Consider the following 55,419-nt stretch of genomic DNA (forward strand, 5'->3'; position numbering starts at 1 on the left):
GCGCCAGCACCCTGGTCCGTCCGGGCACCACCCAGGCGATCGCCTTCGGCAACGGCCGCAGCAACGACGGCTTCGTCGGCGGTGGTCAGATCGGCTACAACTACCAGTTCACCCCGGGCTCCGGCGTCGTCGTCGGTGTCGAGGCCGACGCCCAGTACGTCGACTTCGGGCGTGAGCGGAACCGCTTCTCCGCCACCGGCCCCCTCGCCGCCCAGCAGGTCTTCAACCCGGCCGGCGTCTCCAGCCTCGACTACTTCGGCACCGTCCGCGGTCGCCTCGGCTACGCCTTCGACCGCACCCTCGTGTACGGCACCGGCGGCTTCGCCTACGGTTCGGGCGGCGGACGCGAGTTCGGCCTGAACAGCGGCAGCCGCGACAGCTTCCAGACCGGCTGGGCTGCCGGCGGTGGCATCGAGTACGCGCTCCCCACGGACTCGTTCTTCAACTTCTTCAAGTCCTCGGCCGTGACGTTCAAGGTCGAAGGCCTGTACGTCAACCTCGAGCAGAACAACCGCAACGCCGGCGCCTTCGCCGTCAACAACGCCGGCGCGACCATCTTCACCAACAGCCCCGGCGTCGTCCTGGCCAGCGGTGGCCGTCAGGTCCGCGACACCGAGTTCGCCGTCGTCCGCGCCGGCCTGAACTACAAGTTCGGCTCGTACTAGGACCCGACCGGCGCTCCCTCGGAGCGCCACCGGACTCCCGTCATCGTGAGAAGCCCGGCCGNCCGCGCCGGCCTGAACTACAAGTTCGGCTCGTACTAGGACCCGACCGGCGCTCCCTCGGAGCGCCACCGGACTCCCGTCATCGTGAGAAGCCCGGCCGAAAGGCCGGGCTTTTTCGTGTTCCGGCGCACGCCCGTGACGGATCGATGCATCCGAACGGCGGAGTTTGCGTTGAGCCCCTGACAAAAGCCCACGGCGTTCCCCATCTGTGAACCGCTCGCGCGGTGAGAACGCCGCCGGCTTGGCCCCAGGAGGACAACTCCATGAACAGCGAAGAACGCGACGTCATCGGCGGCATTTTCCAGCGCCTGGAGCAGGCGGCGAGCCAGCCCCGCGATCTCGAAGCCGAGCGCTTCATCGCCGACAAGCTGCGCGCCCAGCCCTACGCACCCTACGCGATGGCGCAGCTCATCTACGTGCAGGAGGAGGCGATCAAGAGCCTCAACCAGCAGCTCGAACAGGCCAAGCAGGCAGGCCAGCAGCAGCCCCAGGGCGGCGGCGGGTTCCTGTCGAGCATCTTCGGCGGCGGGTCCTCGCGCCAGGAGCCGCAGCGTCCGGTCGGTCAGGCCTGGGGCAGCCCCGGCCAGCAGCAGCCGGGCTATGGCCAGCCGCAGCCCGGATACGGCCAGCAGCCGGGCTATGGCGGTCCGCAGCAGGGCGGCCCGTGGGGCGGCCAGCAGCAGGCGGCCCCTGCGCGCGGCGGCGGCTTCATGGCGACCGCGCTGCCGATGGCGGCGGGTGCGGCCGGCGGCATGCTCCTCGGAAGCGCCCTGTCGAACGCCTTCGCGGGCGGCCATTCCTCCCTCGGCAGCGCGGCGGCGGCCGGTCTACCGGCGGCCGGTGCCGCGGCGGGCGGTGATTCCGACCTCGGCTCGGCCTTGGGCAGCGGCGGCGACTTCCAGGACGCGTCGTTCGGCGGCGATGCCGGCGATGATTTCGGCGGAGACCTCGGCGGCGGCGGCGACGACGACTGGGTGTGAGATCGGCTCCGGCCGCCCCCTCTCGGGCGGCCGGGCTTCGATTGATGAAAGGAGCGGCTCCGGATACGGGGCCGATCCTTTCCGCGTTCCGAGGGGCTCCATTCCCTCGCTGCGTCTGCCCGCCTTCAGAGGACCTCGACGCGGGTGCCCACGGGGGTGCGCTCGTACAGATCGATGACGTCCTCGTTCATCATCCGGATGCAGCCCGACGAGACCGATTGGCCGATGGTGTGCGGCTCGTTGGTGCCGTGAATGCGATAGAGCGACGAACCGAGGTAGAGCGCCCGCGCGCCGAGCGGGTTGCCGGGCCCTCCGGCCATGTGGCGCGGCAGGTCGGGACGGCGCCGGATCATCTCCGACGGCGGGGTCCAGTCGGGCCATTCCCGCTTCTGGCTGATGGACTTGAGGCCCGACCAGGCGAAGCCCGGGCGGCCGACGCCGATGCCGTAGCGGATCGCCTTCCCGCCGGGCTGGACGAGGTAGAGGAATTTCCCCGGCGTATCGACCACGATGGTGCCGGGACGCTGGCCGCCGTCATACGCAACGACCTGACGGGCGAAGCGCGGGTCCGCTGCCCGGCCGATGGTTTCGGCACCCTGCTGTCCGTAGGCCGGCCCCGGCTCACGCCCATAGGCCTGGGGTGCGCGTCCGTAGGCCTCGGGCGCACGCCCATAGGCTTCGGGAGGACGCCCGTACATCTGCGGTGTGCGTCCGGACTCCTCCGGGCGCGCTTCGACCGGCGGCAGGGCGGCGAGGCGGACCCGCGGCGGCACGGGGACGGCCGGCGGCATGGCTTCGGGCACACGGTCGCCCGACGAGAGACGGCGCATGGGCGCCGCCTCGTAGCGGCCCCCGGCCGGTGCAGGGGGCGGGGCATCGCTCATCAGGAATTCGATGAGGCCGCCGCCGTAGCGGCCCGGCGCCGCCTGCGCCGCCGCCGGGCTGGCCCCCACGGTGATTCCCATGGCCAACGCCACGCCGGCCACGCACCCTTCGATCCGCATGATCTTCCCCCGACACACCCGACCCGATGGGGTCCCGTCTCGGGCCAGGATCGCGTCGGGCGGGTCGGCGTCCGGTGAAGGAACGTGGTGAATCCTTCACGAGACCGGTCCTCGACGGCGCCGGAACCGATTCAGCGTGAACGGGTGGTAAAGGTTGCCCAACCGTTGCGGCATTCAAGAAATGGCAACCAGTTTGGCCGATGGTCCCTTCGCTGAACTCTGGCGGGCTTGATCTCACCGATGACCACGAAACGTTACCGCATCGAAGACAGCCTCGGCCTCGCCGCGAGCGCTCCCACGCCCGCACCGGAGGCGGCCGTCGCGTCCGAGGCGGTGGCCCTCAACAACACCCGCCTCGAAGAGATCTTGTCGGCGATCCAGGACCTGCGCCGCGTCACCCAGACGAGCACCGTGGAGACGGTGGAGGCCTGCCGGCGCGAGCTGAGCGAGGCCTTCGCCATGCGCTCCGAACTCGACATCATGAAGGATGCGATCACCCGCACCAAGCAGGAGATCGCGACCCTCTACCGCTCGGAGAACACCGGCAAGGGCATGCGCCGGGTGGCGGGCGAGCTCGACGCCGTGGTCGATTCCACCGAGCAGGCCACGAGCACGATCCTCGGCGCCATCGAGGAGATCGAAACCAACGCCAGCATGCTGCGCGCCATGACCACCACCATGGCGGGGCGCGAGAACATCGACGCCATCCTAGAGCGCGTGGTCGTCGCCTTCGAGGCGTGCAACTTCCAGGATCTCACCGGCCAGCGCATCAACAAGATCGTCGGCGTGCTGAAATTCATCGAGGAACACCTCGACCGGATGATCGACGCCTGGGGCGGCCTCGACACCTTCAGCGAACTCCTCGGCGTCAACGGCGGCAAGATCGACATCGAGGACGAGAACTCGCTCCTCAACGGGCCGAAGCTCGACGGCGATGCTGGCCACGTCGACCAGGGCGACATCGACGCGCTGTTCGACTGATCGCCCCTTCCCTCGCGAATCCACGCGGCTTAGATCAGGCCCATGAGCCGCGAAAAGAGCCGCGAAACCAAACGCGAGACCCCGAACGGCCAGAGCCTCGGGGACGCTCCGCCGGAGGATCTCGACGCCATGGACGAGGCGGAGGACGCCTCCGAACTCGCTCCGGACGACGACGCGCCCGAAATCGACTTCGATTTCGAAGAGGGCGCGGTCAAGGCCGGCACGGAGATCATCCGCCGGTTCTGGACCACCTTGCCATCGGGCCCGGGGGTCTACCGGATGTTCGATGCCAAGGGCGACGTCCTCTACGTCGGCAAAGCGAAGAACCTGAAGGCCCGGGTCGGCTCCTATGCCCGCGGGCAGGCGCATTCGAACCGCATCGCCCGGATGATCTCGCAGACGGCGGCGATGGAGTTCGTCACCACCGCCACGGAGACCGAGGCGCTGCTGCTCGAGGCCAACCTCATCAAGCAGCTGAAGCCGCGCTTCAACGTGCTGATGCGGGACGACAAGTCGTTCCCCTACATCCTCGTCACGGCCGATTCCGAAGCCCCGCAGATCGTCAAGCATCGCGGTGCGCGCCGGCGCAAGGGCAGCTATTACGGGCCGTTCGCCAACGTCTGGGCGGTCAACCGCACGGTCAACGCGCTCCAGCGCGCCTTCCTGCTGCGCACCTGCACGGACAGCTACTACGAGAACCGCACCCGGCCGTGCCTGCTCTACCAGATCAAGCGCTGCGCCGGTCCGTGCACGGGCGAGATCGCCCTGCCGGAGTACCAGGCGCTCGCCGACAACGCGAAGGCGTTCCTCGCCGGCAAGTCCAACGCCGTGAAGGACCGTATGCGCGAGGAGATGCAGGCGGCCTCGGAGGTGATGGAGTTCGAGCGCGCCGCCCGTTTTCGCGATCGGATCTCGGCTCTTTCGGCGATCCAGGGGACGCAAGGAGTCAACACCCAAGGCGTCGAGGAGGCCGACGTGTTCGCCCTCGACGAGCAGGCGGGGCAGTTCTGCATTGAGGTGTTCTTCTTCCGCAACTTCCAGAACTGGGGCAACCGCGCCTACTTCCCCAAGGCCGACCGCAGCATGACGGCCGACGAGGTGCTGGCCTCGTTCATGGGCCAGTTCTACGACGACAAGCCGGCCCCACGTCTCGTCCTCGTGTCCCACGTCATCGAGGATGCGGAGCTGCTCGCCGCCGCCCTGTCGAGCCGCACGGACTACCGGGTCGACATCCATCTGCCCCAGCGCGGCGAGCGCAAGAACCTCGTCGAGTATGCCCAGCGCAACGCCAAGGAGGCCCTGGGGCGGCGCCTCGCCGACACCGCCTCCCAGGGCAAGCTGCTGGTGGCCCTCGGGCAATCGTTCGGCTTGGCCGCCGCGCCCCGGCGCATCGAGGTCTACGACAACTCGCACATCATGGGCACGAACGCGGTGGGCGGCATGATCGTCGCCGGGCCGACGGGCTTCGCCAAGACCCATTACCGCACCTTCAACATCAAGTCCGAGGAGCTGACCCCGGGCGACGATTACGGGATGATGCGCGAGGTGCTGCAGCGCCGCTTCAAGCGCCTCGTGAAGGAGAACCCGCGGACGCCCGCCCAGGCCGAGGCGGCGGATGGGGAGCCGGCGGCCGTCGCTGCGCCGGAGGCTGACACCGAGACCATGCCGGCCTGGCCCGATCTCGTCCTCATCGACGGCGGCAAGGGCCAGTTGGACGCCGCACGCACGGCGCTGGAGGAGATGGGCGTCACCGACGTGGCGCTGGTCGGCATCGCCAAGGGGCGCGACCGCGACGCCGGCCGCGAGACCTTCTTCGTGCCGGGGCGCCCGCCGTTCAAGCTGCCGCCGCGCGACCCGACCCTGTACTTCGTCCAGCGCCTGCGCGACGAGGCCCACCGCTTCGCCATCGGCACCCACCGGGCCAAGCGCAAGCGCGAGATGATGGTGAACCCGCTCGACGAGATCGCCGGCATCGGTCCGACGCGCAAGCGCGCGCTCCTGCACCATTTCGGAACCGTGAAGGCGATTCAGCGGGCGGCCTTCGAGGATCTGGCGAAGACGCCCGGCGTCAACGCCGCCACGGCCCGCGCCGTCTACGACTTCTTCCACGCCCAGACCTGAGGGCGCCGGACCAGCATGAGCGAGGCACAGCGGTTGACCCCCACTCCGCCCCATGGTTTCACCGCGCCGATGGAGCCGACCCCCACCCGCCGCCGTTCGCCGGCCTGGACGCTCGCGAACTGCCTGACCTACGGGCGGCTCGTGGCCGTGCCCATCGTCGTCGCCCTGCTGTACTGGCCCGTCGAGCACACGGCCCGGTTCGCGGCCCTCGGCGTCTACATCCTCGCCGCCATCACCGACTACCTCGACGGCTACGTGGCGCGGACCTACGACCAATCCTCGGCGCTCGGCCGCATGCTCGACCCCATCGCCGACAAGCTGCTGGTGGCCGCCTGCCTCCTCATGCTCACCGCCGACGGCACCATCCATGGCTGGACCCTGTGGGCCGCCATCGTGATCCTGTGCCGGGAGATCCTGGTCTCGGGCCTGCGCGAATATCTTGCCGAACTGAAGGTCGGCGTGCCGGTGAGCCGGGTCGCCAAGTGGAAGACCACCCTGCAGCTCGTGGCCATCGGTTTCCTCGTGGCGGGCCCGGCCGGCGAAACGATCCTGCCGGGCACGGTGCAGACCGGGACCTACCTGCTGTGGATCGCCGCCGCCCTGACGCTCTATACGGGGTGGGATTACATGCGGGCGGGCATCAAGCACGTCATCGACGACCCGCGCTGAGAGATGGTCTCATGAAGCTCGTCTACTTCGCCTGGGTGCGCGAACGCGTCGGCAAGGCCGAAGAGGTGGTGGACCTGCCGGGCGACCTCGCCACGGTGGCGGATCTCCTGCGCTGGCTGCGTGGCCGGGGCGAGGAATACGCCTACGCCTTCGAGGGGGACGGCGTCGTGCGCGTCGCCATCGATCGTGTTCACGCCAAGCCCGACGCGCCCCTGGCGGGCGCATCCGAGATCGCGTTCTTCCCGCCCATGACCGGCGGCTGAGAACAGGACCGGCGGCTGAGGATCAGCCCGCGACGGCGCGCTCGCGCAGGCGCTGCATCACCGCCTCCGGAGTCGCGTAGGCTTCCTGATGCACGGCGCTCCAGTAGCGCAGGGCGTCGAGTTCGATGGGCGCGCCCGTGACGGCGCAGCGCACGAAGCGGCCGGGCTTCACCACCCGCATGGTGCCGTCGCCGTACTCCACCGTCGCCTCGCCCGACGCACTCCGTTCAAACCGACCCAGCATCGCCGTCCGTCCCTGCCGCCATTCTCGTCCCTCGCGTCTTAAAAGGCCGGTGGCGCCCTGTCGATGATCCCTCGACAGGGCTCCGGCATCGATGCCAAACATCGCGCATGGACCCCGATCTCCAGAGCCTGTTCGACGCCGCCCGCGTCGCCCGCGCGCGGGCCTACGCGCCGTACTCGCGCTTTGCCGTCGGCGCCGCCCTGCGGGACGCGGACGGCCGGGTCCATGCCGGCTGCAACGTCGAGAACGCGGCCTATCCGGTGGGCACCTGCGCCGAAGCCGGGGCCATCGCCGCCATGGTGGCGGAGGGCGGGCGGGCGATCCGCGCCATGCTGGTGATGGGGCCCGGGCCGGGCCTCGTCACCCCCTGCGGCGCCTGCCGCCAGCGCATCCGTGAATTCTCCACCCCCGACACCGTGATCCACGTGGCCGACGACGACGGCATCCGCGCCCGGTTCACCCTCGGGGGCCTGCTGCCGGATTCGTTCGGGCCGGAGAACCTCGCCCATGCCTGACGCGTCCGGGCTCGCTGCGACCGTCGAACGCCTGCGGGCACAAGGGTTCGCGGGCCCGTTCGCCTGCGCCATCGTGACGGGCACCGGCCTCGGCGCCCTGGTGGAGCGCCTCGCCGAGGCCCACGCGCTGCCCTATGGAGAGATCCCGGGTTTTCCCGCGCCGGGTGTCAGCGGCCATGGCGGGCGGCTCCATGCCGGGCGGCTCGGCGGACGCCGCGTACTCGTGTTCGAGGGCCGCGCCCACGCGTACGAAACCGGGAACGCCGCCGCCATGCGGGTGCCCCTCGGTGTCGCGCGGGCCCTGGACGCCCGTGCCCTGCTCCTGACGAACGCCGCCGGGTCGCTCCGGCCGGAGGCGGGTCCGGGGCAGCTCGTGGCGCTCACGGACCACATCAACCTGTCGGGCTTCAATCCCCTCGTCGGGGAAGCGAGCGACGGGCGCTTCGTCCCCATGGTGGGCGCCTACGCCCCCGGCCTGCGGGACACGCTCCACGCCGCGGCCGGCGCCTGTGGCCTGACCCTGCACAAGGGGGTCTACGCGTGGTTCTCGGGGCCGAGCTTCGAGACGCCGGCGGAGGTCCGCATGGCCGGGATCCTCGGCGCCGACCTCGTCGGCATGTCCACGGTGCCCGAGACGATCCTCGCCCGATTCCTCGGCCTGCCCGTGGCGGCGGTCTCGGTGGTGACCAACCTGGCCGCCGGCATCGGCGGCGGCGACCCGCACCACGCCGAGACCAAAGCCGTGGCGGCGCGGGCGGCCGCCGACCTCGCCCGCCTCGCCGAAGCCTTCGTCGCCCGCCTGCCGGAGCCCCACGCATGACTGAAGCCTCGACTGCGCGGCGCGCCCTCCCGCTCCTCGACCTCACCGATCTCGGCGATACCTGCACGGAGGGCGCCATCGAGGCCCTGTGCGGAGCCGCCCGCGCCAGCGGCGTCGCGGCAATCTGCGTCTGGCCCCGGTTCGTCGCGCAGGCCGCCGGGCTCCTCGCCGGGTCGGGCGTGGCGGTGGCGACGGTGATCAACTTTCCGGCCGGCGGGGAAGATGCGGAACGGGCCGTCGCCGACACCCGCGCGGCCCTTGCGGACGGCGCCGACGAGATCGACCTCGTCCTGCCCTACCGCGCCCTCCGCGAAGGCCGCCCCGAACCGGCACGCGCGATGGTGACGGCCGTGCGGGACGCCTGCGGGCCGGCCTGCCTCAAGGTGATCTTGGAAACCGGAGAACTCGCCACGCCGGAGCTGATCGAAGGGGCGAGCCGCCTCGCCCTTGCGGCGGGCGCCGACATGATCAAGACGTCCACGGGCAAATCCGCCGTCTCGGCGACCCCGGAGGCCGCCGAGATCATGCTGCTGGCCATCCGGGCGGCCGGCGGCGAACACGGCCTCAAGGTCTCGGGCGGCATTCGGACCGTGGCCGATGCCGCCCTGTATCTCGCCCTCGCCGACCGCATCATGGGGCCGGATTGGGCGACGCCCGGAACCTTCCGCATCGGGGCGAGCGGTCTTCATGCCGCCCTCGTGGCAGCCGGGGACACGAGCCCATGATGCTGCCGCAGGAGATCATCCGGGCGAAGCGCGACGGGCTCGCCCTCGATCCGGCTCGCATCGCCGAGTTCATCGCCGGCCTGACCGATGGACGCGTCACCGAGGGGCAGGCGGCGGCCTTCGCCATGGCGGTGTTCTTCCGCGGCATGTCCCAGGACGAGCGCATCGCCCTGACCCGGGCGATGACGCAATCGGGCACGGTCCTGAGATGGGACCTTCCCGGTCCCGTTCTCGACAAGCACTCCACCGGGGGCGTCGGAGACGCCGTCAGCCTTGCCCTGGCGCCCCTGGTGGCGGCCTGCGGCGGCTACGTGCCGATGATCTCCGGGCGCGGCCTCGGGCACACGGGCGGCACCCTCGACAAGCTCGGGGCCATTCCGGGCTACGACGCGCGCCCGGACCTCGACCGGTTCCGGCGGGTCACGAAAGAGGTCGGTTGCGCCATCATCGGCCAGACGCCCGACCTCGCGCCGGCCGATGCCCGCCTCTACGCCATCCGCGACGTCACCGGGACGGTGGAATCCCTCGACCTCATCACGGCGTCGATCCTGTCGAAGAAGCTCGCTGCCGGCCTCGACGGTCTGGTGATGGACGTGAAGGTCGGTTCGGGCGCGTTCATGGCGGGGCCGGACCAGGCGCGCGGCCTCGGTGAGGCCATCGTGGGCGTGGCGGGCGGGGCCGGTCTTCCCACCGTGACGCTCGTGACCGACATGGATTCGCCCCTCGCCTCTGCGGCGGGCAACGCCCTGGAGGTAGCCTACACTCTGGATTATCTCGGCGGGCGGGCGCGGGAGCCCGCCTTCCATGCCATCACCGTCGAACTCGCTGCCGAGATGCTGGTGCTGGGCCGCCTTTCGGACGCCCTGCCCGCCGCGCGGGCGCAGCTGGAGGAAGCCCTCGATTCGGGGCGTGCCCTGGAGATCTTTTCCAGCATGGTCGCGGCGCTCGGCGGACCGACCGACCTCGCCGAGCGGCCTGGGCAGTACCTCGCCAGGGCCGCCGTCGTGCGGACCGTGACGGTGCCGGAGGCCGGCGTCATCCGCCGGGCGGCGACCCGCGACATCGGTCTCGCCGTCATCGGCCTCGGCGGTGGCCGGACCCGGCCGCAGGACGCCATCGACCCCGCCGTGGGGTTCACCGGCCTCGCAAGGGCCGGCGACGCGGTCGGTCCCGACCGGCCGCTCGCCACGATCCACGCAAGGGACGCCGCCTCGGCGGACCGGGCCGAGGCGGCCCTGCGAGCGGCCTACCTCATCACGGCCGAGCCTCAGCCGGCCGATGCCCTGCTCCGCGACAGGATCGCCTGACCGATCAGTATCGGTCGTAACCCCGGCCGCGGCCGTCGTGATGATGGTGGTGATGGTGGCCCCAGTGGCGCCGGCCGTAGCCACGGTCGTGATCCCAGCCGCGATGGTGACCACCCCAGCCGCGGTCATGGCCGCGATGATGATGCCCGCGATCGTAGCCCCGGTGACCGTAGCCGTCATGGTCGTAGACGGGCACGAACTCGGCTTGCGGTCCGACATCGGCGAACGGCAGCGCTTGGGCACCGCCGATTCCGAGGCCGATCGCGAGGGCGAGGCCAGCGGCGAGGCGGCGGCTTCGGACGAGCAGCGTGTGGGGGCGAAAAGCCATGACGGTCTCCCGGTCTTAGGGGGTCGACGACATCTCGACCCCGTCAGGAGAACCTAGATCGCGACGGCTGAACGCCGTGGCCGGGAGCCGTTCAGCCCTGCGTCAGGGACGGCGATAGGCCCAGACACGCGCCGGCGGCAGGTTGAGCCAGACGCGGTTGGAACGACTCGCCGTATAGGTCCCGGCATCGCAGCGCTCGGGAATCGGCGGAACCACCGCGTAGGTGAACTGCACGAAGGGCGCGCCCGCATGCATCATGGCGTGGGCGGCGTTGAGGAGCTTGAGACGCTGTTCCAGGGGCTTGGTGAACAGCGGAAGGCTCGACACCGTGGCGGCGGCCTTTTCGTGGACGAGGGCCCCGAGGGTGGCGGTGATGTCGTAGGCATCGCCCTGCACCACGGTGGCCCGGGGAAACCGCGTCCGCAGCAGCCGGCAGAAATCCGGGTTGTACTCGACCAGGATCAGGCGCTCCTGCTCGATGCCCCGTCGCACGAGGGCTTCCGTCACCGGACCCGTACCCGGCCCGAGTTCGATGACCGGCCCGGCCATGCGCGGATCGACGTAGGACGCCATGGTGCGGGCGAGCATCTTGCCCGACGGGGTCACCGACCCCGTGACGAGGGGACGCTCGAACCAGGAGCGCAGGAAGCGGGCCTCGTCCTCCAGCGGATCGCGCCGCACGCGCGGGGCACCGGGCGCACCCTGGAGAGCGCCGAGGGCGGCTTGGAGTTTGGTGCTGGGACGGCGGAGCGGCGGCAAGACCCTAGGCCCTCAGATCACGGTTTGGGAAGGAAAGGCTAGACGCCGAAGGCCGTGTACAGTCAAGCCGCATCGGCGCTTCGCCCCCGGGTCCGGTCGTGCGTTCGGTCGAGCGGTGCGGCCCAGCCACAATCATAACCGGCTTCGCGGCCGTTCGATCCCGCACCGTGTTCACTGTCGGGCGGTACCGCCGAGTCCGTCGAAGAACTCGCGGACCTTGGAGAAGAAGCCCGCGCTCTCGGGGTGGTTCTCGTCGGAAGCCGACTGACCGAATTCCTGCAGCAGCTCGCGCTGGCGCTTGGTCAGATTCTGCGGCGTCTCGACGAACACCTGGATGTAGAGGTCGCCGACCTCGCGGGCGCGCAGCACCGGCATGCCCTTGCCCTTGATGCGGAACTGCTTGGCCGTCTGCGTGCCGGCCGGGATCCGCACCTGGGTCTGCGAGCCGTCGATGACCGGCACGGTGATCTCGCCCGACAGGGCCGCCGTCACCATGTTGATCGGCACCCGGCAGAACAGATCGGCGCCGTCGCGCTGGAAGAATTCGTGCGGCTTGATCGAGAGGAACACGTAGAGGTCGCCCGCCGGGCCGCCGCGCAGGCCGGTCTCGCCCTCGCCGGCGAGACGGATGCGCAGGCCGTCGTCGACGCCCGCCGGCACGTTGATCGACAGGGTGCGCTCGCGCGTGACGCGGCCGGCGCCCGAGCAATTGCCGCACGGATCGTCGATGACCTCGCCGCGTCCGTGGCAGTTCGGGCAGGTCCGCTCGATGGCGAAGAACCCCTGCGCGGCGCGTACGCGGCCGTAGCCGCCGCAGGTCTGGCACGGGCGCGGCTTCGAGCCGGCCTTGGCACCCGACCCCGAGCACACCTCGCAGGTGACGGCGGTCGCCATCTTGATGGTCTCCGCCTTGCCGGCGAAGGCCTCCTCCAGGGAGATCTCGAGGTTGTAGCGCAGATCGGCGCCGCGCTCGCGGGTGGAACCGCCGCGTCCGCCCGCGCCGGCTCGCGCACCGCCGGGGGCCGCGCGTCCGTCGCCGAAGAAATTGTCGAAGATGTCCGACATGAAATCGCCGAACTCGTTGCCGAATCCGGGGCCGCCCCCGCCGCCCTGCTGGAATGCGGCATGGCCGAAGCGGTCGTAGGCTGCGCGCTTCTGGCCGTCGGTCAGGGTCTGGTAGGCCTCGTTGACTTCCTTGAACTTGACCTCGGCCTCCGCATTCCCGGGATTGCGATCGGGATGGTAGGTCATGGCGAGCTTGCGGAAGGCGACTTTCATCTCGCCGTCGGTCGCGGTCTTGGCGACGCCAAGAATCTCGTAATAGTCCCGCTTCGACATACCCGCCCTCAAAAGTCGTTCGGCGCGCCGGCATCCACCGGGGACCGCACCGTCATCTGACCAGACATGGCGAGGGGCCGGATTACTCCGACCCCCCGTTTCTCAAGGGGCGTTATGCCCGCTTCTTCTGGTCCTTGTCATCGACTTCCTGGAAGTCGGCGTCGATGACGTCGTCCTTCTTGGCTTCGCCGGCCGGCGCCTCGGCCCCGGCCTCACCGCCCTGGTTGGCCGCGTACATGGCCTCGCCGAGCTTCATCGACGCCTGCATCACGTCGGTTGTGCGAGCCTTGATGGTCTCGACGTCGTCGCCTTCGAGGGCCGTGCGCAGCGCCGTAATGGCGGTCTCGATGGCACCCTTGTCGTCGGCCGAGACCTTGTCGCCGTACTCCTTGACCGACTTCTCGGTGGCGTGGACGAGGCTCTCGCCCTGGTTCTTCACCTCGACGAGCTCGCGACGCTTCTTGTCCGCTTCGGCATTGGCCTCGGCATCCTTGACCATCTTCTCGATATCCGCATCCGAGAGGCCGCCCGAGGCCTGGATGCGGATCTGGTGCTCCTTGTTCGTCGCCTTGTCCTTGGCCGTCACGTTGACGATGCCGTTGGCGTCGATGTCGAAGGTCACCTCGATCTGCGGCATGCCGCGCGGGGCCGGCGGGATGCCCATGAGGTCGAACTGACCGAGCATCTTGTTGTCGGCCGCCATCTCGCGCTCACCCTGGAAGACCCGGATGGTGACGGCGTTCTGGTTGTCCTCGGCCGTCGAGAAGGTCTGGGACTTCTTCGTCGGGATGGTGGTGTTGCGGTCGATGAGGCGGGTGAACACGCCGCCCAGGGTCTCGATGCCGAGCGACAGCGGGGTGACGTCGAGGAGCAGAACGTCCTTCACGTCGCCCTGGAGCACGCCGGCCTGGACCGCCGCGCCGATGGCCACGACCTCGTCGGGGTTGACGCCCTTGTGGGGCTCCTTGCCGAAGAACGACTTCACCACTTCCTGGATCTTCGGCATGCGGATCATGCCGCCGACGAGCACGACTTCGTCGATCTCGGAGGCCGAGACGCCCGCATCCTTGAGGGCCTTGCGGCAGGGCTCGATGGTGCGCTGGACGAGGTCGTCCACGAGGGACTCGAACTTGGCGCGGCTGAGCTTGAGCGCGAGGTGCTTCGGCCCGGAGGCGTCGGCCGTGATGTAGGGCAGGTTGATCTCGGTCTGGGTCGCGGAGGACAGCTCGATCTTGGCCTTCTCGGCGGCTTCCTTGAGGCGCTGGAGCGCGAGCTTGTCCTTCGTCAGGTCGATGCCCTGCTCCCGCTTGAACTCCGCCGCGAGGTACTCGACCACGCGGTTGTCGAAGTCCTCGCCGCCGAGGAAGGTGTCGCCGTTGGTGGACTTCACCTCGAACACGCCGTCGCCGATCTCCAGGATCGACACGTCGAAGGTGCCACCGCCGAGATCGTACACCGCGATGGTGCCGGCCTTCTTCTTGTCGAGGCCGTAGGCCAGCGCCGCGGCGGTGGGCTCGTTGATGATGCGCAGCACTTCGAGGCCGGCGATCTTGCCCGCGTCCTTGGTGGCCTGGCGCTGGGCGTCGTTGAAGTAGGCGGGCACGGTGATGACGGCCTGCGTCACCGGCTGGCCGAGATGGGCTTCCGCCGTCTCCTTCATCTTCTGCAGGGTGAAGGCGGAGATCTGCGAGGGCGAATACTTCTTGCCGTCGGCCTCGACCCAGGCGTCGCCGTTGTCACCGCGGACGATGTTGTAGGGCACGAGGCCCTTGTCCTTCTGCGTCATCGGATCGTCGTAGGTGCGGCCGACGAGGCGCTTGATGGCGAAGAAGGTGTGTTCCGGGTTGGTGACCGCCTGGCGCTTGGCCGGCTGGCCGACGAGGCGCTCGCCGTCGTCGAGGAAGGCGACGATGGACGGCGTGGTGCGCGCACCTTCCGCGTTCTCGATGACCTTGGGCTGCGAGCCCTCCATCACGGCAACACAGGAATTGGTGGTGCCGAGGTCGATACCGATAACTTTACCCATGGTGGGATCCCTCTGTTGTGCTTGGTCAAGCAGACCGCCGAGCCCCGAAGCAGCTCGGCCCATGGCGGTGAAAAACTGAGATTGGCGAGCCGGATCGCGCCCGGGCCGAACGTCGCGAAACGCTCAGGCTCGGGTCTTAATCCCGCGTCCCGCCGGATATAAGAAGGGGGATGCGGAGCCGCAAGGCGAACCGGAAACGACCCGGGGGAACCGGGCGCGCCCTCGGAGCGGATCGCGCCCGAGGGCGTTATCCCGTTCTCGCAGCGGCTCGATCCCGGCCGAGGACGCGAATTCCCACGGCCCGCCGCCGCGATTCTGTTGTAACGGCGCCACGTTCAAGCCATGGCCCCCATGGTAGGCTGACGGGTGGCCGTGTTCATCCGCGAGTTGATCTCGCAGTTCCTGCGGCCGGCGAGCTCCCGCGGCCGGCGAGTTCCCACAGCCGGAAAGTCCCGATGCCCCCGTTGACCCGCGCCCTCCTCCTCGCACCCCTGCTGCTCGCGCCACCCAGCCCGGCCGCCGCGCAGAACTTCTTCGAGGAGCTGTTCGGAATCGGGCGCGCCGCCAAGCCGCCGGTTCCGCCCCGCGGCGTCCCGGGTGGCGTCCAGCCGGGCTCGCCCATCGCGCCGCCTCCGGGCGCCCCGGGGGATGCGCCGACTGCGGAGGTGCCGCGCGCGCCTGCGGTTCCGAAGCAGCCCGTGGTTCTCAAGGCGCCGCCGGAGGACAACGTCGTCGGCCAGGAGCTGATGCACAACGGCCTCAACGGCAGCCTGAAGCTGGAAAAGACCGGGGGCGGCACGACCGCCCGCATGATCCTGCCGGGCACCAAGGTGTCCCAGCCGAGCGAGAGCTGCACCGTGCCGTGGAACGGCGGCACGCCCGCGACCCTCACGGCCGAAGGGCGACCCGACGGACTCGCCCGCTTCGAAGCCGCCGGGGCCACCTGCCCCCTGCGCTTCGAGGTGGTGGACGGCGGTGTGCTGGTGACATCCCTCGGGGCCACGCCGATCTGCACCGTGGCGGCCGCCGATTGCGCCACCACGCCGGCGGGCCTGTGGGGGCCAGCCGCCGCGACCCTGATCCCGCGGGCGGCCGAATTCGACGGCGCGCGCGGCACGGCCGACCGCGCGGTCCGTGAGAACTACAAGCTCATGACCCAGCGGGCGCGCGGACAGGACGTCCGCCCCATCGTCACCGAGCAGGCGGCGTTCTCGTCCGACCGCGAGCAGCTGTGCCGGACTTATGCCCGGGAAGGCGCGCACGGCTTCTGCAATCTGCGCTTCACCGAAGGCCGAGCCCTCGCGCTCGCCACCCGCCTCGGCGTCAACACCGCCAGCGCCGCCCCTACGGCGGCCGCCGCCCCACGGCCGCGCCGCAAGCCGCAACCGTCCGTCGAGGGAATGAACCCGGATGCCGGCGGCGCGCCGGCTTTTCCGGAGTAGGGGTTTCGAGAGGGATCATCCCTTTGGCGGGTGCCGGGCAGAGACCGACGAAGAATCAGGGCCGGTTTCTCAAAACTCTTGCCCTGACCCGCGAGGGGCTCGCCCTTCGGACCCTGATTCAGGCGTGGCCGGCATCCATCGACAGCATGGCCGGGTCGATGCCGATGCCGCGCAGGGTGCGTTCGTACTTCGCATCGAGGGCGGTGTTGAAGATCAGCTCCGGGTCGGCCGGGCAGGTGAGCCAGCCGTTGGCCAGGATCTCGTTCTCGAGCTGGCCGGCCTGCCATCCGGCATAGCCGAGCGCCAGGACGGCGCTGGCGGGACCGGCGCCGTTGGCGATGGCCCGCAGGATATCGACGGTGGCGGTGAGGCAGATGCCGTCGTCGATGATCAGGGTCGACTGGTCGATGTGGAAATCGTCCGTGTGCAGCACGAAGCCGCGCTTGGCATCCACCGGGCCGCCCATGAGCACGGGCATGTGGCCGACCCGCTCGCGCAGGCGGATGGCGTCGAGTTCGGTGGCGATCTCGAGTTGGATCAGCAGGTCGGGCATGTTGAGGTTCTGAACCGGCTTGTTCAGGATGATGCCCATGGCTCCATCCGCCGAGTGGGCACAGAGATAGATCACCGAGCGCGAGAAGCGCGCATCCGTGAGCCCCGGCATGGCGACCAGGAACTGGCCTTCGAGGGAGGCGGGATCACCCGACTGGGACCGTGATGACTGCATACCCCATGCTACGCCCGTCGGTGCCCTTGTCCAAGGCGCAAATCCGAGAGGCGCAGCAAGGCGTTCGGCCGCGTGTGCACGGCCGTCGCGGTTGCCTCGACACGCGGGAGCCCGCGCGATAGACGGCAGGGACGTACGGGCGCGACGCCCGCAGGAGATCACCCATGACGATCCAGGTTGGCGACCACCTGCCCCAGGTCACGTTCCGCGTCAGCGGCAAGGACGGCCCCGAGGCCCGGACCACGGACGACGTGTTCAAGGGGCGTCGGGTCGTCCTCGTGGGCGTTCCGGGGGCGTTCACCCCGAGCTGCCACCGCAACCACCTGCCGGGCTTCGTCGAGAAGCAGGCCGAGATCAAGGCGCGCGGCATTGATGCCGTGGCGATCACCTCCGTCAACGATGTGTTCGTCCTCGACGCCTGGCAGAAGGCCAGCGGTGCCGAGGCCCTCGAATTCCTCGCCGACGGCAACGCCGAATTCGCCAAGGCGCTGGGCCTCGACATGGACGGCACGGGCTTCGGCCTCGGGCCGCGCTCGAAGCGCTACGCCATGCTGGTGGAGGACGGCGTCGTGCGGGTGCTCAACGTCGAGGATTCGCCGGCCAAGACCGAGATCTCCGGCGTCGACGCGCTGCTCAAGGTGATCTGACGCTTCGGTCACCCACCGAGACCATGCGGGCCCGGGGTGATCCCCCGGGCTTTTTCATGCCTCCCTGCATTCGAGGTCTGTGCCGTCGCCTGGATATGGTTTTCGCCGACGAGGCGGCCGGACCGGCCAAAAGTTCGGCAGCTCTTATCAAGCTTTCAAGATACGAATTTTAGGCGGACACTGTCGTTTCGGGAATCAACCGAGCTTTCGATAGGGAGAACGCCATGCCCTTCCGTTCCGAAACCTGTGCCATTGTCCTCATGGCTGGCCTCGCGATGTCGGCGCCGGCCTTCGCGGATGATCCGAAGGCCACGGCCCAGGCGGCGGCCGACCGCTGGGACCAGAGCTTCAACACCGGGGATATGGACGCACTGACGACGCTCTACGGCACCGACGCCGAAGTCGTCACGAAGGGGGCGCCGCTCTCGGGCGGCCCGAGCATCCAGGCCTACTTCACCAATCTGAAGTCGAAGGGGTTCGCGGATCACAAGCTGACGGTCCAGTCGGCGAAAGCGAAGGGCGACCTCCTCCTCGCCAGTGGACGCTGGGAGGCGAGCGGCCCCGGGGACGGCGGCGCCCGCAAGGTGTTCAGCGGAAACTGGGTCAACGTCCTGGAGCGCCAGGGTGACGGGTGGCGGACGGTGCTGCACACTTGGAACTGAAGCACGGCCCCGATCAGGCGCCGCGCCCGTAATCCTCGGCCCGTGTCGCCGTGCGGTGGAACGTCAAGCGGCGGTCGTATTCCAGGGGGTCCTTCGGCTGGACCAGGGCGCCCGGCGGCACGTTCAGCCAATCGACCAGGCGGGTCAGCAGGAAGCGCAGGGCCGCGCCCCGGCACAGGATCGGCAGGGCGGCGACCTCTGGCGGGGTCAGGGGCCGGACGGTCTCGTACCCGGCGATGAGGGCCGCGCCCCGGTCGCGGTCAAAAGTGCCGTCGGCCTCGAAGCACCACGCGTTGAGGCAGATGGCGAGGTCGTACGCGAAGGCGTCGGTGCAGGCGAAGTAGAAGTCGATGAGGCCCGACAGGTCGTCGCCGATGAAGAACACGTTGTCGGTGAAGAGGTCGGCGTGGATCACGCCCGAGGGCAGACCGCGCGGCCAGCCGGCTTCGAGAACCGCGAGGTCGCCGCGCACTCGCTCGGCGAGGCCCGGCGCCACGCCGTCGGCCTGGGGTTCGGCGCCCCGGAACAGCGGACCCCAGGCTTCGACCGAGAGGCTGTTGTCGCGCCGCATGGGAAAATCGCTGCCGGCGGCGTGCAGGCCCGCCAGCGCCCCGCCCAGCGCGCGGCAATGGTCGGGATTCGGCCGTTTGACCGAAACGCCTTCGAGGAAGCTGACGATCACCGCCGGACGGCCGCAGAGTTCGCCGAGCGCCACGCCGGCGCGGTTGCGGATCGGCTGCGGGCAGGCGAGGCCGCGCGCGGCGAGATGCTCCATGAGGTTGAGGAAGAACGGCAGGTCGTCCAGGCGCACCCGCTTCTCGTACAGGGTGAGGATGTAGGCGCCGGCCGTGGTGTGTACGAAGAAGTTGGTGTTCTCGACGCCCTCGGCGATGCCCTTGTACGAGAGCAGGGTGCCGATGTCGTAGGCGCTGAGGAAGCGGGTCAGCGCCTCGTCGGAGACCTCGGTGTAGACGGCCACGGGCGGTTCGCTCGAAGGTTGGGGGTTCAAAAAGAACAAGGGCGCCGATGGGCGCCCCTGCAGGTCGAATCAATGGAAAGGCCGCGTCTACTCGGCGGCTTCGCTGCGCAGTTCGCGCGGCAGCGGAAAGGACATGTCCTCCACCACCGTCGAGACCGTGTCCACCGTGACGGTGTAGCGGGCGGCGAAGGCGTCGATGATCTCTTCCACTAGCACTTCCGGGGCCGAGGCGCCGGCGGTGAGGCCGAGGCGGCGCACGTCCTTGAACGCCTCCCAGTCGATCTCCTCGGCGCGCAGCACGAGGCGGGTGATCGGGCAGCCGACGCGCTCGGCGACCTCGCGCAGGCGCTGCGAGTTCGAGGAGTTGGACGAGCCCACGACGATCACGGCATCGACGAGGGGGGCCACCTGCTTCACCGCCTCCTGGCGGTTGGTGGTGGCGTAGCAGATGTCGTCCTTGTGCGGCCCGGTGATGGTCGGGAACTTCTTCTTCAGGGCCTCGACGATGTGGTGGGTGTCGTCCACCGACAGGGTCGTCTGCGTCACCCAGGCGAGGTTGTCGCGGCTCTCAGGCTCAAGGGCGGCGATCTGCTCGAGGTCTTCCACCAGGGTGATGGAGCCGGCGGGCAACTGGCCCATGGTGCCGACCACCTCAGGATGGCCCGAATGGCCCACGAGGAGAACGTGGCGGCCGCGCTTGTGGTGGATCTCGGCCTCGCGGTGAACCTTGGTCACCAGGGGGCAGGTGGCGTCGATGGTGGTGAGCCCGCGCGAATCGGCGTTGTTCGGGACGGTCTTGGCGACGCCGTGGGCGGAGAAGATCACCGGGGCGGAGCCGTCCGGCACCTCGTCGAGCTCACGCACGAACACGGCGCCTTTGCGCTTCAGGCTCTCGACCACGTATTTGTTGTGGACGATCTCGTGCCGGACGTAGACCGGCGGTCCGTAAATGGCGAGCGCGCGCTCGACCACGTCGATGGCCCGCACCACGCCGGCGCAGAACCCGCGCGGGGCGCAGAGCAGAATCTCCAGGGGGGGCTTCTCCGCGCTGGCGGAGGCGATCTGGGTGGTCGGGATTGCTTCGCTCATGATAGCCGGGATGTGGCGAGGCTGGGCCGCCCCTGTCAACCGCTCATAGCCGAAAACCGTCCCTGTGGCACGGGCGGGCGTATCAAACCTGTCGAGCGTGTCATGCAGGCCCACCCTGCATCGCCGCGTCCAGCACCGAGAAGATACGCGGTTCGGCGCAATGGGCGACGTTGAAGCGCAGGAAGCGCGTACCCGCCCCGGAGGTGCTGAACGCCGCCCCCGGCGCCAGCACGACGCCCTGGCCGAGCGCGCGGCGGGCGACGTCGCCCGAATCGAGGCCCTCCGGCAGGGCGGCCCACAGGAACAGGCCGCCGCGCGGCTCGGTCCAGAGCGTCAAGCCTGCCGCTTCCAGGCGTCGCGCCGCGAGGCCACGATCGCGGGCGAGCTTTTCGCGAATCTCCGAAAGGTGGCGGCGGTAGGTGCCGTCGGTGATCAGGCGATGCATGAGCAGGGCGGCGAGGTGGCCGTTGCCGAGACTCATGGCGAGCTTGAGATCGACGAGGGGCTCGATCCAGTCCGGCCGCACGGCGAGAAAGCCGCAGCGCACGGAGGCCGACAGGGTCTTCGAGAAGCTGCCTACCTGGATCACCCGCTGGAGCCCGTCGAAACCGGCGAGCCGGGGCGCCGGTTCGGGCTCGAGATCGCCGAAGATGTCGTCCTCAATGATCAGGGTGTCGTGCGCCTCCGCCAGGCGCAGCACCCGGTGGACGATGGCCGGGGCGAGGGTCGCGCCCGTGGGGTTATGGAGGGCCGAGTTCGTCAGGTAGAATCGGGGACGGTGCTCCGACAGGAGCGTCTCCAGGGCCGTGAGATCCGGCCCCGTGGGCGTGAACGGCACCCCGACCACCGTGACCCGGTGGGCGCGCAGGAGCGCGTGGTAGTTGAAGTAGCAGGGGTCATCCACCACCACCGTGTCGCCCGGCGCCAGGAGGAAGCGGCACAGGAGGTCGACGGCCTGCGTCGCCGAATCGAGCAAGAGGATCTGGTCGGCATCGGCGACGATGCCCTTCTCCTCCATCCGGCGCGCGATCTGGGCGCGAAGCGGGGCGAGGCCCAGGGGCTGGTCGTAGCAGACGAGGCTGCGCGTGCCCTCTCGGGCGAGGTGGCGCAGGCTGCGGCGGATCGCGTCGCCCGGCATCCACGCCGTCGGCAGCCATCCCGAGCCGGGCTTCAGCAGGTCCGGGCCGGATTGCATCGACTGACGGGTGATCCAGAGGGGATCGACGGCCCGGTCGAGTTCCGGCCCCACGGTCTTGAGGCAGAGCGGGCGGGTCTTGCCGGCGACGTAGAAGCCCGAGCCCCGCCGCGCCACGATGGCGCCCTCGGCACCGAGCCGGTCGTAGGCCTCCACCACGGTCGATTTCGACACGCCCATGGATTCGGCGAAGCTCCGCACGGAGGGCAGGCGGGCTCCGGGTGCGAGCTGGCGGCTCGCGATGCGCTCGGCGATGGCCTGGGTCACCGTCTCGACCAGGGTCGGCGGGCTCGGCGCGCGGGATTTCATCGGCACTGTCTTTCGATCTGTACGGCACTTCCTGCCGGACAATTCTGGCGAAGCGTACGGCACTGTCCCTGTCCCGAACAGCCCCCGGGCGCCAGGGTCGCGCCAGACGACGGGAGCGCGGTCATGACCGGTACGATGATACAGAATTCTGGAGGGGCGACGGTCGCGGCCCGGCAGTCCGCCGGGGACCGGGACCCTGTCCTGCACCGGGCATGGGCCGCCGCTGCCGCCGGCGTCGCAAAGCTGTCCGCCGGGGTCTCGCGCGCCGCCATCAACGCCCGGATCCTGCGTCAGCTCGGGGCCATGTCGGAGCGCGAGCTGAAGGATATCGGGCTGGTGCGCCAGGACCTGCACGATGCCGCAGCCCTGCGCCAAGACGGCGATTCCACCACCCTGCTTCTCGCCCGCCGCGAGGAACGCAAGGCCGCGCGGCGGGCCTGAGCGAGGCTGCCGATGTGGGTGCCGATTCGCACGGGGACGGCTCCGGGCCCGCATTCGGTGTCGGGGGCCGAATGGCGATCCCGGCGGAGGTGGTCTAAGACGGCGCTGCCTCAGCGTCCGTGATCGCCACGATCGGTTCGATCGGGACCGGCCATCTCCAGCCAGGACCCCCATGGCGAGCGCCGCGACCCACGTCAGCTTCCTGCCGCCCGTGCTGACGTTCCTGTCGGCGGCGGTGATCGGCGTGCCGATATTCCGGCTCATCGGCCAGAGCGCCGTGCTCGGCTACCTCGTGGCCGGCGTGATCATCGGCCCGTTCGGCTTCTCCCTCATCGCCGAGCCCGAGACGGCGGCGAGCGTCGCCGAACTCGGCGTGGTGCTGTTGCTGTTCATCGTCGGCCTCGAACTCCAGATCTCCCGCCTCGTCTCCATGCGGCGCGACATCTTCGGCCTCGGGGCGGCGCAGCTCTTCGTCTGCACCCTTGTGCTCGCCGGCATCGGCTTCCTGTTCGGCCTGACGCCATCGGCCGCCTTCGTCATCGGCATCGCGCTCGCCCTGTCGGCGACCGCCGTCGCCCTGCAGCTCCTGGAGGAGCGCGGCGACCTCGGCACGCCCTATGGCGGCCGCGCCTTCGCGGTGCTGCTGTTCCAGGACATTTCCGTGGTGGCGATCCTCGCCCTGATGCCGCTGCTCGCCTCCACCGGGAGCGGCGGGGGCGACGGCTGGCTCCTCACCGCCCTGCAATCGACCGGCACCGTGGGCGCGGCCATCCTCGCCGTGGTCCTGGTGGGCCGTTACGGCCTCAACCCGTTCTTCGGCCTCCTCGCCGCCAGCGGCGCCCGCGAGGTGATGACTGCCGCCGCCCTCCTGGTGGTGCTCGGCACCGCCATGCTGATGGAGCATGTCGGCCTGTCCATGGCCATGGGGGCGTTCCTGGCCGGCGTGCTCCTCGCCGAATCGAACTTCCGCCATCAGCTCGAAGCCGACATCGAGCCGTTCCGCGGCATGCTGCTCGGCCTGTTCTTCATGAGCGTGGGCATGTCCATCGACGGCGGCCTGCTGAAAGCCGAGTGGCCGTGGCTGCTCGGTGCCACCGCAGGCGCCATCCTGATCAAGGTCGGCCTCGTCGCCGGCCTGTTCCGGCTGTTCGGCTCGAACTGGCTCGACGCCGTGCGCGGGGGTGCGATCCTGGCGCCGGCCGGTGAATTCGCCTTCGTGCTCCTGCCGGTGGGCGGCGAGCTCGGCCTCATCGACGGACCGAGCGGACGATTCGCCATCGCGCTCGCGGCGCTGACCATGCTGGTCGGCCCGGTGGCGGCCAAGGCCCTGGACAGCGCCCTCGCGCGCCGCCGCCGCGAACCCGACCTGACGCCCGATACCATCGAGAACACGGAAGCCCGCGTCCTCGTGGTCGGCTTCGGCCGCTTCGGCCAGATCCTGACCCAGGTGCTCCTCGCCGAAGGCATCAGCGTCACGGTCATCGACAAGGACGTGGAGCAGATCCGCTCCGCCTCGCGCTTCGGCTTCCGCATCTTCTACGGCGACGGCACCCGCCTCGATGTGCTGCGCGCTGCCGGCATCGGCCGGGTCGAACTCCTGTGCGTCTGCGTCGACGAGCCGGAGGCCGCCCTGAAGATCGTCGACATCGTCCACGAGGAATTCTCCAGCGTGCGGACCTATGTGCGGGCCTACGACCGCATGCACGCCGTGGAGCTCATGAACCGGGACGTCGATTTCCAGCTGCGGGAGACCGTGGATTCCGCCCTCGGCTTCGGCCGCGCCACCCTGGAGGGCCTCGGCGTCGCGCCCGATGCGGCCGCCGCCATCGCGGAGGACGTGCGCAAGCGCGACGTCGCCCGCCTCGTCCTGCAGCAGGCGGGCGCCCTGCCGGATGCCGCGAGCTGGATGCGCGGTGCGGCGCAGATCAAGCCCGAACCGCTCACCGAACCGCAGCGCCCGTCGCGGGCCCTCAACGCCGAGACCCGCGACATCATCGGCACAAAGGCCCGCGAGGCCGCAGCCCATACCCTCGAAGTCCGGGACGTTCCCTCCGATGCTTGAAACGAACCCGGCGGCGGCCCGCTTCGTCAGCGGCTCGATCCTGCGCCACGTGGTGGTGATGAGCGCCACCGGGTCCGTCGGCCTGATGGCCCTGTTCGTCGTCGACCTCCTGTCGCTGCTCTACGTGTCGAAGCTCGGCGATCCGACCCTGACGGCGGCGGTGGGCTTCGCCACCATCGTCCAGTTCTTTGCCATCGCCATCAACATCGGCCTGATGATCGCCGCCGGGGCCCTGGTCTCGCGGGCCATCGGGGCCGGTGACGAAGCGGGTGCCCGGCGCCTGGCCACCTCCGGCACCATCCACGGCATCCTCGTCTCGGGCGTCCTCGTCGTGGCGATGCTGCCGTTCCTGCCCGTCTTCCTCACGACCATCGGCGCCGATGCCGAAACCCTGCCGGTGGCGACCCGCTTCCTCTGGATCACCCTGCCGTCGAACCTCCTCATGGGGCCCGGGATGATGTTCTCCGGGCTCCTGCGCGCCGTCGGGGCCGCGCGTCAGGCCATGCTGGTGACCCTGGCCGGCGCCCTCGTCACCGCCGGACTCGATCCGCTCCTCATCTTCGGTGCCGGCCTCGGGGTGGACGGCGCCGCCATCACCACCTGCGTGGCGCGCGCCACCTTCGCCCTCGTCGGCCTGTGGGGCGTGCGCCGGTTCCGCATGCTCGCCCGACCGCGGGTCGCCGACATCGTCGCCGACGCGCCCATCGTGTTCCGCATCGCCCTGCCGGCGGTGCTGACCAACCTCGCCCCGTCCGTCGCCAGCGCCTTCATCGCCCATGCGCTGGCGAAGTTCGGGGCCGTCGCCATCGCGGGCAACGTGGTCATCGACCGCCTCACCCCCGTGGCCTTCGGCGGCCTGTTCGCCCTCTCCGGCTCCATCGGGCCGATCCTCGGACAGAACTGGGGGGCGGGCCGGTTCGACCGGATGCGCGGCGTCCTGCGCGACGGCGCCCTCGTGACGGGAGCCTACGTCCTGGTGGTCTGGGCGGCGCTGTTCCTCGCACGGGAACCCTTGACGCGACTGTTCGAACTGCAGGGGGTGGCCGCCGACCTGTTCGGGTTCTTCTGCCTCGTCAGCGGCGGGGTCTGGTTCTTCACCGGGCTGCTGTTCCTGGCCAACGCCTCGTTCAACAACCTCGGCTTCCCGTTCTACTCGACGGTGCTGAACTGGGGCCGGGCCACCCTCGGCACCGTTCCGCCCGCCCTGCTCGGCGCACATCTCTACGGTCCCCGGGGCGTCATCGCGGGGGTCGGCCTCGGCTCGGTGTTCTTCGGCCTCGCCGGCATCGCCCTCGCCTTCCGCACGGTCGCCACCCTGGAGGCCCGGGCGGCCGCCCTTCCGGCCCCGGAACCGGAGGAGTCCCTGGCGAGCACGGACGCCTCCCTCGCCGCCGGACCGGCCCAGTCGGGGGTCCTCGTCTGAGGGCCGGGCGGCCCTGTGGAGGGCCGGGCGGGCCCTGTTGAAAAACCGCTGCATCCCGTCACGCGCCGGAAACAAAACCCTTCGGGCCACGTTCAGACTTCGATCTCCGACGAGACACGGAGCCAGTTCTTCCATCCTCAGGGTTTGACCATGATCGCCGATCGGATCTCCGCCCAGCCAGCCCAGAAGACCCACCTCGACATCTACGACACCCAGGCCCGCTCGAGCATGGCCACCCGCCTCGGCGTGTCCGAGGATCGCCTGCGCAAGGCCGTCCACATCGTCGGTTCGCGCATCTCCACGCTGACGAGCTACTTCCACAAGTAGGTCGATCCGGCCGACGAAGGAGACGCCGGAGCGGGCGTCCCTTACTCGCGAGTGGCGGTCCGCCCGCCCCTGCCCTACGTCGATCCGGCACCGCTCCCTCAGCGCCTCCGGACCGCCATGACCGTATCCACCCCCATCACCGCCGCCATCCTCGTGATCGGCGACGAAATCCTGTCCGGCCGGACGAAGGACAGGAACATCGGCACCATCGCCGATTATTGCGCGGCCGTCGGGATCGATCTGCGCGAGGTCCGCATCGTCCCGGACGAGCAGGACCGCATCGTCGAGGCCGTGAACGCCCTGCGGGCGGGCCACACCTACCTCTTCACCACCGGCGGCATCGGCCCGACCCACGACGACATCACCGCCGATAGCGTCGCCGCCGCCTTCGGGGTCTCCATTGACGTCGACCAGCGCGCCGTCGCGATGCTGCTGGAGCGGCACAAGCCGGAAGACCTCAACGAGGCCCGCCTGCGCATGGCCCGGATCCCGGCCGGCGCCGACCTCATCGCCAATCCGGTCTCGAAGGCACCGGGCTTCCGCCTCGGCAACGTCTTCGTCATGGCGGGCGTGCCGGCGATCATGCAGGCGATGCTGGATTCCATCGGACCGACCCTGGAGACGGGCGCCCGCGTCCTGTCGCACACCATCGAGGCGGGACTGCCCGAAGGCACCTATGCGGGCGCCCTCGGAGAGTTGGCCAAGGCCCATGCGGGCGTGTCCATCGGATCCTATCCGTCGATGACCTCGACCGGCTTCACCAACCGGATCGTAGTCCGGGGCAGGGACCCGCAAGCCCTCGACGCGGCCAGGGCGGATGTCGAGGCCCTGGTCGCCCGTCTGCGGGCGGACGCGGGCGCCTAACGGCGCCTGTCAGGCTCGCAACGCCGGCTTCGCCTTCACCGCTGCGGCCAGGGCCTTGAGGTGACGGTTGAGGTCGGCGATCTCGTTCAGCGCGATGGTCTTGTGGCCGTCCTTGACCGCGCGCTCGATGTCGCTGACCTGCTCGGTCGCGATACGCTTCAGTTCGGCGGCGAGTTTGTCCCGTGTCATCGTCGCTCCTGTCACGGCTCGGGGTTCTCCCGGGTGATAGCGACATGGGCTTAACCGGGCGTTGTCGTGGCGTGAAACGGCGTTCGGCCGATGCCGATTTCGTGATCGGTGCGGGGAGCTTACGGAAGGCCCGGTCGCATTCCAGCGCTTGGTGTTGCGCCGCGGTCATAGGTGGGTGGCGCAGCCCAGGGTTAAGCTCCGCGCAGCCTTCAGCCCATCGCCGAGAACCCATTCCCATGTTCGCCAAGCTCCTCCTGGCCGGCACCGCAGCGATCCTCGCCGTGTCGAGCGCGTCCGCCGCCGATCTGCCGCGTCGTGCGGCGCCGCCGCCGGTGTTCACCGCCGTGCCGGTCTTCACCTGGACCGGCTTCTACCTCGGCACCCACAGCTCCTACGCCTTCAGCGACCGCCAGACGATCCGCACCACCGGCAACAACAACGGCACCGGCGGCATCACCAACACGCAGCTGAACGTCGCCCAGGGTCGTCGTGCAGGCACCTTCCGCTCCGAGCAGGACGGCATCGGCAACGTCGGTGGCGGCATCGGTTACAACTATCAGTTCACCCCGGGCTCGGGCTTCGTCGTCGGCGCCGCCACCGAGGTGACCTGGACCGACATCAGCAAGAGCTACAGCTACTTCGGTCCGGTCATCCCCGGCGTGAACACCGCCGCCGATCCGAGCAACCTGCGCCAGCGCCTCGACTACCTCGGCACGGTCACGGGCCGCCTCGGCTACGCGTTCGACCGGTTCCTCGTCTACGGAACCGGCGGCTTCGCCTACGGCAACGTCAACTACAGCGCCGGCTTCTTCAATCCGGCCGGCGCACTGGCCTATGCCGGCAAGTTCAACGGCATGGAGACCGGCTACGTCTACGGCGGTGGCATCGAGTACGCGATCCCCACGGACAGCTTCCTCAACCGCTTCAACTTCCTCGGCGGTCTCCTCGGCGCCAGCGCCGTGACCCTGAAGGCCGAGTACCTGCGCTACGACCTCGGCAGCCGCAACATCACCGTGAACACTACCGGCCTCACCGCCGCCACCGGCTCCTACACCTCGCGCTTCAACACCGAGGGCAGCATCGTCAAGGCCGGCTTCAACTATAAGTTCGGCGGCCTCTGAGCCTGACTGTCCGGCGGTCCATCCGGATCGCCGATGCGGCAAACAACGAGGCCCCGCTCTCGCGAGCGGGGCCTTGTCCGTTGGGTCGGTGTCGGAGGAGCGCCCGCTCAGGTGCGCCAGGGATGCGCCGGCAGCTCCGTCGCACCGATGGCGCTGGCACCCGCGAGGGCCACGGCGTGGTCGTTCTCCACCGTCGAGCCGCTGACGCCGATGGCGCCGGACATCTCGCCGTCCTTGTCCACGATCGGGATGCCGCCCGGGAAGGTGATCAGCCCGTCGTTGGAATGCTCGATGCCGTAGAGCGGGCCGCCGGGCTGCGACAGCGCCCCGATCTGGCCGGTCATCATGCCGAAGAACACCGAGGTCTTGGCCTTCTTGTGCGCGATGTCGATGGAGCCGACCCAGGCGCCGTCCATCCGGTAGAACGCCTTGAGATTACCGCCGGAATCCACGACGGCGATACACATCTGGGTGCCGAGCTCGACGGCCTTGGCGCGGGCGGCCTCGATGGCCTTGTGGGCGTCTTCGATGGTCACGTGCATGGGGTTATCTCCTGTTGTTTGGAATCTCGACCGCGATGCGGGCGATCTCGTCGAAGGACATCTTTCGGATGTTGGCCGCGGGCTCCCTCTTCTGAACGGAGAGGGAGCCCGTTGCGTTCGATAGTCCTCATGAGCTTTTCGCCGACACGGCTGAAGAGCTTGGAGCCTGACGTTTCCTGCCCGACATGAGAATGGCCGCTCCTTTCGGGAGCGGCCATTCTGCATGTCGGTCGTATCGCGAGGAAACCTTACTTCGCACTCATCGCGTTGGCCTTCTCGATCAGCGCTTCGGCCATGCGGATCGAGGCGATGTCGATGAGGCGGCCGTCGAGGGAGACAGCGCCGCGGCCGGCCTTGGCGGCCTCTTCCATGGCGACCAGGATGCGGCGCGCCTTGGTGACCTCGGCCTCGGACGGGGTGAACACGTCGTTGGCGAGATCGATCTGCGACGGGTGGATCGCCCACTTGCCCTCGAAGCCGAGGGCCGCGCAGCGCTTGGCCGCCGAGACGTAGCCGTCGGGATCGGAGAAGTCGCCGAACGGACCGTCGATGGGGCGCAGGCCGTAGGCGCGGCAGGCGACCAGCATGCGGTTCTGGGCGAACAGCCACGGGTCCTGCCAATGGGTCTGGCGGTTACCGGCCTCGTCCTTGTCGGTGAGCACCGAGAAATCGGGGTTCACACCGCCGATGACCTGGGCGCGGGCGCGGGTCGAAGCGGCGTAATCGGCCACACCGAACGACATGGCTTCGAGGCGCGGCGAGGACTGGGCGATGGCCTCGACGTTGGCCATGCCCAACGCCGTCTCGATGAGAACCTCGAAGCCGATCTTCTTCTCGCGCTTCTTGGCCTGCTCGATCTGGGTGGTGAGCACGTCGATGGCGTAGACGTCGGCGGCGACGCCGACCTTGGGGATCAGGATCATGTCGAGGCGCGGACAGGCTTCGACGATGTCGACCACGTCGCGGTACATGTAGTGGGTGTCGAGACCATTGATGCGGATCATCATGGTCTTGGTGCCCCAGTCGATCTCATTGAGCGCCTGGATGATGTTCTTGCGGGCCTGCTCCTTGTCGTCGGGGGCGACGGCGTCCTCGAGGTCGAGGAAGATTACATCGGCCTTCGAGCTGGCGGACTTCTCCATGAAGGTCGGGTTGGAGCCCGGAACGGCGAGCTCCGAGCGGTGAAGGCGGGGTGTCGCCTGCTGGATCAGGGTAAAGCTCATGGGTGTTTCCTTCCTCTGGGGGTGGTGTTCTGGCCGATGATGCAACGCGGCGACGCGTGGCACCAGACGGAGGGGTGTGCGCTCGCGCGCGGTCCGAAGGCCAAGAACGGCCCCCGGTATCCTGGTGAAACCTCTCAGCCCGTCGCCCCGAAGCCGACGGCGATGCAGTTGATGGACAGCAGCAGGGCGGATTTCACCGCCTCGCGCTTGTCCTCGTCCTCCTCCGCGCGGAAGCGGCGCAGGAGCTCCACCTGCTCGCGGCTGACCTGATTGATGGTCGGCAGGCGCCCGTTGAGGCGGTCGCGGAACAGGGGGAAGCGCGCGGCGAGTTCGGTATCGCCGCTGACGCGCAGGCACATCTCACGGGTCAGCGCGTACTCGGCCTCGATGAGCGGGAAGATGCTCGCGCGGGCGTTCGCGTCGGGCACGAGGCTCGCGTAATCCCGGGCGATCTCGAGATCGACCATCAGCAGGGTCTTCTCGACCTCGTCGAGGATGAGACGGAAGGGCTTCGATTCGGCGAACAGGCGCTTGAGCTGCGCCTCGCCCTGCGCCCCACGCACGTCGAGGAAACTCTTCAACCCCGAACCGACCCCGTACCATCCGGTGATGACGTGACGGTTCTGGGACCAGGCGAACACCCACGGGATCGCCCGCAGATCCGACAGGGACCGCGCACCGAAGCGCCGGGCCGGGCGCGAGCCGATGTTGAGGAGCGCGATCTCATCCAGCGGGCTCGCGGCACCGAAATAGGTGACGAGATCGGGGTGCTGGATCAGGTTGACGTAGGCCGCGCGCGAGGCGCCGGACAACGCCTCCAGGCAATCGTCGAACTCATTGCGGGGGATCTTCGCGGCTTCCCGCTCGGATTTCAGGGCATGCTCGAACACCGAGGAGGCGAGAAGCTCCATCTGGTAGGCGGCGGTGCCCCGGTTGGCGTACTTGAACGAGACGACCTCGCCCTGCTCCGTGGTGCGAAACCGCCCGTTGATGGAGCCCGGCGGCTGGGCCGCGATGGCCCGCGCGGTGGGCGCCCCGCCGCGGCTCACGGAGCCGCCGCGGCCATGGAAGAATGCGATGGGGACGCCCGAGGCCTTGCCGAGGTCGGTGAGCTTGCCCTGTGCCTTGTACAGCTCCCAGTTCGAGGCGACGAAGCCGCCGTCCTTGTTCGAATCCGAGTAGCCGATCATCACCTCCTGCACCCCGCCCTGCCAGCGGGTCGAGCGGCGCACGACGGGGATCCCGAAGAGCTCCTTCATGATGGCCGGGGCGGCGCGCAGGTCGTCGATGGTCTCGAACAGGGGCACGATGGGCAGGCAGCAGATCTCGGTGCCGGCGGCGTCGAGGAAGTTGCCGGCCTCCTTGGCGAGGAGATAAGCGCCGAGGATGTCGGGCACAGAGCGCGTCATCGACAGGACAAAGGAGCCGAAGGCCTCACGGTCGAGCTGCTCGCGCATCTCGCCCACCAGCGCGAAGGTCTCCAGGGTCTCGCGGGCGTCGTCGGGCAGCCCCTCGAACGAGCGCTCACCCTTGCGAGGCTTCGCGAGTTCGTCGAGGAGCCACTTCTTCCACTCGGGCGAGTCGAGGTCCGGCGGCGTCTTGTTCTGGCCGTTGGACTCGGCCCACAGGGCATGAAGCGTCTTCGTCGTGCGCGTGGTGTTTTCGCGAAGGTCGAGTCGGACCGTCGAGAATCGGAAGATCTCGACCATTCGGCGCACGGGGCGGACGAGGTCGGTGGCCAGCGACGGGCATTTCGCGTCGGCCAGCCCCTGCTCCAGGGTGCGCAGGTCGTTGATGAGGGTGTCGGCGCTCGGATAATCCGGGCCGGTGGAACGATGGCCCTCGTTGCGCCGGATGGTGGCCTCCAACTTGCGCAGGATGCAGGTGAGGAACTGGCGATAGGCCTCGCCCGGGTTGCGGCTGGCGATGGCGCGGCCGTCGCCACTCTCGGCCAGAAGCTGCGCGAGTTCGGCCTTGAACGTCGCCGGCACCGGGAGCGAGCGCTCGGTGAGCGACAGGGTGCGGCCCAGCGCCGTGACGCCGTCGCGGTAGCGCCGGAGCGACGCCAGGGCGTTGCGCTGCAGGGTGGCGCGGGTGACCGACGCGGTGACGTAGGGGTTTCCATCGCGGTCGCCGCCGATCCACGAGCCGAACTGGAAGAACGGCGGCACCTCGAACTTCTCGTCCGGATAGTACTGCGCCAGGCTCTCCTCCAGGGAGTAGAGCACCTCGGGCAGCATCTCGAACAGGGTCTCGTCGAAGAAGTGCAGGCCCCAGGCGACCTCCCGCTCGACGGTGGCCTTCTCGAGATGCAGTTCGCCCGTCATCCAGACGAGCTCGATCTGGTCGCGCAGCTCGTTCATCAGGCCGTTGCGCTCGCGCTCGGTCCAGCGCGGCAATTCGAGCTCGCGCAGCACGAGATAGATGCGGCGGAACTTCTCCAGCACGGTGACGCGCTTGCCCTCGGTGGGGTGGGCCGTGATGGTCGGGCGAATGCGCAGGTCCTTCAGGAGACCGTGGATCTCCGGCGCCTTGATGCCGTTCTGGGCGGCCTCGGCCAAGACGGCATGAAAGCTGCCGCTCAACGCCTCGCGGCCCTTGGTGCGCTCGACCTGCCGGCGCCGGCGCATGGCGGCGTTCTGCTCGGCGATGGACAGCAGCTGGAACCAGATGCCCTGCACTTGAAGCGCGCGGGCGAGGAGCTCGGGCGAGAAATCGGAGATGTTGGCGCGGCCGTGCAGCACGTCCTCGAGCTCGGGCTCGTGCCGGCGCGCCACTTCCACGAGGGCCCGGAACAGGATGTCGAGGGCCTCCTTCGACGAGGTGCCGGTGATGACCGGCGGCGCGAAGGTGTGGTCGATGGGGCCGACCGGGGCGTGAAGGGTATCCGTCATGGACAAGGCCACCTCGAAAGGAGTTTGTGCCGATCGACCGCGACGGAGGCGCTCGATGGGGGTGCGGCCGACCCGGTAGCATGGGACCGGCCGCCGGAACGATCAAGGGTCGGTTTTTTTGGGCATGACCGCCGACGCGGGTTCCTTCTCCCCCCTGCGGGAGAAGGTGGCCCGCGAAGGGGGTTGGGCCGGGACGAAGTTCTGCAAGAGACGAAGTTCTGCAAGAGGGGTGTACCCCGCTCGAAGAGGTCGCTCCCCTATCCCGGCCACTCCGCGCCCACCCTCCCCCGCAGCTGGGGAGGGTTCATGCGCTCACGCCGCCAGCTTGCGCATCACCTGCGCCACCGTGGAGCCGAACTCGCCGGGGCTCGGGGCCACGGTGAGGCCGTAGGATCGCATGATCTCGGCCTTCTCGGCGGCCGAATCGCCGGTGGCCGAGATGATGGCGCCGGCGTGGCCCATGCGGCGCCCCTTCGGCGCCGTGAGGCCGGCGACGAAGCCGATGACGGGCTTCGACATGTTCTCCTTGATCCAGGCGGAGGCTTCGGCCTCCTGCGGGCCGCCGATCTCGCCGATCATCAGGACGGCCTTGGTCTCCGGGTCCTGCTCGAACAGGGCGAGGTGATCGAGGAAGGACGAGCCGTTGATGGGGTCGCCACCGATGCCCACCGAGGTGGTGATGCCGATACCCTCTTCCTTCATCTGCGCGGCGGCCTCGTACCCGAGGGTGCCCGAGCGCGAGATCACGCCGACATTGCCTTTCAGGTAGATGTGGCCGGGCATGATACCGAGCATCGACTTGCCGGGCGAGATGATGCCGGCGCAGTTCGGGCCCACCACCATGGTGCGCTTGTCCTTGGGGTAACGTCGGAGATACCGCTTCACCCGCATCATGTCCTGGGCCGGAATGCCGTCGGTGATGGAGCAGATGAGGGCGAGGCCCGCATCCGCACCTTCCATGATGGCGTCGGCCGCGAAGGGCGGGGCCACGAAGGTGATGGAGGTGGTGGCGCCGGTGGCCTCGACGGCCTCCTTGACGGTGTTGAACACCGGCACGCCGAGATGGGTCTTGCCGCCCTTCCCCGGAGTGACGCCGGCCACGACCTTGGAGCCGTACTCCATCATTTCCTTGGCGTGGAAGGTGCCCTTGTCGCCCGTGATGCCCTGAATGATGATCGGGGTCTTCTCGTCGATCAGAATGCTCATGACGTATCCTCCCCGTTCTCAGTTGGCGCGCGCGGCCGAGCCGGCCTTGGCGGCAGCGCAGGCCTCGACGGCCTTGGCGGCGGCGTCGGACAGGCTGTTGGCGGTTATGAGGTCGAGGCCGCTCTCGGCCAGGATCTTCTGACCAGCCTCGACGTTCGTTCCGGCGAGGCGAACGATGAGCGGTACGTCGATCTTCACCTCCCGCGCCGCCTGGATGACGCCCTGGGCGACCCAATCGCAGCGGTTGATGCCCGCGAAGATGTTGACGAGGATCGCCTTCACGTTGCGGTCCGAGAGGACGAGGCGGAAGGCCGTCGCCACGCGATCCGGGGAGGCGCCGCCGCCGACATCGAGGAAGTTCGCGGGCTCGCCGCCCGCGTGCTTGATCATGTCCATGGTGGCCATGGCCAGACCGGCGCCGTTGACGATGCAGCCGATCTCGCCCTCGAGGCCGATATAGGAGAGGTTGTGCTCGGCGGCCTGGGCCTCGCGCGGGTCGCCCTGCGAGGGATCGTGCATGTCGGCGATGTTGCGCCGGCGGAACATGGCGTTGTCGTCGAAGGACATCTTGGCGTCGAGGGCCAGGACCCGGTCGTCCTTGGTGACAACGAGGGGGTTGATCTCCAGCATGGTGCCGTCGCAATCGCGGAACGCCCGGTAGGCGTTCATGATCGTCTTCACGGCGGCCGAGACCTGGCGGATGTTGAGGCCGAGCTGGAACGCGATCTCGCGGGCTTGGAATTGCTGCAGGCCCACCGCCGGCTCGACGACCACCTGGATCAGGGCCTCGGGCTCGTTGGCGGCGATCTCCTCGATGTCCATGCCGCCGCGCTGGGAGGCGATGACGCGGACCCGCTCGGCCTTCCGGTCGAGGACGTAGCCGAGGTAGAGTTCACGCTCGAACGGGTCGGCGGTCTCGATGTACACGCGCTGCACCGGCTTGCCCTCGGGACCGGTCTGCAGGGTGACGAGGCGCTTGCCGAGGAGGTCCTTGGCGGCGTCGCGGACCTCGTTGTAGGTCCGGCACAGCTTGATGCCACCGGCCTTCCCGCGGGCACCGGCGTGGATCTGCGCCTTCACGGCCCAGAACGAACCGCCGAGCTCGGTGGCGGCGTAGACCGCCTGATCAGGGCTGAAGGCCACCGCGCCCTTGGGAACCGCCACGCCGAAGCCAGCGAGCAACTCCTTGGCTTGGTACTCGTGAACGTCCATGTGCGATCTCCTCGACGTTTCCTCGGGGCGGACCTTCTCGTAAATTTCACTTCGCGAAAAGGGTCTTGCCGTTTATATTTTTTTACATTCTCGTTGAGTCTGCCTTGAAGGCAGTTGGAATGCTTCTGGATTTCAACAAACGCGACGACTCACCTTGGCGTTAGGGTCGCGGCGTCAAGCTTTGCGTGAAGTAATCTCCCGCGTTCTTTTGTGCGATGCGGAACGATCGGCGTCCCGCATCGCGAAAGATCAGTTCACCTTGGCCTTCACGATCTCGTAGATCGACTCGTTGAGCGGACCGGCCGAGCCCAGCAGGGTCTCGAGTTCCTGGAGACGCGCGTCGGCGAAGGCACGGTCGTCCAGGCCCTTGGCGTTGACGTAGACGTTGAGCGCCGCGCTGCGCAGGCCCGCATGGGCGGACAGCACCGCGACACCGGCGTCGGAGATGACGTTGAGGTTGCCCTTGTCGGCGACGGGCTGGGCGAGGTCGATGACCTTGCGGCAGGCCCGGCAACACTCGAGAGGCACGTCCGTGGCCACCTTGAGGGCCGCCTGGATCTTCTCCGCCCGCGCAGCCTTCTCCTCGTCCGTCGCCTTTGGCAGCGCGTAGGCGCCCATCACCGCGTCGAAGGCCGCCACATCGTCGGCAATCATGCGGGTGAGCTCGGCCCGGAGCGCCTCGGATTGTCCGAGGATCTCCTTCAGCTCGCCCTCCACCTCGACGTACTTCTTCTTCCCGATGGTGAGGTTGCACACCATGCTGAGAAGTGCGGCCCCCATGGCGCCGTGGATGGCGGCGGCACCGCCGCCGCCCGGGGTCGGGGCCGAGCTCGCGAGCCCGTCGAGGAAGGTCTGGATGGTTGCGTCGGCAGCCATGGCTCAGGCCATCTTCTTGGCGAGGGCGTAGATCTCCTCGGCGTCGAGGACCTGCTCGGTGCTGTCGAAGAGCTGGCCGACGCAGGCGCGGTGGAGCTTGAGCTTCAGGCCGCCGATACCGAGGGCCCCGAACACCTTCTTGCCGTGGCGTTCCTTGCCCTTGTCCATGGCGTCGATGCCACCGAAGCCGAGGGGCGGCTGGGCGTTGTAATCGGCCACGAACTCGATGCTGGCCTCGTCCTTCCAGTCGGCTTCCGACAGGAGCTCGATGCCGATGGCGCCGGCGGAGAACACGAGGTTCTGGCCCTTGACGATGGCGGCGCGAGACGCGGCGTCCGGCGTCGCGGCGGCCGAGATCTCGACCTTGAAGCGCTTGTTGATCTGGTCCGCGGCGGCTTGGGCCTTGTCGAGGGAGCGACCGCACAGGATTACGGTGGCGCCTTCCTGGGCCAGGAGCGCGGCCGAGCGCATGCCGACGGGGCCGGTACCGGCGAGCACGACCGCCTTCTTGCCCTGGAGCGAACCGGCGGCCTTCTGCACCAGTGCGACACCGGCGGCGGCGGTGGTGTTGGAGCCGTTGGAATCGAGCATCACCGAGACGCGGAACGGGCCGAAGAAGCGCTTCTTGACCGCGTTCAGCACCGCCTCGCCGGCCGCCATGCTGCCGCCGCCGACGAAGATCGCCGTGGACTTCTTCTCGGAGCCGCCGCGGGTATAGATCGTGCCGTCGACCAGGGCGCCGACGTTCTCGGGCGTCACGTTGCCGTAGCCGGTGATGTGATCGGCGCCGCCATCGTAGCCGACGACCACGTCGAACACGCTCGGCACGGCATCGGTGTCGAATTGGAACAGCAGTTTTTTCATTTTTGTCGATCCCTATGCTTGTCCGCGCTCGGGCGCGGTTGGCGTTTGGTCCTGAATTCTCGTCTCGTCACCGGAGGGCACGCCGGGCTCCCTCTCCAGGAAGGAGAGGGAGCCCGCGCCCATCCGTCGGCAAGGCCGGCGACCTAGACCACGTTCTGCGGCTTGCCGGCGACGAAGGCCTCGACGTTGTCGACGAGCTGGTCGGCCAGGATCTGCATGGCCTCCTTGCTCGCCCACGCCACGTGCGGGGTCACGATGAGGTTCGGAAGGTCGAGCTCGCACAGGATGTTGCCGTTCTTGGGCGGCTCGGTCATCACCACGTCGAAGCCCGCGCCTCCGATGGTGCCGTTCTGAAGGGCCTCGGCCAGGGCCTCCTCGTCGACGAGGCCGCCGCGCGCGGTGTTGATGAGGAGCGCGTGCTTCTTCATCTTTGCGAGCTGTTCGCGGCCGATCATGTTGCGGGTCTCGGGCGTCAGCGGCGCGTGCAGCGTGATGACGTCGGACTGGGTGAGGATGGTCTCGAAATCGACCAGCCCCTCCTGGGGGAACACGTCGTAGGCGATGACCTTCATCCCGAGCGCTTCCGCCCGCTTGGCGATGGACTTGCCCAGCGCCCCGTAGCCGACGATGCCGAGCGTCGACCCGGCGATGTCGTGGATCGGATAGTCGAAGTAGCAGAACTGGGTGGATTTGGCCCAGTCGCCCCGGCGAACGGAATTGGCGTAGGGCACGATGGCCCGGCGCAGGGCGAAGATCAGGCCGATCACGTGCTCGGGCACGGTGTTGAAGGCGTAGTTGCGGATGTTGACGACGGTGATGCCGCGTTCCTTGGCGACCGCCTTGTCGACCACGTCGGTGCCGGTGGCGGCGACGGCGATGAGCTTCAGGTCGGGCAGCTGCTTCAGCACGTCGGCGCGCATCGGCACCTTGTTGATGAGGGCGATCTCGGCCCCCTTCAGGCGCTCGACGATCTCCTCGGGCGTCCAGGTCGACTCGTACTCGACGTAATCGTGCGGAAAATTGAATTCCCGAACCTTGGCGTCGAGGGACTCGCGGTCGAGGAACACGATCTTCTTCGTCATGGAAGCCCTCAGGTCGCTCCGGCCGAACCGCCGGCGGCAGCGTGGTCGATGGGGTCGCCGGGGCGAAGGATCGCCCCGGCGATTGTCGGATCAGGCCTTGGCCAGGGGGTTCTCGCGCAGGTAGCTCGACGCGGCGGCGACACCGGAACCGGGCGTGACCTTCACGCCGTGGTCGAGCATGGCCATCTCGGCACCCGCGATGGCGCCGAGCAGCGACAGCTCGTTGAGGTCGCCGACGTGACCGATGCGGAACACCTTGCCGGCGAGCTTGTTCAGGCCGGCGCCGAGCGCGAGGTTGTAGCGGACATAGGCGTGCTTGATGATCGCCGCGCCGTCGATCCCCTCGGGCACCACGATGGTGGTGACCGTGTCGGAGTTCCACTTGGGCTCCTTGGCGCAGGTCTTCAGGCCCCAGGCCGCGACGGCCTGGCGGGTCGCCTCGCCGAGCACGTGATGACGGTGGTAGACGTTCTCGAGGCCTTCCTCGTTGAGGCAGGCCAGGGCCTCGCGCAGGCCGTAGAGCAGCGGCAGCGACGGGGTGTAGGGGAAGTAGCCGGCCGGGTTCTGCTTCTGGTGGTCGGCCCAGTCGAAGTAGACGTGGGCGAGGCGGTCGTTCTTGCCGGCCGAGGCTTCGGCCGCCTTGAGGGCCTTCTCGCTGACGCAGATCACGCCGAGGCCGGCGGGCAGCATCAGGCCCTTCTGGGAGCCGGCGATGGCGCAGTCGACGCCCCACTCGTCCATCTTGTAGGGGAGCGAGCCGACCGACGACACGCCGTCGACGAACAGCAGGGCCGGGTGGCCGGCCGCGTCGATGGCCTTGCGCACGGCGCCGATATCCGAGGTCACGCCCGTGGCGGTCTCGTTATGGACGACCATGACGGCCTTGATCTCGTGGTTCTTGTCGGCGCGCAGGGCCTCGCCGATCTTCTCCGGGTCCGCACCCGTGCCCCACTCCTCGTCCTGCACGATGACGTCGAGGCCGAGGCGCTCGGCCATGTCGACCCAGAGCAGGCTGAACTGGCCGAAGCGCGCGGTCAGCACCTTGTCGCCGCGCGACAGGGTGTTGGTGAGCGCCGATTCCCAGATGCCGGTGCCGGAGGCCGGGAACAGGAAGATGGTGCCCTTGGTCGAGCCGAACACCGCCTTGGTGTCCTCGAACAGGGGCTTGGTCAGGGCGGGGAAGTCCACCGAGCGATGGTCCTCGGACTGCACCACCATCGACCGCAGGACGCGATCGGGGATGTTCGTCGGGCCAGGAACGAAGAGGTGGTTGCGACCCGGCCGTTTCGTTGCCGCCATGATGATGTCTCCGGTTCTCAAAGAAGTGCGCGCGATCCGTGCGACACACTTGGTTCAGTGACGGAAGATCTGCCCGTTTGGGCCGCCCTTCCGGGTGGATCGATGACGAGAGGCCGGCCCGGTTCAGGCAGCCGTCTCGGGTGGGCAGGCTCCTACGCGCTCGCGGACCCGCCGGAAACCCGGTCGGGTCCACTTACCCTCAGGCGATACTTGCCCTCAGGTAATGCTTACCCTCAGGCAGCCGACCCCGGAGGAGCCGGCCTCATGACGGAGACCCCGATCCCGTCGGGAGCGAGGCACCGTGCTGTCGATGGGCTGCGGGCGTTCGAGACCAGCGCCGCGATGCGCGGACGCATCGAAACGCGCGGACAGCCGTGAAACGGGTCCGACGATCTCAAGCCGTTCTCCAGGCCGGGGCGCGCTCGCGAAACCGCGCTTTCCCAGGCCGTGCAGGCGCCATCCTGCCCCGTATGTCGCTGCCCTTCTTCACCTCTCGGGGCTCCGGACACACGATGTCTCGCGCGGTCCGGTGGGGCATCTTACGGGGACTATGCCTGCCTTCACGCAGGAAGGAAAACCCGAAAAACTTCGCGAAACGTCAAATAATTTTATAGTCCAGAAAGGCTTGCGATGCGGTGCCGCACGGCAGGGCGCCCCTCCCCCGGGGCCGGCTGGCGTCATCAAAGTGATACGGGAATCCGGTTTGGCTCGGTCCGATGCAGAGCTGCTCGGAGACCACCATGGGCGAAGATCCGGAGACGACCATCCGCGTCCGAACCCTGTTCCTGTCGGACATGCACCTCGGCACCAAGGGTTGCCAGGCGGCCCTGCTGCTCGAGTTCCTGCGCGACTACGATGCCGACGAGATCTACCTCGTCGGCGATATCGTCGACGGCTGGCAGCTCAAGTCCGGCTGGTACTGGCCCCAGAGCCACAACGACGTGGTTCAGAAGCTCCTGCGCAAGGTCCGCAAGGGCTCGAACCTCATCTACGTTCCGGGCAACCACGATGAATTCCTGCGCGACTACATCGGCATGACCTTCGGGGGCATCGAGGTCGCCGACCAGCGCCTCCACGTGGCGGCGGACGGCAAGCGCTACCTCGTGATCCACGGCGACCAGTTCGACATGGTGGTGCGCCACGCCCGGTGGCTGGCGTATCTCGGCGATGGTGCATACACGGCGGCGCTGTTCGTCAACACCCACCTCAACACCCTGCGCCGCCGCCTCGGGCTGGCCTACTGGTCGCTCTCGGCCTGGGCCAAGCTGCGGGTGAAGAATGCCGTCAACTTCATCGGCAAGTTCGAGGAGTTGCTCAGCGCCGAGGCCCGGCGCATCGGCGCCGACGGGGTGATCTGCGGTCACATCCACCACGCCGCCAACCGCACCATCGGCGGGCTCACCTACCTCAACACCGGGGATTGGGTGGAATCCTGCACCGCCATCGTCGAGCATTACGACGGCACCATGGAGGTGCTGCACTATCCGAGCCTGGTGCGGGCCCGGGAGGCCCGTGACGCCGAGCTCGCCGGGCCGCGGCCCGACGGCGCCCGGGCCGTCGCATGAGGCTCCTCATCGCAACGGATGCCTGGCATCCGCAGGTCAACGGCGTCGTGCGCTCCCTCGAGCACATGGCGGCGGCGGGCGCGAGCCTCGGCATCGACACGGTGTTTCTCACCCACGCTGACTTCGTCTCCGTACCCCTCCCGGGCTACCCGGAGATCCGCCTGTCCTGCGCCACCCGCGCGGCGGTGGCGCGCCGCTGGGACGGTCTGCGGCCGACCCATGTCCATATCGCCACGGAGGGCACCGTCGGCTACGCCACCCGGCGCTACTGCCTCGGCCATCGCCGTCCGTTCACCACGAGCTACCACACCCGGTTTCCCGAATACCTCGCGGCCCGCGCCCCCGTGCCGGAATCGTGGAGCTACGCTTGGCTGCGCCGGTTCCACGGCGCCGCCAGCGGCACCATGGTGAGCACACCCTCCCTCGAACGCGATCTCGCCGCCCGCGGCTTCACCAACCTCATGCGCTGGACCCGGGGCGTCGACACCGACCTGTTCCGGCCCGACGCAGGGGCGCCCGATCCCTTCGCGGGCCTGCCCCGGCCGATCTTCCTGTTCGTCGGGCGCCTCGCGGTGGAGAAGAACATCGCCGCCTTCCTGTCCCTCGACCTGCCCGGCTCGAAGGTGGTGGTGGGCGACGGACCGGACCGGGCGCGCCTCGCCGCGCTCGCCCCCGACGCGCACTTCCTCGGCACCCGCACGGGCGCGGCCCTGGCGGCGGTCTACGCCGCCGCTGACGTGTTCGTGTTCCCGAGTCTCACCGACACCTTCGGCATCGTGCTCCTGGAAGCCCTGGCCTGCGGCGTGCCCGTCGCGGCCTACCCGGTCACCGGCCCCCTCGACGTCATTGGGGGTACGGATGCGGGCGTCCTCGACCCCGACCTGCGCAAGGCGGCGCTTGCCGCCCTGACCATCCCGCGCGACCGATGCCGGGCGCAGGCCCTGCGCTACACCTGGGCCGAGAGCGCACGGCAATTCTACGCCAACATCGCCGCCGCCCACGGCACGGCAGGCCCGCAGGCGCGCCACGGCACACCGAGCAGGACCATCGGTTTGGGCACAGGAACCGACGCACCGGCGTGGTGACTCGGGCGGGCCGGACTGGCAGGGTCCCGCCCCATTCCCGACACCGTGTTCACCCCGATGCTCCCCTTCGACGCTGCCCTCGCGAAAGACTATCCGGCGGTGATCGGCTGCGACGAGGTCGGACGCGGCGCCCTGTGCGGACCCGTGGTCGTGGCGGCGGTGTGGTTCGACCCGCACGCGTTCCCGGGCGAGATCCTGGCGGCGCTGGACGATTCGAAGCACCTGAAGCGGGCCGAGCGCGAGCGCCTCACCCCCCTGATCCGTGCCCATGCGCGCGTGGCCCTGGCCGCCGGGTCGCGGGCGCTCGTCGACCGCATCAACGTGCGGGGCGCCACCCTCGACGCCATGGCGCGGGCGGTCCATCGCCTCGGACTCGACGCCCCGGTGCTGGTCGACGGCCGCGACGCGATTCCCGGTCTCGCGCGGTGCCGCCCCGTTGTGGGCGGGGACCGCATCGTGCCGCAGATCGCCGCCGCCTCCATCGTGGCGAAGACCGTTCGGGATGCGGCCATGCGCGCCCTCGCCCGGCGCCACCCCGCCTATGGCTGGGACAGCAATGTCGGCTACGGCACCAAGTTGCACCTCGCCGGCCTCGCGACACTGGGCCGCTCGGCCCATCACCGCTGCAGCTTCACCAGAGCCTACGGACCCGAGACCGATTTCAGAACAGCGACAGCTGCGCCGTCGGCCGGACAAACAGATCGGTCCTGAGCTTCAGACGTTCTTCCGGGTAGCCGAGGCGGCGGCGGGCGAGGCGCATGCGGCGCACGATGAGGTCAGCATAGGCACCGGCTCCGACCATGCGCCGGCCATACGTGGCGTCGTAGGCGCGCCCGCCCCGCGCCTGGCGCACCAGGGACATCACGTGGGCGCGCCGCCCCGGATAATGCTCGGCGAACCAGTCGTCCACGAGGGCGTCGAGTTCCAGCGGCAGGCGCAGCAGCACGTGGTTCGCCTCCCGCGCGCCGCGTTCGCGGGCCGCCGTCAGGATCGCCTCGATCTCGTGGTCGTTGAGCGAGGGAATCACCGGGGCGGCAATGACCATGACGGGAATTCCCGCGGCACTCAGGCGCTCGATGGCCTCCAGGCGCTTCTTCGGGTGCGGCGCGCGCGGCTCCAGCCGGCGAGCGAGATCGGGATCGAGGGTGGTGACCGAGACGGCGACCTTCACGAGATCGTCGCGGGCGAGATCTGTGAGCAGGTCGAGGTCGCGCACCACGAGGTTCGACTTGGTGACGATCCCGACGGGATGCCGGAATCGGCCCAGCACCTCGAGGATGCCCCGGGTGAGGCGGTGCTCGCGCTCGATCGGCTGGTACGGGTCCGTCGCCGTCCCGAGGGCGATGGTGGCGGGCCGGTAGGCCGGCGCCGACAATTCGGAGGTCAGGAGCTTCACCGCATCCGGTTTGTGGAACAGCCGCGTTTCGAAATCGAGGCCGGGCGAGAGACCGACATAGGCGTGGTTGGGCCGGGCGAAGCAGTAGACGCAGCCGTGCTCGCAGCCGCGATAGGGGTTGATCGAGCGATCGAACGAGATGTCCGGCGAGGTGTTGCGGGTGATGAGGCTGCGGGCGCGCTCAGCCGTCACCATCGTGCGCAAGGGCGCCGGGGCGACGGCCTCCCACCCGTCGTCGAAGATCTCGCGGCTGATAGTCTCGAATCGTCCGGTGGGATTGGCCGTCGCGCCGCGTCCACGCCGGGCGTCGCTCGGCCGCGTCGTCGTGGCGAGGCGCCGCGCGCCCTCCCCTGTGTCCGCGTCCGGCGACTCCGTCTCCATGCCGATCCTTCATCACCCGCCGCCGAATCGAACATATCATGAACATGATCGCGAGATGTTGCACATATTGCGGGCAAAGCGGCTTCTGGGTCGGGCCCTGCGCAGTCCGGGCAGGAAACCGGGCCGGTGACCGGCTTCAGTCCGGGGAAAAATGCGGTATGCGCGGGCATGATCTCCGCTCTGATCCATGTGGCGCGGCCGACCGATCCCGATGCGGTCGATCGGCTCGCCGACACCCTCGGCGCCCTCGTGGCCGGCGTCGCCGCCGGGCTCGTCGGCGATGCGGTCATCGTCGCGCCCAGCCACAGCACGGCCATCGACACCGTGGCGGAGGCCACCGGCGCCAAGCTCGTCCTGCGCCCGCGCGGCGGCTCGGCGTGGTCGGCCGGGGCCAAGGCGGCCCGGCGCGAATGGGTGCTCTGTTTGGAGGCCGGGGACGTGCCCGCCGAGGGCTGGATCCGCATCCTGGACCGCTTCATCGGCACCGCCCGACCGGACGTCACCCTGGGCCGCCTGCGCCGCCCGCATGCGGGTCTGCCGGCCCGCCTCGCCGCCCGGGGCGAGGGCGTCATCGGCGTCGGCGCGCCGCGCCCCGGCGATCTCGTGCGGCGCGAACGCCTTCTCGCCGGTCCGCGCTTCGTGCGGCGGGTGAAGGTCCGCAAGCTGCCGGCCCGCCTCGAACGCTCCTGAGGATCAGGATTCGGCGGCTGCCTCCATGCGCAAACGCAGGCGCTCGACGTCGTCGTAGTTGCCGGACAAGAGGTCTGTGATGTCGCCGACGAGGAGCGCCGCGACGTGGCGGCACTTCGTGCCGTAGCGCCCCGCCATACAGGTGCAGCGCAGGCGCAGGCCCGTGGCTCGGTCCTCCAGGGTGACGGCGTAGCGGTCGCCGCGCGAGCCCTTCACGGCAAAACTCAGGGGCGGCGGGAGGCGCGGGCCCGACCGGACGCGCTCGGACGACGATCCCGGGCCGGCGCGCGGCGGCGGGACGCGGTCCGGCCCCTCCGGCACCGTGGTGATGGGCAGCCGGATGGCGCGGGACAAGCCGAAGATGTCGAGCGCGCCGGTCCGGCGCATGGCCGCCAGGGCGATCTCGGCGCACGCATAGGCGTCCTCGCCGGCATCGTGGTGCTCGAACCGGATGCCGAGGCGCGCCGCGACCTTGCCGAGGCCGCAGCCCTCCTCCGCGGGAAACACCCGGCGGGCGATCTGGACGGTGCAGAGATACGAGAAGGCCGGCGGCCGCAGGCCGTAGGCGACGAGCGAGGCGCGCAGGACGCCCATGTCGAAGCCGGCGTTGTGGGCGAGCACGAGGCCGCTCGCCAGGTCGGGCAGGAACTCGGCCATCACCTCGGGAAACGTCGGCTGCGTCCGCACATCCGCCGGTACGATGCCGTGGACCCGGATGTTGCCGGGGGAGAACCGCAAGTCGGGCGGCCGGATCAGCCGCGATTCCCGGCGCACCACCGCCCCATCCGCGATCCACGCGAGACCGACCGCGCAGGCACTGTCGCGCCGCTCGTTCGCGGTCTCGAAGTCGAGGGCAAGAATCGGTGTCAAAGGATTGGTGTCAAATAGCGGGTGCCCTGCGCGCCAGAGGCGATGCGCGTCATGTAAGCCGCGCTGGAAGCCACCTCAAGCGCTCGCCACGAGGGCGAGCCAGGCCTCCTCGCTCACCACCTCCACGCCGTGCCTCTCGGCGTCCTTGAGCTTGGAGCCGGCGCCGGGCCCGGCCACCACGAGGTCGGTCTTGGTCGAGACCGAACCCGAGACCTTGGCGCCCAGGCGCTCGGCCGTGGCCTTGGCCTCGCTGCGGGTCATGCGTTCGAGGGAGCCGGTGAACACCACGGTCTTGCCGGCGAAGGCCGTCGCCGTCACGGGTGCCGCCATGGGTTCCGTGGTGACGGCCTCGAGGAGGGCCCGCACGGCGGCGTCGTTGTGCGGCTCGCCGAAGAACGCGATGAGGGAATCCGTCGCCACCGGACCGATCTCGGCGTCGTCGGCGAAGTGCCGGTAGGCGTCGCCCGGGCGCTGGGACGCGGCCCGGGCGATCCCGGCGGCCGCCGCATCGGCGTCGCCGTAATGGGCGAGCAGGCTCGCGCGCTGGGGCGCCGACAGCCGGATGCGGCCGGGCGCCTCGCCGGCTTCCACCCCAGCCTCGCCCTCCTCCGCATCGGAGGTCTCGCGGGGGTAGCCGACCTCAAGCAGGCGGTCGCGCGTCGTCGGGCCGATGCGCGGGAGCGACGAGAGTTCGATCCAGTCCGGCCCCGCCTGGGCGGCGGCCGCCGCCGCGACCCCACCCATCAGGGCGGCCATGTCGGGAAAGCGTTTCGCCAGGGCCTTGGCCGTGGACTCGCCGATGTCGGGGATCCCGAGGGCGAACAGGAAGCGGTTGAGGGGCAGGCGGCGGCGGTCCTCGACGGCGGCGAGCAGGTTGTGGATCGCCTTGTCCTCCTCCTCGCCCTTCTTCTTCGTCGGCTTCTTCGGGGCCGGTGCGCCCTCGGCCCGGCGCTCGGCGGACAGGGCTTCGCGGCGGGCCACGATGGCGGCCTTCAACTCCGCGAAATCGAGGCGGAACAGGTCGGCCGGCTGCTTGATGACGTGCGCTTCGAACAGCACCTCGATGTAGGTCTGGCCGAAGCCTTCGAGGTCGAAGCCGTTGCGCGAGACGAAGTGCTTCAGGCGCTCCACCCCTTGCGCGGGGCAGATCAGGCCGCCGGTGCAGCGCCGGACGGCGTCGGGCTTGCCCGTACGCGGGTTGATCTCCCGGATCGCCCGACTGCCGCAGGCGGGGCAATGGTCGGGGAAGACGAAGGGCGTCGCGTCCGCAGGGCGCTTGTCGAGCACCACGTCCATGACCTTCGGGATCACGTCGCCGGCCCGCTGCACCACCACCGTGTCGCCGACGCGGATGTCGCGGCCGTCGCGGATTTTTTCCCCGTCGCCGCCGACCCCCTGGACGTAGCCCTCGTTGTGGAGCGTGGCGTTCGACACCACGACGCCCCCCACCGTCACCGGCCGCAGCTTGGCCAGGGGATTGAGGGAGCCGGTGCGGCCGACATTGATCTCGATCCCCTCGACCACCGTGAGCGCCTTCTGGGCGGCGAACTTGTGGGCCAAGGCCCAGCGCGGCGAGCGCGAGACGAAGCCGAGGCGTCGCTGCAGGGCGAGGCTGTCGACCTTGTAGACGACGCCGTCGATGTCGTAGCCGAGATCCGCCCGCGCGGCCTCGATGCCGCGGTAATGGGCGATCATCGCTTGCGCGTCGGTGAAGCGTTTCGTGCGGTCGTTGACCGGCAGTCCCCAGCGCCCGAACGCTCCGATCATCCCGGACTGGGTCTCCTCAGGCAGGGCCGACATCTCGCCCCAGGCGTAGGCAAAGAACTTGAGCGGCCGCGAGCGGGTGATCTCAGGATCGAGCTGGCGCAGGGACCCGGCGGCGGCGTTGCGCGGGTTGGCGAACAGGGCCTTGCCGGCGGCCTCCTGGCGCGCGTTGATGGACGCGAAATCCGCGTGCGAGAGGTAGACCTCGCCCCGAACCTCGCAGATCTCCGGCACGTCGTCGCCCGAGAGGGTCTCGGGGATGCTGTCCACCACGCGGGCGTTGCGGGTGACGTCCTCGCCGGTCTCGCCGTCGCCCCGCGTCGCGGCGGTGACGAGGCGGCCGCCCTCGTAGCGGAGCGACAGGGACAATCCGTCGATCTTCGGCTCGGCGGTGAAGGCCAGCGTCTCGCCCTCGGGCCAATTCAGGAACCGGCGCACCCGGGCGACGAACTCCTCGACCTCCGCGTCCGCGAAGGCGTTGCCGAGGGACAGCATCGGCACGGCATGCCGGACCTTGGCGAATTTCTCCGACGGCTTGGCGCCGACGGAGGTACTCGCCGCCCCCGTGCCGGCGAGGTCCGGGAACCGCGCCTCGATGTCCTCCAGGCGGCGGCGCAGGGCGTCGTACTCGGCGTCCGAGATCTCCGGCGCGTCCTCCTGGTGATACAGGCGGTCGGCCTCGGCGATGCGCTCGGAAAGGGAGGCGTGCTCACCGCGCGCCGTCTCCTGCGTCAGGTTGTCGAGGCTGTCGGCGGCGGGCTTCGATGCGGGCATGCTGGGCTTCTGCGATGGGGACCGGTTCGGCCCGGCATACAACACGTCGTTCGATGCCGCATCGTCCCCCGGCACGGCGCGGGCGGGGTGTGCGACCGCACGTCGCCGGCCGTAACTTCGGCCCGCTTCGCCACGTAGATAAGACCGTCGGCGGCACCGGTCGCCCCGACAGCCGCGCATTCGGAACATGCCATGCCCGCCCTGCCCGCCATCTCCGCACCCTGGCGCGACCGCGCCGGACGTCTCTCGGGCCTCAAGCTCGGCGTCTTCCTATTCGCCCTGGCGCCCGGCCTCTGGCTCGCCGGCGCCTATGCGGCGGACGCGCTCGGTGCCAAGCCCATCACCGCGCTCCTGCACGGCACCGGCGAATGGGCCGTGCGTTTCCTGCTGCTGTCCCTGGCCATCACGCCCCTGCGGCGCCTGGCGAACTGGCCGAAGCTGATCCTCGTTCGGCGGATGCTCGGGCTGACGGTGCTGGCCTACGCGCTCATCCACCTCGCGCTCTACGTGGTCGATCAGAACTTCGTGCTGACGAAGGTGATCTCGGAGATCGTCAGCCGGATCTACCTCACCATCGGGTTCGTCGCCCTCGTGGGGTTCGTGGTCCTCGGCGTGACCTCCACGGACGGCATGATCAGGCGACTCGGCAAGGCGTGGCCGCGCCTGCATAAGACGGTCTACACCCTCGCGGTGCTCGGCCTCGTCCACTACTTCCTGCAGGCCAAGATCGACGTCTCCGACCCGGTGTTCTGGACCGGCGCCTTCCTGCTCCTCATGGGCTGGCGCGCCCTGCAGCGCCTGCGCTGGCCTATCAACCCGCTGACCCTGCTGGGGCTCGCCGTCGCGGTGGCGCTCACCACCGCCGGACTGGAGGCGGCGTGGTACGGCCTCGCCAGCGGCATCCCGGCCGGGCGCGTGCTCCAGGCCAACCTCGCCTTTCCCGACATGATCCGCCCGGCCTGGTGGGTGCTCGGCCTCGGTTTGGTTCTGCCCGTCATCGATGCCGCGCGCCGCATCTGGGACCGGTTCGGCAAAGGCGCGGGCAAGGGCGCGGGCAGGGGCACAGGACCAGAGGCCCGACCGGTGCGGAGCCGGCCCGCCGAAGCGGTGGCCGCGCGCTGAAGCCGGCTTGCGGCCGCGCCCGGCCTCCCGCATGAGTCCGTGCCGATGGTTCGGGGGACGCGATGACGAAAACAATCTGGGCGGCCGGCATGGCCTGCCTCCTCGCCGTCGGTGCGGCCCGCGCCGAGTGCCCCCGCGCCGAACCGCCGCCCGTGAGCGCCCGGCCGACCAAACCCGCCTTCCCGGAGAAGCCGGCCTGCGTCGACGCCAAGGGCGGCTGCCCCGGCTGGGAAGCCTACAGCTACAACGACGCCATCAAGGCCTACAACGCCCAGATCGCCGTCTACCGTCCCCTGGCGGAGGCCTACGTGAAGGGCCTGAACGCCTACGTGAAGGCGGCCTCGGACTACGCGCAGTGCGAGGTGAAGGCGCTTCAGTAAGACCGGCGCCTTCGCAGTCTTCGGGGCGCATGAGAGGCTGTCGCCCATGAGCGCGCAGCCCAAAGCCGGCATGGATGTCGACGCCTTCCTGGCCTGGGCCGAGCACCAGCCCGGCCGCTACGAGCTCGTCGACGGAGAGGTCTTCGCCATGGCCCCGCAGCGCGTGCGGTATGCGGAGACCAAGTTCTCCGTCCAGCTTGCGCTCCGCGCAGGCATTCGCGAGGCCGGGCTTGCCTGTCGTATGCTGCCCGACGGGATCACGGTGCGGGTGGATGCGGCAACCTGCTTCGAGCCGGACGCCCTGGTGCATTGCGACGAACGCCTCGGGCCCGATGCCACGCAGGCCCCGGCCCCCATCGTGGTCGTCGAGGTCCTGTCCCCGAGTACCGGACAGATCGACACCACGCCGAAGCTTGTCGAGTATTTCTGGGTGCCGAGCGTGATGCACTCTCTCATCGTCGATCCGGTGCGGCGCATGGTCATTCACCATCGGCGCGGAACCGAAGACCTGATCGAGACGCGGCTCGCCTCCACGGGGCGGCTCGAACTCGAGCCACCGGGCCTGACCCTCACGGGAGCCGCTCTCTTCACCGAGTCTCCCTTAGCCGAGTCGTGAGGGATGGACGGAGCGTTGGAACGGCCGCCCTCGCTTGACCCCCGGCGGGGCTGGTGCCACAGCCCGGCGCATCCTTTTCCCCCGGCCAGACTGGACGGATAGATGCCCGAATCCCTCGACCTCCTCGTCCTCGGCAACGCCATCGTCGACCTCATCGCCCGCGCGGACGAATCGTTCCTCGCCGAGCAGGGCGTGCCGAAGGGCGCGATGCAGCTCATCGACGAGGAGCGGGCCGAGGCCCTGTTCGACGCCATGGGGCCGGCCACCATCGTATCGGGCGGCTCCGGCGCCAACACCGCAGTCGGCGCGGCGCTGCTCGGCGCGAAGACCGGCTTCATCGGCAAGGTCCGCGACGACGAACTCGGGGGCCTCTACGCCCACGACCTCAAGGCCACGGGCGTGCGCTACACCGTGCCGGCCGCTACCAACGGTCCTGCCACGGCGCGCTGCTTCATCCTGGTGACGCCCGACGGCGAGCGCACCATGAACACGTATCTCGGCGCCTGCCAGAGCCTGTCCCCGGCCGACGTGGACGAGGCCACCGTGCGCAACGCGCGCGTGACCTACCTCGAGGGCTACCTCTGGGATCCGCCGGCCGCCAAGGACGCGTTCCGCAAGGCCGTTCAGATCGCCCACGCCGCCGGCAACGCCGTCGCGCTGACCCTGTCGGACGCCTTCTGCGTTGGCCGGTATCGCGAAGAATTCCTCGGGCTCATCCGCGACGGCAGCGTCGATATCCTGTTCGCAAACATCGGTGAGTTGCAGAGCCTGTACGAGACCGACGACGCGGAGGTCGCCCTCAAGGCCCTGCGCGACGAACGCGACACCCGCGGCAAGCATCTCCTCGGCCTCGTCACCCGCTCGGCGGACGGCGCCATGGTGGTCAAGGGTGGCGAGATCCGCAGCGTCGAGGCCTCCCCGGTCCACGAACTGGTGGACACCACGGGTGCGGGCGACCTGTTCGCCGCCGGCTTCCTCGCGGGCCATGTGCGGGGCCTCGACAACGCCGCGAGCGCCCGTCTCGGCGCCCTGGCCGCGGCGGAGGTAATCCAGCACATCGGCGCCCGCCCCCAGCACGACCTCGTGGCGCTGGCCAAGGCGCAGGGCCTGCTCTGAGGCGATCCCACGGGAAGGCGCTCACATTCGCAAGAGCACCTTCCCCACGGCCTCGCGGCGCTTAAGGATCCCGAGCGCCTCGGCGTAATCCGCCAGGGGATAGACCCCATGGACCTTGGCGGTTAGACGGCCCTCCGCGACCCAGGCGAGGAGCTGGCGCCGGTTCTGCGCATGCGCCTCGGGTTCGCGATCGACGAACACGCCCCAGTGCACGCCCTGGATGTCGATGCCCTTGAGGAGGGCGAGGTTCAGCGGGATACGGGGGATGTCGCCGGCGGCGAACCCGACGACGAGGTAGCGCCCCTTCCAGCCCAGCGAGCGCAGGGCCGGCTCGGCGTAGTCGCCCCCGATGGGATCGTAGATCACGTCGACGCCCTTGTCCTCCGTGAGGGTCCGCAGGGCCTCGCGCAGGTTGTCGGCGGCGTAGTCGACGCTCATCGTGGCTCCGTGCGCCTCGGCGACCCTCAACTTCTCCGGCGACGAGGCGCAGGCGATGACACGTGCGCCCATGATGGCGCCGAGTTCCACCGCCGCGAGGCCGACGCCGCCCGAGGCGCCAAGCACCGCCAGGGTCTCGCCCGGCTGGAGCTTCGCCCGGTCCCGCAGGGCGTGGAGCGACGTGCCATAGGTAATGGTCAGGCCGGCGGCCTGCTCATCGGAGACGGCATCGGGAATCGGCGTGAGATGACGGGTCGAGACCGCGATGCGCTCGCGGCAGGTCCCGAACTTCTGGTGGACGATGACGCGGTCGCCGACCGAAACCCCCTTCGTATCCGGCCCGAGGGCCTCGACCACGCAGGCGGCCTCGCCGCCGGGCGAGAACGGCAGCTCCGGCTTCACCTGGTAGCGCCCGGCGATGATGAGGGTATCGAAGAAGTTGAGCGCCGCCAGGGTGATGCGCACCACGGCCTCGCCGGGCCCCGGCACCGGTTCGGCGATGTCCTCCAGGGAGAGATCGTCGGGGCCGCCGAGGCGGGTGCACAGCAAGGCCTTCATGGAAACGCTCCGTCCCTGTCCCGGTGCGCCCATGCACCGGGCGGACCGAGCGGTGCAAGATCCAAATGCGATTCAGGTCCGGGCGTAGGTCGCCGTCAGGCAGCCCTTGGCGAGCACATGGCCCCGCATGGCGTCGATCACGGCGCCCCGGCCCGGTGAGGCGTCGAGGGCGAGAGCCACGTCGAGGGCATAGATCTGGAACAGGTACTCGTGCGGCCCGTGGCCGGTGGGCGGATCGGGCGGCAGCCACTGGTCCTGAAGGAAGCTGTTCTTGCCGAGATCCTGGGACTGGTGCGCCCCGCCGGGGCTCGGCAGCGCGCCCTCGGTCAGGGGGCCGGCCTCCGGCATCAGGTTCCAGGCGATGAGGTGGACGAGGGGGCGCGGGGTCGGGCTGCCCGCGTCCTCGACGATGAGGGCGACCCGGACGGTCCCCGGCGGGAGGTTGTCCCAGGCCAGGGGCGGAGACGTCTTCTCGCCGTCCTCGGTGAAACGGGCTGGGATCGACCCGCCCTCGGCGAAGGCCGGGCTCGTCAGCCGCACCGTCGCGGGCGTGTCGGGAAAGTCGGCGTGGTAGGTGGTCGCCGCGATGCCCGCCTTGAGGCCGGACAGGGCCTCGCCGACGGCGTGGGGGATCTTCTCGAGCATGACGGCCTCCGGTTGCGCGCGGTCAACGACGCGAGGCCGCCGGGAGTTCAGGCGCGGCGCGCGGCGATCATGTAGTTCACCGCCGTGTCGCGGCTCGCCCGCCACGAGCCGTCCAGCGGATTGAACACCACCCCGGTGGTGTCCGTCACCGCGAGGCCGCCGTCCTCGACGGCGCGGATGAGTTCGTGGGGTTTCACGAACTTGTCCCAGTCGTGGGTGCCCTTCGGCAGCCAGCCGAGGACGTATTCGGCCCCCACGATGGCGAGGGCGTACGAGCGTAGGGTGCGGTTGAGGGTGGCGGAGAAAAGCAGCCCGCCGGGCTTCACCGCCGCGCAGGCGGTGGCGACGAAGGCCGGCACATCGACCACGTGCTCCACCACCTCCATGGCCAGCACGATGTCGAAGCGCTCGCTCTGCGCCACCACGCTCTCGATGGTGCGGGCCCGGTAATCGACGCTCACGCCGGCCGCATCCGCGTGCGCCTGGGCGACCTTCACGTTGGTCGGCGCCGGATCGAGCCCCGTCACCCGGGCGCCGAGGCGCGCGAGGGGTTCGGACAGCACGCCGCCGCCGCACCCGACATCGACGATGGCGAGGCCGTCGAGGGGGAACGGCGCCTTCGGATCCCGGTCGAAATGCCGGCAGGCGGCGTCACGGATATAGGCCAGCCGTACGGGATTGAAGCGGTGCAGCACCCGCATGGGCCCGCTCGGGTCCCACCACGTCGCCGCGATGGCCTCGAAGCGGGCGACCTCGTCGCGGTCGATGGAGGATGAGGTGGGTCCGGTCATCGGGTCCGTCTGATTGGGCGGAAAAAAGCTTGGGGGAACAACAGTCCCGGGGATGGGTCACGGCCCACCGGCCCCGATTGTTGACACGCTCGGGTAGCCCTTGTACCCGCCGAAGCCCTGTCCGGTACAGCCGCAGAGCGACGCGGGCGTTTGTCCGGCCCGCCGCACCACGGCTCCCTTTCCACGAGAATCGACGCGGACGCTGCATGGCCCGTTTGGTGATGAAGTTCGGCGGCACGTCCGTCGCCAATGTCGAGCGCATCCGCAACGTGGCGGCCCACGTCGCCCGCGAGGTCGCGGCCGGCTACGAGGTCGCTGTTGTGGTCTCGGCCATGTCGGGCAAGACCAACGAGCTCGTCGCCTGGGTCAAGGACGCGAACCCGATCTACGACGAGGCCGAGTACGACGCCGTGGTGGCCTCGGGCGAACTCGTCACCGCCGGCCTGCTGGCCATCGCCCTGCGCAAGGCCGGTCTCAAAGCCCGCTCGTGGCAGGGCTGGCAGATCCCGATCCTCACCTCCGACGCCCACGGCTCGGCCCGCATCGAGGGCATCGACGGCGCCCGCCTCGATGCTGGCTTCAAGCGCGGCGAGGTCGCGGTCATCGCCGGCTTCCAGGGCATGCACGAGGCGACGGGCCGGGTCACCACCCTCGGCCGGGGCGGCTCGGACACCAGCGCGGTGGCCATCGCGGCCGCCATCGGTGCCGAGCGCTGCGACATCTACACGGACGTCGACGGCGTCTACACCACCGATCCGCGCGTCGTTCAGAAGGCCCGGCGCATGGAGCGCGTGACCTTCGAGGAGATGCTGGAGATGGCTTCCCTAGGCGCCAAGGTCCTGCAGGTCCGCTCCGTCGAGCTCGCCATGGTCCACCGGGTGCCGACCACGGTGCGATCGAGCTTCGACCCGCCCGACAACGCACGCCCCGGAACCCTCATCTGCGACGAGGACGAGACCATGGAACAGCAGATCATCACCGGGATCGCCTTCTCGAAGGACGAGGCGCAGATCACGCTGCGCCAGGTCAAGGACAGCCCCGGAATCGCCGCCGCCATCTTCGGGCCCCTGGCGGACGCCAACATCAACGTCGACATGATCATCCAGACCGTGTCGGGCGATCAGTCCACCACGGACATGACCTTCACGGTCCCGTCCGCCGATTACGATCGCGCCCGACAGATCCTCGATGCCCAGAGCGGCGTCATCGAGTTCGCCCAGATCGAAGGCGCCACCGACGTGGTGAAGGTTTCGGCCATCGGGGTCGGCATGCGCAGCCACGCGGGCGTCGCCGCCAAGGCGTTCCGGGCGCTCGCCGAGAAGGGCATCAACATTCGGGCGATCACGACATCCGAGATCAAGTTCTCCGTGTTGATCGACTCCGCCTATACGGAGCTTGCCGTGCGTACGCTCCACTCGCTATACGGCCTCGACCAGGCCTGAACACATTGGCCCATCGCGCGCACGATTCTTGCGCGTGATGCCGCGTGAGCGCGCTGTCCGACGAAGTGGATACCGGTTCGTCTGAGGGCACGACACACAAGGAATGAGAGGCGCGATCCGGCCGGATCGGATCACGCCTCGAACCGAAGCCGGATCGAGGGACCATGCCCGCTGCGCCTGGAGGACCGCGCCTGCTGCTGCGCCGCCTCCGCGAAGCGATGGCGGAGCCGGTCAGTCCACAGGCACGTCTCGACCGGATCGTCACCCTGATCGCCGCCAACGTGGTGGCGGAGGTGTGCTCGGTCT

General features: G+C 69.3%; 55 protein-coding genes (1 of these 55 only partly in view). 29 read left to right on the forward strand and 26 right to left on the reverse strand.

What is annotated here, in order from left to right:
- Together ASF52_RS06765 and ASF52_RS06770 are read left to right on the forward strand one after the other, a co-directional pair.
- A partial coding sequence (locus ASF52_RS06765) for an outer membrane protein (protein ID WP_056169659.1) occupies positions 1–665 on the forward strand: 665 nt, incomplete at its 5' end.
- Positions 666–988: 323 nt separating this feature from the next.
- The gene (locus tag ASF52_RS06770; protein ID WP_056169663.1) at positions 989–1,705 is read left to right on the forward strand and encodes a DUF2076 domain-containing protein; all 717 of its coding nucleotides are present in this window, start codon (positions 989–991) and stop codon (positions 1,703–1,705) included.
- Between the two features lie 125 nt (positions 1,706–1,830).
- Here ASF52_RS06770 and ASF52_RS06775 read toward each other — a convergent pair whose 3' ends face one another.
- Complete coding sequence (locus tag ASF52_RS06775) at positions 1,831–2,709, reverse strand: L,D-transpeptidase (RefSeq protein ID WP_056169665.1); 879 nt, start codon at positions 2,707–2,709, stop codon at positions 1,831–1,833.
- Between the two features lie 240 nt (positions 2,710–2,949).
- On the opposite strand from ASF52_RS06775, the gene ASF52_RS06780 reads away from it, so the two are divergent.
- From ASF52_RS06780 to moaD, 4 genes are all read left to right on the forward strand, one after another.
- The gene (locus tag ASF52_RS06780) at positions 2,950–3,690 is read left to right on the forward strand and encodes a protein phosphatase CheZ (protein WP_056169668.1); all 741 of its coding nucleotides are present in this window, start codon (positions 2,950–2,952) and stop codon (positions 3,688–3,690) included.
- Positions 3,691–3,819: 129 nt separating this feature from the next.
- A complete protein-coding gene (gene uvrC / locus ASF52_RS06785) occupies positions 3,820–5,811 on the forward strand; it encodes an excinuclease ABC subunit UvrC (RefSeq protein ID WP_056170636.1) in 1,992 nt (663 codons plus the stop codon).
- 69 nt (positions 5,812–5,880) lie between these two features.
- A complete protein-coding gene (gene pgsA / locus ASF52_RS06790) occupies positions 5,881–6,480 on the forward strand; it encodes a CDP-diacylglycerol--glycerol-3-phosphate 3-phosphatidyltransferase (protein WP_056169670.1) in 600 nt (199 codons plus the stop codon).
- A gap of 11 nt (positions 6,481–6,491) precedes the next feature.
- Positions 6,492–6,743, forward strand: a complete 252-nt coding sequence (gene moaD, locus ASF52_RS06795) for a molybdopterin converting factor subunit 1 (protein WP_056169674.1) — start codon at positions 6,492–6,494, stop codon at positions 6,741–6,743.
- Between the two features lie 22 nt (positions 6,744–6,765).
- Here the strand turns inward: moaD and ASF52_RS06800 are convergent, their stop codons facing one another.
- Positions 6,766–6,987 (reverse strand): DUF2093 domain-containing protein, encoded by a 222-nt coding sequence (locus ASF52_RS06800; protein ID WP_056169677.1) that lies wholly within the window; start codon positions 6,985–6,987, stop codon positions 6,766–6,768.
- A gap of 107 nt (positions 6,988–7,094) precedes the next feature.
- On the opposite strand from ASF52_RS06800, the gene ASF52_RS06805 reads away from it, so the two are divergent.
- From ASF52_RS06805 to deoA, 4 genes are read left to right on the forward strand one after another with little or no spacing between them, the layout of a single operon-like run.
- Positions 7,095–7,502, forward strand: a complete 408-nt coding sequence (locus ASF52_RS06805; protein WP_056169680.1) for a cytidine deaminase — start codon at positions 7,095–7,097, stop codon at positions 7,500–7,502.
- Positions 7,495–8,322 carry a purine-nucleoside phosphorylase gene (locus ASF52_RS06810; RefSeq protein WP_056169682.1) on the forward strand — a complete coding sequence of 276 codons (828 nt, stop codon included), beginning with the start codon at positions 7,495–7,497 and terminating at the stop codon, positions 8,320–8,322. The genes ASF52_RS06805 and ASF52_RS06810 overlap by 8 nt, the downstream gene beginning before the upstream one ends.
- Entirely contained in the window at positions 8,319–9,047 is a 729-nt protein-coding gene (deoC, locus tag ASF52_RS06815; protein ID WP_056169685.1) for a deoxyribose-phosphate aldolase, read from the forward strand. The genes ASF52_RS06810 and deoC overlap by 4 nt, the downstream gene beginning before the upstream one ends.
- Positions 9,044–10,354, forward strand: coding sequence for a thymidine phosphorylase (gene deoA, locus ASF52_RS06820; protein ID WP_056169688.1), 1,311 nt, complete (start codon positions 9,044–9,046; stop codon positions 10,352–10,354). The genes deoC and deoA overlap by 4 nt, the downstream gene beginning before the upstream one ends.
- A 4-nt stretch (positions 10,355–10,358) precedes the next feature.
- On the opposite strand, the gene ASF52_RS21905 is transcribed toward deoA, so the two are convergent.
- From ASF52_RS21905 to dnaK, 4 genes are all read right to left on the reverse strand, one after another.
- Positions 10,359–10,682 (reverse strand): hypothetical protein, encoded by a 324-nt coding sequence (locus ASF52_RS21905; RefSeq protein ID WP_056260462.1) that lies wholly within the window; start codon positions 10,680–10,682, stop codon positions 10,359–10,361.
- 102 nt (positions 10,683–10,784) lie between these two features.
- The gene (locus ASF52_RS06830) at positions 10,785–11,441 is read right to left on the reverse strand and encodes a class I SAM-dependent methyltransferase (RefSeq protein WP_056169693.1); all 657 of its coding nucleotides are present in this window, start codon (positions 11,439–11,441) and stop codon (positions 10,785–10,787) included.
- A 171-nt stretch (positions 11,442–11,612) separates the two neighbouring features.
- Positions 11,613–12,779 carry a molecular chaperone DnaJ gene (gene dnaJ / locus ASF52_RS06835; RefSeq protein WP_056169696.1) on the reverse strand — a complete coding sequence of 389 codons (1,167 nt, stop codon included), beginning with the start codon at positions 12,777–12,779 and terminating at the stop codon, positions 11,613–11,615.
- Positions 12,780–12,891: 112 nt separating this feature from the next.
- Positions 12,892–14,805: a molecular chaperone DnaK gene (gene dnaK / locus ASF52_RS06840; protein ID WP_056169699.1), complete on the reverse strand. Its 1,914-nt coding sequence runs from the start codon at positions 14,803–14,805 to the stop codon at positions 12,892–12,894.
- Between the two features lie 455 nt (positions 14,806–15,260).
- Here dnaK and ASF52_RS06845 point away from each other — a divergent pair, with 455 nt between their 5' ends.
- Positions 15,261–16,247, forward strand: coding sequence for a hypothetical protein (locus tag ASF52_RS06845; RefSeq protein WP_056169701.1), 987 nt, complete (start codon positions 15,261–15,263; stop codon positions 16,245–16,247).
- Between the two features lie 118 nt (positions 16,248–16,365).
- Here ASF52_RS06845 and ASF52_RS06850 read toward each other — a convergent pair whose 3' ends face one another.
- Positions 16,366–16,974: a YqgE/AlgH family protein gene (locus tag ASF52_RS06850; RefSeq protein WP_056169703.1), complete on the reverse strand. Its 609-nt coding sequence runs from the start codon at positions 16,972–16,974 to the stop codon at positions 16,366–16,368.
- A 164-nt stretch (positions 16,975–17,138) separates the two neighbouring features.
- Here ASF52_RS06850 and ASF52_RS06855 point away from each other — a divergent pair, with 164 nt between their 5' ends.
- Together ASF52_RS06855 and ASF52_RS06860 are read left to right on the forward strand one after the other, a co-directional pair.
- Positions 17,139–17,621: a peroxiredoxin gene (locus ASF52_RS06855; RefSeq protein WP_056169705.1), complete on the forward strand. Its 483-nt coding sequence runs from the start codon at positions 17,139–17,141 to the stop codon at positions 17,619–17,621.
- A 224-nt stretch (positions 17,622–17,845) separates the two neighbouring features.
- Positions 17,846–18,283 (forward strand): YybH family protein, encoded by a 438-nt coding sequence (locus tag ASF52_RS06860; protein ID WP_056169706.1) that lies wholly within the window; start codon positions 17,846–17,848, stop codon positions 18,281–18,283.
- 13 nt (positions 18,284–18,296) lie between these two features.
- Here the strand turns inward: ASF52_RS06860 and thrB are convergent, their stop codons facing one another.
- The 3 genes from thrB to ASF52_RS06875 form a co-directional block, all read right to left on the reverse strand.
- The gene (thrB, locus tag ASF52_RS06865) at positions 18,297–19,262 is read right to left on the reverse strand and encodes a homoserine kinase (protein WP_056169711.1); all 966 of its coding nucleotides are present in this window, start codon (positions 19,260–19,262) and stop codon (positions 18,297–18,299) included.
- A gap of 87 nt (positions 19,263–19,349) precedes the next feature.
- Positions 19,350–20,351 (reverse strand): 4-hydroxy-3-methylbut-2-enyl diphosphate reductase, encoded by a 1,002-nt coding sequence (ispH, locus tag ASF52_RS06870; RefSeq protein WP_056169714.1) that lies wholly within the window; start codon positions 20,349–20,351, stop codon positions 19,350–19,352.
- A 100-nt stretch (positions 20,352–20,451) separates the two neighbouring features.
- On the reverse strand, positions 20,452–21,855 hold the full coding sequence (locus tag ASF52_RS06875) for an aminotransferase-like domain-containing protein (protein WP_056169717.1): 1,404 nt from the start codon (positions 21,853–21,855) through the stop codon (positions 20,452–20,454).
- Positions 21,856–21,978: 123 nt separating this feature from the next.
- Here ASF52_RS06875 and ASF52_RS06880 point away from each other — a divergent pair, with 123 nt between their 5' ends.
- The 5 genes from ASF52_RS06880 to ASF52_RS06900 all read left to right on the forward strand — a co-directional run bounded on the left by ASF52_RS06880 (position 21,979) and on the right by ASF52_RS06900 (position 26,972).
- Positions 21,979–22,296, forward strand: a complete 318-nt coding sequence (locus ASF52_RS06880; protein ID WP_244473734.1) for a DUF1127 domain-containing protein — start codon at positions 21,979–21,981, stop codon at positions 22,294–22,296.
- A gap of 172 nt (positions 22,297–22,468) precedes the next feature.
- Positions 22,469–24,358: a monovalent cation:proton antiporter-2 (CPA2) family protein gene (locus tag ASF52_RS06885; protein ID WP_056169721.1), complete on the forward strand. Its 1,890-nt coding sequence runs from the start codon at positions 22,469–22,471 to the stop codon at positions 24,356–24,358.
- Complete coding sequence (locus tag ASF52_RS06890; protein WP_156629995.1) at positions 24,351–25,781, forward strand: MATE family efflux transporter; 1,431 nt, start codon at positions 24,351–24,353, stop codon at positions 25,779–25,781. Before ASF52_RS06885 ends, ASF52_RS06890 begins: the two co-directional genes overlap by 8 nt.
- A 150-nt stretch (positions 25,782–25,931) precedes the next feature.
- On the forward strand, positions 25,932–26,108 hold the full coding sequence (locus ASF52_RS06895; protein WP_156398840.1) for a DUF3606 domain-containing protein: 177 nt from the start codon (positions 25,932–25,934) through the stop codon (positions 26,106–26,108).
- A gap of 117 nt (positions 26,109–26,225) precedes the next feature.
- Positions 26,226–26,972 (forward strand): competence/damage-inducible protein A, encoded by a 747-nt coding sequence (locus tag ASF52_RS06900; protein ID WP_056170645.1) that lies wholly within the window; start codon positions 26,226–26,228, stop codon positions 26,970–26,972.
- Positions 26,973–26,981: 9 nt separating this feature from the next.
- Here ASF52_RS06900 and ASF52_RS06905 read toward each other — a convergent pair whose 3' ends face one another.
- Positions 26,982–27,161, reverse strand: coding sequence for a hypothetical protein (locus ASF52_RS06905; RefSeq protein ID WP_056169726.1), 180 nt, complete (start codon positions 27,159–27,161; stop codon positions 26,982–26,984).
- A 236-nt stretch (positions 27,162–27,397) separates the two neighbouring features.
- Between ASF52_RS06905 and ASF52_RS06910 the strand changes: the two genes are divergently transcribed.
- Positions 27,398–28,282 (forward strand): outer membrane protein, encoded by an 885-nt coding sequence (locus tag ASF52_RS06910; RefSeq protein ID WP_056169729.1) that lies wholly within the window; start codon positions 27,398–27,400, stop codon positions 28,280–28,282.
- Positions 28,283–28,389: 107 nt separating this feature from the next.
- Here the strand turns inward: ASF52_RS06910 and ASF52_RS06915 are convergent, their stop codons facing one another.
- The 9 genes from ASF52_RS06915 to ASF52_RS06955 form a co-directional block, all read right to left on the reverse strand.
- The gene (locus ASF52_RS06915; protein ID WP_056169732.1) at positions 28,390–28,824 is read right to left on the reverse strand and encodes a GlcG/HbpS family heme-binding protein; all 435 of its coding nucleotides are present in this window, start codon (positions 28,822–28,824) and stop codon (positions 28,390–28,392) included.
- 248 nt (positions 28,825–29,072) lie between these two features.
- Positions 29,073–30,047, reverse strand: a complete 975-nt coding sequence (locus ASF52_RS06920; protein WP_056169734.1) for an HpcH/HpaI aldolase/citrate lyase family protein — start codon at positions 30,045–30,047, stop codon at positions 29,073–29,075.
- Between the two features lie 134 nt (positions 30,048–30,181).
- Positions 30,182–32,941, reverse strand: coding sequence for a phosphoenolpyruvate carboxylase (locus tag ASF52_RS06925; protein WP_056169736.1), 2,760 nt, complete (start codon positions 32,939–32,941; stop codon positions 30,182–30,184).
- Positions 32,942–33,253: 312 nt separating this feature from the next.
- On the reverse strand, positions 33,254–34,147 hold the full coding sequence (gene sucD, locus ASF52_RS06930) for a succinate--CoA ligase subunit alpha (RefSeq protein ID WP_056169739.1): 894 nt from the start codon (positions 34,145–34,147) through the stop codon (positions 33,254–33,256).
- 18 nt (positions 34,148–34,165) lie between these two features.
- A complete protein-coding gene (locus tag ASF52_RS06935) occupies positions 34,166–35,359 on the reverse strand; it encodes a malate--CoA ligase subunit beta (protein ID WP_056169743.1) in 1,194 nt (397 codons plus the stop codon).
- Positions 35,360–35,608: 249 nt separating this feature from the next.
- Entirely contained in the window at positions 35,609–36,235 is a 627-nt protein-coding gene (gene fchA, locus ASF52_RS06940; RefSeq protein WP_056169748.1) for a methenyltetrahydrofolate cyclohydrolase, read from the reverse strand.
- A 3-nt stretch (positions 36,236–36,238) separates the two neighbouring features.
- A complete protein-coding gene (locus tag ASF52_RS06945; protein WP_056169750.1) occupies positions 36,239–37,099 on the reverse strand; it encodes an NADP-dependent methylenetetrahydromethanopterin/methylenetetrahydrofolate dehydrogenase in 861 nt (286 codons plus the stop codon).
- Between the two features lie 143 nt (positions 37,100–37,242).
- Positions 37,243–38,181, reverse strand: a complete 939-nt coding sequence (locus ASF52_RS06950) for a D-2-hydroxyacid dehydrogenase (RefSeq protein WP_056169753.1) — start codon at positions 38,179–38,181, stop codon at positions 37,243–37,245.
- Between the two features lie 90 nt (positions 38,182–38,271).
- Positions 38,272–39,480 carry an aminotransferase class V-fold PLP-dependent enzyme gene (locus tag ASF52_RS06955; RefSeq protein WP_056169756.1) on the reverse strand — a complete coding sequence of 403 codons (1,209 nt, stop codon included), beginning with the start codon at positions 39,478–39,480 and terminating at the stop codon, positions 38,272–38,274.
- A 740-nt stretch (positions 39,481–40,220) separates the two neighbouring features.
- On the opposite strand from ASF52_RS06955, the gene ASF52_RS06960 reads away from it, so the two are divergent.
- From ASF52_RS06960 to ASF52_RS06970, 3 genes are read left to right on the forward strand one after another with little or no spacing between them, the layout of a single operon-like run.
- Positions 40,221–41,045 (forward strand): UDP-2,3-diacylglucosamine diphosphatase, encoded by an 825-nt coding sequence (locus tag ASF52_RS06960; protein WP_056170650.1) that lies wholly within the window; start codon positions 40,221–40,223, stop codon positions 41,043–41,045.
- Positions 41,042–42,130, forward strand: coding sequence for a glycosyltransferase family 4 protein (locus ASF52_RS06965; protein ID WP_056169759.1), 1,089 nt, complete (start codon positions 41,042–41,044; stop codon positions 42,128–42,130). The genes ASF52_RS06960 and ASF52_RS06965 overlap by 4 nt, the downstream gene beginning before the upstream one ends.
- Positions 42,131–42,187: 57 nt before the next feature.
- Positions 42,188–42,841 carry a ribonuclease HII gene (locus ASF52_RS06970; RefSeq protein WP_082515226.1) on the forward strand — a complete coding sequence of 218 codons (654 nt, stop codon included), beginning with the start codon at positions 42,188–42,190 and terminating at the stop codon, positions 42,839–42,841.
- Here ASF52_RS06970 and ASF52_RS06975 read toward each other — a convergent pair.
- A complete protein-coding gene (locus ASF52_RS06975) occupies positions 42,792–43,907 on the reverse strand; it encodes a PA0069 family radical SAM protein (protein WP_056169762.1) in 1,116 nt (371 codons plus the stop codon). The two genes, ASF52_RS06970 and ASF52_RS06975, sit on opposite strands and share 50 nt — an antisense overlap.
- Positions 43,908–44,075: 168 nt before the next feature.
- Between ASF52_RS06975 and ASF52_RS06980 the strand changes: the two genes are divergently transcribed.
- Positions 44,076–44,597 carry a hypothetical protein gene (locus ASF52_RS06980; RefSeq protein ID WP_056169765.1) on the forward strand — a complete coding sequence of 174 codons (522 nt, stop codon included), beginning with the start codon at positions 44,076–44,078 and terminating at the stop codon, positions 44,595–44,597.
- Between the two features lie 3 nt (positions 44,598–44,600).
- On the opposite strand, the gene ASF52_RS06985 is transcribed toward ASF52_RS06980, so the two are convergent.
- Both ASF52_RS06985 and ligA read right to left on the reverse strand, forming a co-directional pair.
- On the reverse strand, positions 44,601–45,467 hold the full coding sequence (locus ASF52_RS06985; protein ID WP_244473735.1) for a 3'-5' exonuclease: 867 nt from the start codon (positions 45,465–45,467) through the stop codon (positions 44,601–44,603).
- 75 nt (positions 45,468–45,542) lie between these two features.
- On the reverse strand, positions 45,543–48,005 hold the full coding sequence (gene ligA / locus ASF52_RS06990; protein ID WP_056169768.1) for an NAD-dependent DNA ligase LigA: 2,463 nt from the start codon (positions 48,003–48,005) through the stop codon (positions 45,543–45,545).
- Between the two features lie 192 nt (positions 48,006–48,197).
- Here ligA and ASF52_RS06995 point away from each other — a divergent pair, with 192 nt between their 5' ends.
- The 4 genes from ASF52_RS06995 to ASF52_RS07010 all read left to right on the forward strand — a co-directional run bounded on the left by ASF52_RS06995 (position 48,198) and on the right by ASF52_RS07010 (position 51,239).
- Positions 48,198–49,127, forward strand: coding sequence for a sulfite oxidase heme-binding subunit YedZ (locus ASF52_RS06995; protein ID WP_056169770.1), 930 nt, complete (start codon positions 48,198–48,200; stop codon positions 49,125–49,127).
- A gap of 62 nt (positions 49,128–49,189) precedes the next feature.
- Positions 49,190–49,507 (forward strand): hypothetical protein, encoded by a 318-nt coding sequence (locus ASF52_RS07000; RefSeq protein ID WP_156368922.1) that lies wholly within the window; start codon positions 49,190–49,192, stop codon positions 49,505–49,507.
- A gap of 46 nt (positions 49,508–49,553) precedes the next feature.
- Complete coding sequence (locus ASF52_RS07005) at positions 49,554–50,123, forward strand: Uma2 family endonuclease (RefSeq protein WP_056169776.1); 570 nt, start codon at positions 49,554–49,556, stop codon at positions 50,121–50,123.
- 102 nt (positions 50,124–50,225) lie between these two features.
- A complete protein-coding gene (locus ASF52_RS07010; protein WP_056169779.1) occupies positions 50,226–51,239 on the forward strand; it encodes an adenosine kinase in 1,014 nt (337 codons plus the stop codon).
- Between the two features lie 21 nt (positions 51,240–51,260).
- Here the strand turns inward: ASF52_RS07010 and ASF52_RS07015 are convergent, their stop codons facing one another.
- The 3 genes from ASF52_RS07015 to ubiG form a co-directional block, all read right to left on the reverse strand.
- Entirely contained in the window at positions 51,261–52,235 is a 975-nt protein-coding gene (locus ASF52_RS07015) for an NADPH:quinone oxidoreductase family protein (RefSeq protein WP_056169782.1), read from the reverse strand.
- Positions 52,236–52,307: 72 nt separating this feature from the next.
- Complete coding sequence (locus ASF52_RS07020; RefSeq protein WP_056169785.1) at positions 52,308–52,880, reverse strand: YbhB/YbcL family Raf kinase inhibitor-like protein; 573 nt, start codon at positions 52,878–52,880, stop codon at positions 52,308–52,310.
- A 47-nt stretch (positions 52,881–52,927) separates the two neighbouring features.
- Complete coding sequence (ubiG, locus tag ASF52_RS07025) at positions 52,928–53,671, reverse strand: bifunctional 2-polyprenyl-6-hydroxyphenol methylase/3-demethylubiquinol 3-O-methyltransferase UbiG (protein WP_056169788.1); 744 nt, start codon at positions 53,669–53,671, stop codon at positions 52,928–52,930.
- 206 nt (positions 53,672–53,877) lie between these two features.
- Between ubiG and ASF52_RS07030 the strand changes: the two genes are divergently transcribed.
- Complete coding sequence (locus tag ASF52_RS07030) at positions 53,878–55,113, forward strand: aspartate kinase (protein ID WP_056169790.1); 1,236 nt, start codon at positions 53,878–53,880, stop codon at positions 55,111–55,113.
- A gap of 164 nt (positions 55,114–55,277) precedes the next feature.
- Positions 55,278–55,419, forward strand: the start of a protein-coding gene (gene ptsP, locus ASF52_RS07035; RefSeq protein WP_056169793.1) for a phosphoenolpyruvate--protein phosphotransferase. The gene runs 2,120 nt beyond the window's last position; 142 of the gene's 2,262 nt are visible here — the first part of the coding sequence; the start codon lies at positions 55,278–55,280; its stop codon lies off the right edge, out of view.

The organism is Methylobacterium sp. Leaf112 (genome assembly GCF_001423295.1).
Lineage (GTDB): Bacteria > Pseudomonadota > Alphaproteobacteria > Rhizobiales > Beijerinckiaceae > Methylobacterium.

Coding starts and splice junctions, on each gene's coding strand:
- ASF52_RS06770 (WP_056169663.1), top strand. CDS start 989: ATGAACAGCGAAGAACGCGACGTCATCGGCGGCATTTTCCAGCGCCTG.
- ASF52_RS06775 (WP_056169665.1), bottom strand. CDS start 2,709: ATGCGGATCGAAGGGTGCGTGGCCGGCGTGGCGTTGGCCATGGGAATC.
- ASF52_RS06780 (WP_056169668.1), top strand. CDS start 2,950: ATGACCACGAAACGTTACCGCATCGAAGACAGCCTCGGCCTCGCCGCG.
- uvrC (WP_056170636.1), top strand. CDS start 3,820: ATGGACGAGGCGGAGGACGCCTCCGAACTCGCTCCGGACGACGACGCG.
- pgsA (WP_056169670.1), top strand. CDS start 5,881: ATGGAGCCGACCCCCACCCGCCGCCGTTCGCCGGCCTGGACGCTCGCG.
- moaD (WP_056169674.1), top strand. CDS start 6,492: ATGAAGCTCGTCTACTTCGCCTGGGTGCGCGAACGCGTCGGCAAGGCC.
- ASF52_RS06800 (WP_056169677.1), bottom strand. CDS start 6,987: ATGCTGGGTCGGTTTGAACGGAGTGCGTCGGGCGAGGCGACGGTGGAG.
- ASF52_RS06805 (WP_056169680.1), top strand. CDS start 7,095: ATGGACCCCGATCTCCAGAGCCTGTTCGACGCCGCCCGCGTCGCCCGC.
- ASF52_RS06810 (WP_056169682.1), top strand. CDS start 7,495: ATGCCTGACGCGTCCGGGCTCGCTGCGACCGTCGAACGCCTGCGGGCA.
- deoC (WP_056169685.1), top strand. CDS start 8,319: ATGACTGAAGCCTCGACTGCGCGGCGCGCCCTCCCGCTCCTCGACCTC.
- deoA (WP_056169688.1), top strand. CDS start 9,044: ATGATGCTGCCGCAGGAGATCATCCGGGCGAAGCGCGACGGGCTCGCC.
- ASF52_RS21905 (WP_056260462.1), bottom strand. CDS start 10,682: ATGGCTTTTCGCCCCCACACGCTGCTCGTCCGAAGCCGCCGCCTCGCC.
- dnaJ (WP_056169696.1), bottom strand. CDS start 12,779: ATGTCGAAGCGGGACTATTACGAGATTCTTGGCGTCGCCAAGACCGCG.
- dnaK (WP_056169699.1), bottom strand. CDS start 14,805: ATGGGTAAAGTTATCGGTATCGACCTCGGCACCACCAATTCCTGTGTT.
- ASF52_RS06845 (WP_056169701.1), top strand. CDS start 15,261: ATGCCCCCGTTGACCCGCGCCCTCCTCCTCGCACCCCTGCTGCTCGCG.
- ASF52_RS06850 (WP_056169703.1), bottom strand. CDS start 16,974: ATGCAGTCATCACGGTCCCAGTCGGGTGATCCCGCCTCCCTCGAAGGC.
- ASF52_RS06855 (WP_056169705.1), top strand. CDS start 17,139: ATGACGATCCAGGTTGGCGACCACCTGCCCCAGGTCACGTTCCGCGTC.
- ASF52_RS06860 (WP_056169706.1), top strand. CDS start 17,846: ATGCCCTTCCGTTCCGAAACCTGTGCCATTGTCCTCATGGCTGGCCTC.
- ispH (WP_056169714.1), bottom strand. CDS start 20,351: ATGAGCGAAGCAATCCCGACCACCCAGATCGCCTCCGCCAGCGCGGAG.
- ASF52_RS06875 (WP_056169717.1), bottom strand. CDS start 21,855: ATGAAATCCCGCGCGCCGAGCCCGCCGACCCTGGTCGAGACGGTGACC.
- ASF52_RS06880 (WP_244473734.1), top strand. CDS start 21,979: ATGACCGGTACGATGATACAGAATTCTGGAGGGGCGACGGTCGCGGCC.
- ASF52_RS06885 (WP_056169721.1), top strand. CDS start 22,469: ATGGCGAGCGCCGCGACCCACGTCAGCTTCCTGCCGCCCGTGCTGACG.
- ASF52_RS06890 (WP_156629995.1), top strand. CDS start 24,351: ATGCTTGAAACGAACCCGGCGGCGGCCCGCTTCGTCAGCGGCTCGATC.
- ASF52_RS06895 (WP_156398840.1), top strand. CDS start 25,932: ATGATCGCCGATCGGATCTCCGCCCAGCCAGCCCAGAAGACCCACCTC.
- ASF52_RS06900 (WP_056170645.1), top strand. CDS start 26,226: ATGACCGTATCCACCCCCATCACCGCCGCCATCCTCGTGATCGGCGAC.
- ASF52_RS06905 (WP_056169726.1), bottom strand. CDS start 27,161: ATGACACGGGACAAACTCGCCGCCGAACTGAAGCGTATCGCGACCGAG.
- ASF52_RS06910 (WP_056169729.1), top strand. CDS start 27,398: ATGTTCGCCAAGCTCCTCCTGGCCGGCACCGCAGCGATCCTCGCCGTG.
- ASF52_RS06915 (WP_056169732.1), bottom strand. CDS start 28,824: ATGCACGTGACCATCGAAGACGCCCACAAGGCCATCGAGGCCGCCCGC.
- ASF52_RS06920 (WP_056169734.1), bottom strand. CDS start 30,047: ATGAGCTTTACCCTGATCCAGCAGGCGACACCCCGCCTTCACCGCTCG.
- ASF52_RS06925 (WP_056169736.1), bottom strand. CDS start 32,941: ATGACGGATACCCTTCACGCCCCGGTCGGCCCCATCGACCACACCTTC.
- sucD (WP_056169739.1), bottom strand. CDS start 34,147: ATGAGCATTCTGATCGACGAGAAGACCCCGATCATCATTCAGGGCATC.
- ASF52_RS06935 (WP_056169743.1), bottom strand. CDS start 35,359: ATGGACGTTCACGAGTACCAAGCCAAGGAGTTGCTCGCTGGCTTCGGC.
- fchA (WP_056169748.1), bottom strand. CDS start 36,235: ATGGCTGCCGACGCAACCATCCAGACCTTCCTCGACGGGCTCGCGAGC.
- ASF52_RS06945 (WP_056169750.1), bottom strand. CDS start 37,099: ATGAAAAAACTGCTGTTCCAATTCGACACCGATGCCGTGCCGAGCGTG.
- ASF52_RS06950 (WP_056169753.1), bottom strand. CDS start 38,181: ATGACGAAGAAGATCGTGTTCCTCGACCGCGAGTCCCTCGACGCCAAG.
- ASF52_RS06955 (WP_056169756.1), bottom strand. CDS start 39,480: ATGGCGGCAACGAAACGGCCGGGTCGCAACCACCTCTTCGTTCCTGGC.
- ASF52_RS06960 (WP_056170650.1), top strand. CDS start 40,221: ATGGGCGAAGATCCGGAGACGACCATCCGCGTCCGAACCCTGTTCCTG.
- ASF52_RS06965 (WP_056169759.1), top strand. CDS start 41,042: ATGAGGCTCCTCATCGCAACGGATGCCTGGCATCCGCAGGTCAACGGC.
- ASF52_RS06970 (WP_082515226.1), top strand. CDS start 42,188: ATGCTCCCCTTCGACGCTGCCCTCGCGAAAGACTATCCGGCGGTGATC.
- ASF52_RS06975 (WP_056169762.1), bottom strand. CDS start 43,907: ATGGAGACGGAGTCGCCGGACGCGGACACAGGGGAGGGCGCGCGGCGC.
- ASF52_RS06980 (WP_056169765.1), top strand. CDS start 44,076: ATGATCTCCGCTCTGATCCATGTGGCGCGGCCGACCGATCCCGATGCG.
- ligA (WP_056169768.1), bottom strand. CDS start 48,005: ATGCCCGCATCGAAGCCCGCCGCCGACAGCCTCGACAACCTGACGCAG.
- ASF52_RS06995 (WP_056169770.1), top strand. CDS start 48,198: ATGCCCGCCCTGCCCGCCATCTCCGCACCCTGGCGCGACCGCGCCGGA.
- ASF52_RS07000 (WP_156368922.1), top strand. CDS start 49,190: ATGACGAAAACAATCTGGGCGGCCGGCATGGCCTGCCTCCTCGCCGTC.
- ASF52_RS07005 (WP_056169776.1), top strand. CDS start 49,554: ATGAGCGCGCAGCCCAAAGCCGGCATGGATGTCGACGCCTTCCTGGCC.
- ASF52_RS07010 (WP_056169779.1), top strand. CDS start 50,226: ATGCCCGAATCCCTCGACCTCCTCGTCCTCGGCAACGCCATCGTCGAC.
- ASF52_RS07015 (WP_056169782.1), bottom strand. CDS start 52,235: ATGAAGGCCTTGCTGTGCACCCGCCTCGGCGGCCCCGACGATCTCTCC.
- ASF52_RS07020 (WP_056169785.1), bottom strand. CDS start 52,880: ATGCTCGAGAAGATCCCCCACGCCGTCGGCGAGGCCCTGTCCGGCCTC.
- ubiG (WP_056169788.1), bottom strand. CDS start 53,671: ATGACCGGACCCACCTCATCCTCCATCGACCGCGACGAGGTCGCCCGC.
- ASF52_RS07030 (WP_056169790.1), top strand. CDS start 53,878: ATGGCCCGTTTGGTGATGAAGTTCGGCGGCACGTCCGTCGCCAATGTC.